Origin of the sequence: Sorangium sp. So ce1335 (genome assembly GCF_051521615.1) — a bacterium.
Classification (GTDB): Bacteria; Myxococcota_A; Polyangia; order Polyangiales; family Polyangiaceae; genus Sorangium.
In genome coordinates this window covers 11,210,838-11,268,508 of the sequence record NZ_CP150363.1, presented here as the reverse complement: position 1 = coordinate 11,268,508, position 57,671 = coordinate 11,210,838, and the positions used below count along the sequence as shown (strand labels likewise).

42 protein-coding genes and 2 tRNA genes (2 of these 44 cut by a window edge) are annotated in these 57,671 nt (G+C 71.8%); 12 read left to right on the top strand and 32 right to left on the bottom strand.

Translation table 11 applies throughout. The annotated features are described in order from the left end of the window. From WMF24_RS42245 to WMF24_RS42230, 4 genes are all read right to left on the bottom strand, one after another. Positions 1 to 1,720, bottom strand: the 5' portion of a protein-coding gene (locus WMF24_RS42245; RefSeq protein ID WP_437733132.1) for an AAA family ATPase. Its footprint begins 644 nt before the window's first position; 1,720 of the gene's 2,364 nt are visible here — the first part of the coding sequence; its start codon is at positions 1,718 to 1,720; the stop codon falls past the left edge of the window. Positions 1,721 to 1,842: 122 nt separating this feature from the next. Next, entirely contained in the window at positions 1,843 to 2,829 is a 987-nt protein-coding gene (locus WMF24_RS42240) for a universal stress protein (protein ID WP_437733131.1), read from the bottom strand. Beyond that, positions 2,823 to 5,861: a glycoside hydrolase family 65 protein gene (locus WMF24_RS42235; protein WP_437733130.1), complete on the bottom strand. Its 3,039-nt coding sequence runs from the start codon at positions 5,859 to 5,861 to the stop codon at positions 2,823 to 2,825. The genes WMF24_RS42240 and WMF24_RS42235 overlap by 7 nt, the downstream gene beginning before the upstream one ends. Positions 5,862 to 6,019: 158 nt before the next feature. Further along, entirely contained in the window at positions 6,020 to 6,424 is a 405-nt protein-coding gene (locus tag WMF24_RS42230) for a response regulator (RefSeq protein WP_437733129.1), read from the bottom strand. A 331-nt stretch (positions 6,425 to 6,755) separates the two neighbouring features. Between WMF24_RS42230 and WMF24_RS42225 the strand changes: the two genes are divergently transcribed. After that, entirely contained in the window at positions 6,756 to 7,418 is a 663-nt protein-coding gene (locus WMF24_RS42225) for a response regulator (RefSeq protein WP_044970202.1), read from the top strand. Between the two features lie 33 nt (positions 7,419 to 7,451). Here the strand turns inward: WMF24_RS42225 and WMF24_RS42220 are convergent, their stop codons facing one another. Next, positions 7,452 to 8,123, bottom strand: coding sequence for a pentapeptide repeat-containing protein (locus WMF24_RS42220; protein ID WP_437733128.1), 672 nt, complete (start codon positions 8,121 to 8,123; stop codon positions 7,452 to 7,454). A 53-nt stretch (positions 8,124 to 8,176) separates the two neighbouring features. Here WMF24_RS42220 and WMF24_RS42215 point away from each other — a divergent pair, with 53 nt between their 5' ends. Together WMF24_RS42215 and xth are read left to right on the top strand one after the other, a co-directional pair. Then, a complete protein-coding gene (locus WMF24_RS42215; protein ID WP_437733127.1) occupies positions 8,177 to 9,061 on the top strand; it encodes an alpha/beta fold hydrolase in 885 nt (294 codons plus the stop codon). A gap of 108 nt (positions 9,062 to 9,169) precedes the next feature. Then, entirely contained in the window at positions 9,170 to 9,979 is an 810-nt protein-coding gene (gene xth, locus WMF24_RS42210) for an exodeoxyribonuclease III (protein ID WP_437733126.1), read from the top strand. Between the two features lie 40 nt (positions 9,980 to 10,019). Here the strand turns inward: xth and WMF24_RS42205 are convergent, their stop codons facing one another. Beyond that, a complete protein-coding gene (locus WMF24_RS42205; protein ID WP_437733125.1) occupies positions 10,020 to 11,030 on the bottom strand; it encodes a penicillin-insensitive murein endopeptidase in 1,011 nt (336 codons plus the stop codon). A gap of 393 nt (positions 11,031 to 11,423) precedes the next feature. Here WMF24_RS42205 and WMF24_RS42200 point away from each other — a divergent pair. The 3 genes from WMF24_RS42200 (at position 11,424) to WMF24_RS42190 (ending at position 12,027) form a co-directional block, all read left to right on the top strand. After that, positions 11,424 to 11,497: transfer RNA gene (locus WMF24_RS42200), tRNA-Arg, on the top strand. A gap of 80 nt (positions 11,498 to 11,577) precedes the next feature. Further along, positions 11,578 to 11,650, top strand: a tRNA-Lys gene (locus WMF24_RS42195). 119 nt (positions 11,651 to 11,769) lie between these two features. Continuing rightward, complete coding sequence (locus WMF24_RS42190; protein WP_437733124.1) at positions 11,770 to 12,027, top strand: ATP-binding protein; 258 nt, start codon at positions 11,770 to 11,772, stop codon at positions 12,025 to 12,027. Positions 12,028 to 12,332: 305 nt separating this feature from the next. On the opposite strand, the gene WMF24_RS42185 is transcribed toward WMF24_RS42190, so the two are convergent. From WMF24_RS42185 to WMF24_RS42080, 22 genes are read right to left on the bottom strand one after another with little or no spacing between them, the layout of a single operon-like run. After that, positions 12,333 to 12,911 carry a HEAT repeat domain-containing protein gene (locus tag WMF24_RS42185; protein ID WP_437733123.1) on the bottom strand — a complete coding sequence of 193 codons (579 nt, stop codon included), beginning with the start codon at positions 12,909 to 12,911 and terminating at the stop codon, positions 12,333 to 12,335. 12 nt (positions 12,912 to 12,923) lie between these two features. Then, positions 12,924 to 18,320: an eCIS core domain-containing protein gene (locus WMF24_RS42180; protein WP_437733122.1), complete on the bottom strand. Its 5,397-nt coding sequence runs from the start codon at positions 18,318 to 18,320 to the stop codon at positions 12,924 to 12,926. Between the two features lie 6 nt (positions 18,321 to 18,326). Continuing rightward, entirely contained in the window at positions 18,327 to 18,848 is a 522-nt protein-coding gene (locus tag WMF24_RS42175; protein WP_437733121.1) for a hypothetical protein, read from the bottom strand. 13 nt (positions 18,849 to 18,861) lie between these two features. Continuing rightward, positions 18,862 to 23,112 (bottom strand): DUF6519 domain-containing protein, encoded by a 4,251-nt coding sequence (locus WMF24_RS42170; RefSeq protein ID WP_437733120.1) that lies wholly within the window; start codon positions 23,110 to 23,112, stop codon positions 18,862 to 18,864. Positions 23,113 to 23,159: 47 nt separating this feature from the next. Further along, positions 23,160 to 26,540, bottom strand: a complete 3,381-nt coding sequence (locus tag WMF24_RS42165) for a hypothetical protein (RefSeq protein WP_437733119.1) — start codon at positions 26,538 to 26,540, stop codon at positions 23,160 to 23,162. Next, the gene (locus WMF24_RS42160) at positions 26,537 to 29,074 is read right to left on the bottom strand and encodes a putative baseplate assembly protein (RefSeq protein ID WP_437733118.1); all 2,538 of its coding nucleotides are present in this window, start codon (positions 29,072 to 29,074) and stop codon (positions 26,537 to 26,539) included. Before WMF24_RS42160 ends, WMF24_RS42165 begins: the two co-directional genes overlap by 4 nt. After that, entirely contained in the window at positions 29,071 to 31,497 is a 2,427-nt protein-coding gene (locus WMF24_RS42155; protein WP_437733117.1) for a baseplate J/gp47 family protein, read from the bottom strand. The genes WMF24_RS42160 and WMF24_RS42155 overlap by 4 nt, the downstream gene beginning before the upstream one ends. Further along, positions 31,494 to 31,862: a GPW/gp25 family protein gene (locus WMF24_RS42150; protein WP_437733116.1), complete on the bottom strand. Its 369-nt coding sequence runs from the start codon at positions 31,860 to 31,862 to the stop codon at positions 31,494 to 31,496. The genes WMF24_RS42155 and WMF24_RS42150 overlap by 4 nt, the downstream gene beginning before the upstream one ends. Before the next feature lie 11 nt (positions 31,863 to 31,873). Then, positions 31,874 to 32,347 carry a hypothetical protein gene (locus tag WMF24_RS42145; RefSeq protein WP_437733115.1) on the bottom strand — a complete coding sequence of 158 codons (474 nt, stop codon included), beginning with the start codon at positions 32,345 to 32,347 and terminating at the stop codon, positions 31,874 to 31,876. A 9-nt stretch (positions 32,348 to 32,356) separates the two neighbouring features. Continuing rightward, a complete protein-coding gene (locus WMF24_RS42140; RefSeq protein WP_437733114.1) occupies positions 32,357 to 33,040 on the bottom strand; it encodes a phage baseplate assembly protein V in 684 nt (227 codons plus the stop codon). Further along, positions 33,037 to 34,182 (bottom strand): phage late control D family protein, encoded by a 1,146-nt coding sequence (locus WMF24_RS42135; RefSeq protein WP_437733113.1) that lies wholly within the window; start codon positions 34,180 to 34,182, stop codon positions 33,037 to 33,039. Before WMF24_RS42135 ends, WMF24_RS42140 begins: the two co-directional genes overlap by 4 nt. 6 nt (positions 34,183 to 34,188) lie before the next feature. Next, entirely contained in the window at positions 34,189 to 34,464 is a 276-nt protein-coding gene (locus tag WMF24_RS42130) for a hypothetical protein (RefSeq protein WP_437733112.1), read from the bottom strand. A gap of 13 nt (positions 34,465 to 34,477) precedes the next feature. Then, the gene (locus WMF24_RS42125) at positions 34,478 to 35,149 is read right to left on the bottom strand and encodes a CIS tube protein (RefSeq protein ID WP_437733111.1); all 672 of its coding nucleotides are present in this window, start codon (positions 35,147 to 35,149) and stop codon (positions 34,478 to 34,480) included. Then, positions 35,146 to 35,418, bottom strand: coding sequence for a hypothetical protein (locus tag WMF24_RS42120; protein ID WP_437733110.1), 273 nt, complete (start codon positions 35,416 to 35,418; stop codon positions 35,146 to 35,148). The genes WMF24_RS42125 and WMF24_RS42120 overlap by 4 nt, the downstream gene beginning before the upstream one ends. Next, positions 35,415 to 37,451: an ATP-binding protein gene (locus WMF24_RS42115; protein WP_437733109.1), complete on the bottom strand. Its 2,037-nt coding sequence runs from the start codon at positions 37,449 to 37,451 to the stop codon at positions 35,415 to 35,417. Before WMF24_RS42115 ends, WMF24_RS42120 begins: the two co-directional genes overlap by 4 nt. Further along, entirely contained in the window at positions 37,448 to 38,587 is a 1,140-nt protein-coding gene (locus WMF24_RS42110) for a Pvc16 family protein (protein WP_437733108.1), read from the bottom strand. The genes WMF24_RS42115 and WMF24_RS42110 overlap by 4 nt, the downstream gene beginning before the upstream one ends. Continuing rightward, a complete protein-coding gene (locus WMF24_RS42105; protein WP_437733107.1) occupies positions 38,588 to 39,802 on the bottom strand; it encodes a hypothetical protein in 1,215 nt (404 codons plus the stop codon). It abuts the gene before it with no gap. 6 nt (positions 39,803 to 39,808) lie between these two features. Continuing rightward, positions 39,809 to 39,958, bottom strand: a complete 150-nt coding sequence (locus WMF24_RS42100; protein WP_437733106.1) for a hypothetical protein — start codon at positions 39,956 to 39,958, stop codon at positions 39,809 to 39,811. Between the two features lie 17 nt (positions 39,959 to 39,975). After that, entirely contained in the window at positions 39,976 to 40,803 is an 828-nt protein-coding gene (locus WMF24_RS42095) for a hypothetical protein (RefSeq protein ID WP_437733105.1), read from the bottom strand. A gap of 30 nt (positions 40,804 to 40,833) precedes the next feature. After that, positions 40,834 to 41,334, bottom strand: a complete 501-nt coding sequence (locus tag WMF24_RS42090) for a phage tail protein (RefSeq protein ID WP_437733104.1) — start codon at positions 41,332 to 41,334, stop codon at positions 40,834 to 40,836. 15 nt (positions 41,335 to 41,349) lie between these two features. Further along, positions 41,350 to 42,942 carry a phage tail sheath family protein gene (locus tag WMF24_RS42085; RefSeq protein WP_437733103.1) on the bottom strand — a complete coding sequence of 531 codons (1,593 nt, stop codon included), beginning with the start codon at positions 42,940 to 42,942 and terminating at the stop codon, positions 41,350 to 41,352. Between the two features lie 24 nt (positions 42,943 to 42,966). Then, positions 42,967 to 43,341, bottom strand: a complete 375-nt coding sequence (locus WMF24_RS42080) for a hypothetical protein (protein WP_437733102.1) — start codon at positions 43,339 to 43,341, stop codon at positions 42,967 to 42,969. 612 nt (positions 43,342 to 43,953) lie between these two features. On the opposite strand from WMF24_RS42080, the gene WMF24_RS42075 reads away from it, so the two are divergent. After that, positions 43,954 to 45,369 (top strand): sugar porter family MFS transporter, encoded by a 1,416-nt coding sequence (locus WMF24_RS42075; protein WP_437733101.1) that lies wholly within the window; start codon positions 43,954 to 43,956, stop codon positions 45,367 to 45,369. Positions 45,370 to 45,384: 15 nt separating this feature from the next. Here WMF24_RS42075 and WMF24_RS42070 read toward each other — a convergent pair whose 3' ends face one another. The 4 genes from WMF24_RS42070 to WMF24_RS42055 all read right to left on the bottom strand — a co-directional run bounded on the left by WMF24_RS42070 (position 45,385) and on the right by WMF24_RS42055 (position 50,464). Continuing rightward, complete coding sequence (locus WMF24_RS42070) at positions 45,385 to 46,992, bottom strand: PAS domain S-box protein (RefSeq protein ID WP_437733100.1); 1,608 nt, start codon at positions 46,990 to 46,992, stop codon at positions 45,385 to 45,387. Between the two features lie 193 nt (positions 46,993 to 47,185). Further along, complete coding sequence (locus WMF24_RS42065) at positions 47,186 to 47,815, bottom strand: LysE family translocator (protein ID WP_437733099.1); 630 nt, start codon at positions 47,813 to 47,815, stop codon at positions 47,186 to 47,188. 172 nt (positions 47,816 to 47,987) lie between these two features. Further along, entirely contained in the window at positions 47,988 to 50,111 is a 2,124-nt protein-coding gene (gene feoB / locus WMF24_RS42060; RefSeq protein WP_437733098.1) for a ferrous iron transporter B, read from the bottom strand. Continuing rightward, positions 50,108 to 50,464 (bottom strand): FeoA family protein, encoded by a 357-nt coding sequence (locus WMF24_RS42055; RefSeq protein WP_437733097.1) that lies wholly within the window; start codon positions 50,462 to 50,464, stop codon positions 50,108 to 50,110. The genes feoB and WMF24_RS42055 overlap by 4 nt, the downstream gene beginning before the upstream one ends. 522 nt (positions 50,465 to 50,986) lie before the next feature. Here WMF24_RS42055 and WMF24_RS42050 point away from each other — a divergent pair. The 5 genes from WMF24_RS42050 to WMF24_RS42030 form a co-directional block, all read left to right on the top strand. Next, entirely contained in the window at positions 50,987 to 52,531 is a 1,545-nt protein-coding gene (locus WMF24_RS42050) for a type I restriction-modification system subunit M (protein WP_437733096.1), read from the top strand. A gap of 38 nt (positions 52,532 to 52,569) precedes the next feature. Then, positions 52,570 to 53,775: a restriction endonuclease subunit S gene (locus WMF24_RS42045; protein WP_437733095.1), complete on the top strand. Its 1,206-nt coding sequence runs from the start codon at positions 52,570 to 52,572 to the stop codon at positions 53,773 to 53,775. A gap of 76 nt (positions 53,776 to 53,851) precedes the next feature. Next, complete coding sequence (locus WMF24_RS42040; protein ID WP_437733094.1) at positions 53,852 to 54,538, top strand: DUF433 domain-containing protein; 687 nt, start codon at positions 53,852 to 53,854, stop codon at positions 54,536 to 54,538. Further along, complete coding sequence (locus WMF24_RS42035) at positions 54,525 to 54,812, top strand: hypothetical protein (RefSeq protein ID WP_437733093.1); 288 nt, start codon at positions 54,525 to 54,527, stop codon at positions 54,810 to 54,812. The genes WMF24_RS42040 and WMF24_RS42035 overlap by 14 nt, the downstream gene beginning before the upstream one ends. 602 nt (positions 54,813 to 55,414) lie before the next feature. Beyond that, a protein-coding gene (locus tag WMF24_RS42030; protein WP_437733092.1) for a type I restriction endonuclease subunit R crosses the window boundary here: on the top strand, positions 55,415 to 57,671 show its 5' portion. The gene runs 992 nt beyond the window's last position; only the first 2,257 of its 3,249 coding nucleotides appear in the window; the start codon lies at positions 55,415 to 55,417; its stop codon lies off the right edge, out of view.

Here is a 57,671-nt window from a genome sequence, read left to right as displayed (position 1 = left end):
CCGGGTAGACGACCGCCGTCACGCGGCAGGGGCGGCCGAACGTCTGCGGTCCGTCGGACAGCACCGAGATCGCGTTGACCTGCCCGACGCGGCGGCCGGTGACGTCGATGCGGATCGTGCCGTCGGAGAGCATCTCGTGGACGTGGTCGCGGAAGTGGCTGCCGCGGCGGCGCGCCGACTCGAGCGCCTCGTTGACCTCGGGGCCGTCGACGACCTTGCGGCCGCGGCGCTGCGCGCGGTAGCCGGCCTCGGTCGCGACCTCGGCGATGAGCCCGAGCTGGGCGCTCACCTTGGTCTGGCTCTCGGCGAGCCGGCCGCCGTGGAAGAGGAGCGCCGTCACGCCGTCGGCCGTGATCGGCGGCAGGCCCCGGTCGTGCGCGAAGCCGGCGAGGAACGCGGGGTAGGTGAGGAACGCCTGCTCGAGCGAGATGGTCGTCTCGAAGCGCGCCTGCACCTTGAAGAGCTGCGAGAACTCGGGGTCGGCGTCGTGCAGGTCCTGGTAGAGCTGCGGGTTCGTGACGAGGACGACCTTCACGTCGATCGGGATCGGCGGGAAGAGCAGCTCCTCGGCGGTGCCGCGGAAGTACGACGGGTTGTGCTCGGGCACGATGAACTTGCCCGCGAGCAGGCACGCCTTGAGCTGCTCGTAGAGCGCCTCGTTCTTGAGGAGCGCGCCCGCGGGCAGGATGAGGAAGCCGCCGGCCGCCTCGTGGAGCGCGCCAGCGACCGCGAAGCCGGGCTCGGGCGGGAAGCCGGAGTCGGGCGGCGCGTGCGTGCGGCCGAAGAGGGCGCTCAGCGTGGGGTAGGGGACCTCGACGACGGGGGCGCCGGAGTCGGGCGTGTGCTCGGTGAGCAGCGTCGGGACGACGACGCCCCGCGGGAGCGTGGCGCCGCCCTCCTCGCCGCGCGCCTCGTCGACGAGCAGGCGGAACTCCTTCGAGACGACCGTCTCGACGTCCGCGAGGAAGGCGCTGATGTCGTCGCGGCCCTCGAAGCGCGCGAGGACGGGCTGGAAGCACCCCTTCACGCCGTCGCTGAGGAGCTGCTTCACCACGCTGCGCAGCTCGGCGTCGGCCTCGTCCTGCACCGTGGCGAGCCGCATCTCGAACTCCTCGATCGATCCGGCGACGGCGAGCAGGGCCTCGCCGTCCGGCGCGTTCGACGCGTCCTCGAGCGAGGTGATCTGCACCTCGTCCTCGCCGCGGACGAGGTCGAGGCCGAGCTCGCGCGCGGCGGCCTTGAGCTGCTCCTCGAGCCGCCGCTCCTCGGCGTTGACGCGGCGCTGGATCTTGCCGCGCGCCTGCTTGAAGCGCTCGCCCTCGGTGGCGCCGCGCAGGGCGTCGACGAGCTTCTCGTGGAGCTCCTCCATCGCCTCGACGAAGGGGCGGCCCTCGCCCGGGGGGAGCGACAGGACCGTGGGCTCGCTCGGGCGGTGGGGGTTCGGCAAGAGGAGGATGTCGTCGGGCGTGGGGCGGCTCGCGGCGATGCGCTTCGCGACGGCGCGGGCGCAGAACGTGCGGCCGGTGCCGGGCGCGCCGACGACGACGACGTGGAAGCGAGGCTGGCGGATATCGAGGCCGAAGGCGAGCGCGGCGAGGGCGCGCTCCTGCGAGCCGATGCCCGCGGACAGCGGCGCGACCTCGTCCGTCGTCGAGAATCGGAAGCTCTCGGGGTCGACGATCTTGCGGCACTCGCTGGCGGGCAGCTTCCGGGCGACCATGTCGGCGCACCATAGCGCCTTTCGCCGCCCGTTGGCGCGGAGCCCGTCCGGCGCGGCGCGGCGGCGCGGATCGTCGCATGGTTTCTCGCACGATCGCGCCGACCCGCGCCGGCGAGCGCTGTCTACCGCCGCAGGACCATCACCGGGCAGGGCGCGTCGCGGAGCACGTCCCGGAAGACGGCGCCGTGCTGGTCCACGAGCTGGCCGTGCCAGACGAGGACCACGAGATCGCTCGCCAGCTCGCCGGCGAGCCGCAGGATCTCCGCCGCCGGCGCGCCCTTGCCGAGGAAGAACCGCGTCGTGACGTCGTGGGGGCAGTGGCCGATCGCGCCGAGGAACCGGGCCAGGAACTCCTCGGTGAACGCGGGCCACTCGTGCTGGGGCTGGTCGACGTAGAGGGGCGCCACCATCGCGCCCGGCTCGGAGGGCGCCGGCGTCGAGACGGGCGGCGCGTCCCCCGCGTCCTCGCCCCGCGGCGAGGCGCCGCCGACCATCACGATGTCGAGCTCGGCGCCGAGCCTGCGGGCGAGCTCCCCGGCGGGGGTGACGGCGGCGGCCGTGCTGGGGGCGCCGTCGAGCGGCAGCAGGATGCGCCGGAGCCGGCTCGACGGCCGGTGCGCCGGGCCGATGACGACGACGCCGCACGCCGAGGCCTCGAGGGCGCGCGCGGCGAGCCGGCCGACGCCGAGGCGGTCATCCGTGAGCTCCTCCGGCTCGGAGGCCACGACGACGAAGGCGGCGTCGCCGCGCTCCGTGGCCGAGGCGAGCGCGCCGGGGAGGTCGCCGCTCGCCTCGACGTGCAGCACCACGCCGTGCAGCGCCTCCGGGTCGACCCCGAGGTGGGCCGGCACGTCGCTCGGATCGAGCGGCTCGGCGCACACGAAGAGCCCGTGCAGCGGCGCCCGCAGCGCGCCGGCGATGAGCCGCCCGAGCTCGACGGCGCCGAGGTGGACGCGGTCTCCGTGGAGGGCGACGAGCACGTTCCTGTTCCGCACGCCGCTCGTCGGCGAGGGCTCGTCGTCCTCGCGCGCCGGGTAGGGCGGCTCGATGCCGGAGACGGACAGCGCTCCGCGTCCTCCGGGGGACCCGTTGCGCACGGCGCTCACCATGTCGTGACCTCCTCCCATGGGTGAAACCGGCCGCCGGCCCGCCGCGCCACGTAGCGGCGGCCCGGCTCGGCCAGCACGGCGCTGGCAGGCGCGCCCGCGTCGAGCGCGCAGATCGGCAGGGGCGCGCTGCCCTCGAGCGCGACCTCCACCGCGTCGTCCTCGACGTGGATCTCGAGCGCGCGGCCCCGCCAGAAGATCGGGATCTTGACGTGCCGCCAGCCCGGCAGGAGGTGCGGCTCGATCCCGATCGCCTCGTCGTCGGCCGGGTGCGGCGCCCCGTCCGGACGATCGCCCCGCGGCACGCGCGTGACGCCGGCCACGCCGAACGCGACCGCCTGCCAGAGGCTGCCCATCGCGGCGATGTGCACGCCGCCGGCGGCGTTGCCCATCGTGTTGCCGAGGTCGATGTCGGCGGTCTGGTCGAAGTAGCGCTCGGCGAGCGCGTGCAGGTCGAGCCGGGCGGCGACGAGCGCGTGGGCGCCGGGGCTCAGCGAGCTCCCGTGCGCGGTGCGCGGCTCGTAGTAGAGGAAGTTGTCGCGCCGGGCGCGCGCGGGCACCGCGCTCCAGAGGAGCGCGAGGACCTGCACGACGTCCGCCTGCTTCACGACCTGGCAGGCCTGCGTCCGCTCGCGGCCCAGCAGCATGTCGATGGGCGCGGTGCGCACGGCGTAGTCCGCGATCGAGAACGGCGCGAGGCGGAAGTAGCCCGCGAACTGCTCGATGAGGCCCGTCTCCGGGTCGATCCCGAGGACCACGCGGTCCGCGACGTCGCGCCAGCGCTCGACCTCCTCGGGGCGGAGGTCGAGCCGCGAGAGCACGTCGTCCCGCACGTCGCCGCGCCGGACCATCGCCGCGGCGATGCGGAGGTTGTGCCGCGCCATCCAGTTCGTGAAGGCGCTGTCGTCGACGCCCTCGTGGTACTCGTCTGGCCCGATGACCCGCCGGATGTGGGCGCGGCCGTCCGGCCCGAGCTCGGCGCGGCTCGCCCAGAAGCGCGCCGTCTCGATCAGGATCTCGGCGCCCTCGCCGCGCGCGAAGTCGAGGTCGCCGGTCGCGCGGGCGTACGCGTGGGCGGCGTAGGCGACGTCGGCGCTGATGTGGTGCTCCTGCTCGCCGGAGAGCACCCGGGCCACCTCGCCGAACGGGGTGATCACGAGCGGCGGCGTCGTCTCGTCGCCGGTGTCCGCCGACTCCCACGCGTAGAGCGCGCCCTCGTAGCCGAGCGCCCGCGCCTTGCGGCGCGCGCCCGGGAGCGTGTGGTGCCGGTAGAGGAGGAGCGCGCGCGCGGCCTCGGGGTAGCAGTGGGTGTAGAAGGGGACGAGGAAGATGTCGGTGTCCCAGAAGACGTGGCCGCGGTACGCCTCGCCGGCGAGCCCGCGCGCGCCGACGGAGCAGCGCGCGTCGTCCGGGTTCGCCGAGCCGATGAGGTGGTACAGGGCGAACCGGAGCGCCCGCTCGATCTTCGGGGCGCCGTCGATCTCGACGTCGGCGCGGCGCCAGCGCTCCGCCCACGCGCGCGCGTGCTCGCCGAGCAGGTCGTCCACGGGGCGGCGCGAGAGCTCCGCCTGGAGCGCCTCTCCCGCCTGGCGCGGCGCGGGGGTGTCGCGCGACGTGTGGAGCGTCGTCGTCCGGAAGAGGCGGCGCCGCTCGGCGACGCGGACGCTCAGCTCGCAGCGCTCGGCGATCGAGCGCGCGTCCGCGGTGCGCGCGCACCGCGCGCCGCCCGCCGCCTCGGGTGAGGCGGCTCCCTCGGCGGCCTGCTCCGGCAGCACCCGGAGGTGCGACGTCATCGCGGTGACGAGCCCGCCGTGCGTGCGCCCGACGAGGATCAGGCTGCGCGCGGTCGCGTCCGCCGCGAAGCGCTCCCAGTGCGCCGCGCCGCTCGCGCTCTTCACGTCGCCGCTCAGGATCGCGTCGACGCGGATCGTCCCGGTGAAGTTCAGCGGGGCGACGCTGACCGCCTCCATCAGGACGTGGCGGTCGGCGAGCGACGCGGCGTGGAGCGTGTGCAGGCGCGCGACGTGGCCTCCCTCGCCGCACCGCAGGCAGTCGCGCAGCAGCACGCCGCGCCGCATGTCGAGCTCGCGGCGGTGGTGGAGCACGCGGCTCGTCTCGACGGAGAACGGCTCGCCCTCGATGACGACGCTCAGCCGGCCCCAGTCGGGGGCGATCACGAGCTCCGGGACGCGGCTCACGTCGGCCGAGGGCTCGAACGCGCCCGCGATGAACGTCGCCGGCCGCGACACGCTCGAGCCCTCCGCGAGCGACGCGCGCGAGCCGAGGTAGCCGTTGGCGATCGCGAGCAGCGACTCGATCTCGTGCTCGCGCGCGACGTCGAACCCCGGCTCGTCGATGACCCACGCGGCGTCGCGCGGCGCCGCGTGGGCGCCGAGCTCCCGGTCGAGATCGCGCTGGAGCGCGAGGATGTCGCAGAGCCGCTGCGCGCCGGCGGTCGCGTGGACGGCGCCCGCGAGCCCCGGCGCGTCGCGGAGCCCGCGCCCGTCGGCCACCTGCGCCGCCTGCGCGCCGGCGCCCGGCTCCCGCGAGATCGCGAGCCTGTCGCGCGGCTCGATGCGGAGCGGCGCGACCACGCGGGCGACCAGCGCGGCGATCGCGGAGCCGCCGTCGTCCGGGCCGTGCGCCGCGCGGCCGACGAGCGCGACCGCATCGCCGCGGCGGTCGAAGCCGTGGAGCTCGGCGGCGCCGAGCGCGCCGAGGAAGAGCCGCCTGCGGCCGTCGGCGCGCACGGCGCGCGCGAGCCGCCGCGCGAGGTCGCGCACGGCCTCGGGGGCGGCCAGCACGGCGACGCGCGCCCCCAGCGCGAGGAGCTCGTCGAGCAGCGCCGCGGCGCGGTCGCCCGCCTCCGCGAGCAGGCCCCCGTCGATCGCGATGAAGCGGAAGCGGTGGTGCAGCTCGGCGGGCAGCCTCGTCGCCGCCGCCGGCGCGCTCGCGGCGGCGTGGCCGCTCGGCCCGCCTCGCATCGGGATAGGCGCGCTGTCCGGGATAGGCGCGCCGTCTTGGAGCGACGACATCTCGGCTTCCCCCCGGGGCGGCCTACGCGAGGACCGTGCCGCCGGGCCTGTGCAGGCCGGGATCAGCGAGGGCGGCGGCGCGCTCGCGGTGCACGGCGCGAGCAGCGCGTGATCAGCGCGTGATCAACGCGTGATCAACGCGTGATTCAGCGCGTGGTTCAGCGCACGGGGCCGATCAGCCGGTCGAGCACCGTGAGGAGCCGGTCGACGTCGAAGGGCTTCGCGATCACGCCGGCCACGGGGCCGCGGATGCTGGGCTCGCTCACGCCGGAGAGCAGCAGGACGGGCACGTGGACGCCCGCGGCGGCGAGCGCGGTAAGGAACTCCTCGCCGGTCATCTCGGGCATCACGTAGTCGAGGAGCACCGCCCGGGGCCGCGCGCCGCGGGCGAGGCGGTCGAGCGCCTCCCGCGGCCGCGTGAAGCCCTGGACGCGGTATCCCTCGTCGGAGAGCAGGTCGATCAGCGAGTCGACGAGCGCCGGATCGTCATCGACGACGAAGATCTCCGCGCCCCCGAGCCGCGAGGCGCCGGTCAGGCTGGGGGAAAAGCCCGGCGAGCTCATCCCACTCCTCGCGATCGGGGGCCTTCGCGGCGCATGAGGCGCGCAGAGGATACCAGACGGCCGCCGCGACCGCATGGTGCGAGATGCGGCGAGGTCGCGCCGGCCCGGTCGTGATGCCACCCACGCCGGGATTCTCCGCTCAGCCCCGAAACTCGCTCAGGACGGAGTTTTCCTTATCAATTGGGCTTGCCGCCGCGCCGCTGCTTGCAGATCGTTGAGCACCTGATACCCCTGTAAGGTTCCTCCCAGGACGACCTGAGCAGCTTGACTTGGCCTGCTCATGGGTATCGAATTGTGGTCCGAAGGACATCCAAATCCCCCTGTGGTCATCATGGCGGAAACCCCTGCTAGCAAGCTGCACATCTACCTCATCGACGATCACCCGGTCGTTCGCGAAGGCTTCGCTCGAGCGCTCTCGGACGAGCCCGACATGGTCGTCGTGGGCCAGGCTGGTACAGCGGCCGACGCCTTGCGCGAGACGGCGAGCTGCAAGCCCGACGTCGTGCTCGTCGACCTCAACATCCCCGACCGGGACGGCATCGAGCTGCTCGGGGCCCTGAGAGCGCAGCTACCGCAGGCGAAGCTCCTCGTGCTGAGCGGCTACGACGACGAGTTCCGCGTCGCCGAGGCGCTCCGCGCGGGCGCGCAGGGGTACCTCGTGAAGACGTCGAAGCTCGAGGAGGTCATCGAGGGCATCCGCCGGATCGCGACCGGCGGCGCGCCGCTGTCCTCGAGCATCGCGGGCGCCGTCGTGCGCGCGATGCGCAAGCCGGCGAGCGAGGGCTCCGGCGGCCTCGACGCGCTGACGCCGCGCGAGCGCCAGGTCCTGCGGCTGCTCGCGGCCGGCGTGTCGACGCGCGAGACGGCCGCGCGGCTCACGATCAGCCCGAAGACGGTGGAGACCCACCGCGTGCGCATCTACGCGAAGCTCGGCTGCAAGAGCGCTGTCGAGCTGACCCGCATCGCGGTCCGCACCGGGCTGATCGAGGCGTAGTCCCGCCACGGTCGCGCACGAGGCGCCTCCCCCTCACTTGCCGGGAGCAGGGCGCCTCGTCTGCTTTTTCGTCGGTTTCGTCGGTCTCTTCAGCTGACTCGTCTTCCCCGGCATCGCTCCCTTCTTCGCCCTCGCGGGCGACGGGCTCGCCGCCGCTCGTCCCTTCGCCTCCTCGAGCAGGCGGTCGATGCGCACGCCGTCGATGGTGAGCCCATCGATCGTGCAGCCGACGATCGCGACGTCGCGGAGATCCGACTGCTCGAAGCGGGCGCCGCGCAGGCTCACGTCGGACCATCGGGTCGACGTGGCGTCGGCGTTGTCGAAGCGGGCGCCGGCGAGCGCGATGTCGTCGAGCGAGGCGCCGGCGAGGGTCGCGTTGTGGAGGCGGGCGTTGCGCAGGTCGGCGTCGTCGATCTCGGCGTCGGTGAGCGCGACGTTGTGGAGGCGGGCGCCGCGAAGGTCGATGTCGTCGAGGTCGGCCCCGGCGAGGGTCGCGTTGTGGAGGCGGGCGCCGCGCAGGTCGACGTCATCGAAGCCGGCCTCGGCGAGCGTCGCGTTGTGGAAGCGGGCGCCGCGCAGATCGGCGTCGTCGAAGTCGGCCCCGGCGAGCGTCGCGCCGTGGAAGCGCTCGGGCGTCGCCGGCCGGGTGACCTTGTCCTCCGCGGTGCGGCCGCGCGCCGGCGCGATCGGGGGCTTCTTGGCCATGCGTCCATGCTAGCGCTAGGCGCAGGTCGCGCGCTCGCGCGGCCCGGAGAGCCATGAACGCACACGACGGCTTCGTGCCCCACCACGCCCTCGTCTCGGCGCCCTCGGCGCCGCCCGCCCGCTGGATGCTCGTGCTGCACGGCATCTTCGGCTCGGGCGCCAACTGGCGCACCTTCGTCCGGCGCCTCGCCGAGGCGCAGACCGCCGGCGGCGCGCCCGGGCCCGCCGCGCGGCCGTGGGGCTTCATCCTTGTCGACCTGCGGGCCCACGGCATGTCGCAGGACCCGCCCGCGCCGCACACGATCGCCGCCGCCGCCGACGACCTGCTCCGGCTCGGCGATCGCCTCGGCCTCGACGTCCGAGGCGTGATGGGCCACTCGTTCGGCGGCAAGGTGGCGCTCGCCTACCTGGAGCGCCGGCCCGAGGGGATCGAGCGCGGCTTCGTCCTCGACTCGGATCCGAGCGCAAGGCCCGCCGGCGAGAGCGGCTCGGAGAGCCCCGGCGTGCTCGAGCTGCTCCGCGCGATCCCGCAGCCGATCGCGTCGCGCGAGGCGTTCCTCGAGGCGGTGCAGGCCGCCGGGTTCAGCCGCGGCATCGCGGAGTGGCTGGCGATGAACGTCCGCCGCGAGGGCGACGGCTTCCGCATCCGGCTCGATCTGGACGTCCTGAATGACCTGCTCACCGACTACTTCGCGCGCGATCTCTGGCACGTCCTGGAGGACCGGCCGGCCCCGGCCGCCGCCGGCGCCGAGGCGCGGCGCATCCACGTGGTCCTCGGCGGCAGGTCCGCGTCGATCTCGCCGGCCTCGCGCGCCCGCTTCGAGGCGCTGCCGGCGCGCGCGCCGTGGGTCTCGGTGCACGTGCTGAAGGCGGCCGGGCACTGGCTGCACGTCGACGATCCGGAGGGCCTCTTCGAGGCGATCCGGTCGGCCCTGTAGGCAGCGTCTTTACCGGTCGGCCCTGGAGGCGGTGCTCCGTGCAGCGGGCGCTCGGCCGCGATCCAGGCTTTCCGCCCTGCGCTCGCTCCACTATCGGTGAGCGGACCTATGCGCATCGCGTCCTGGAACGTGAACTCCATCCGCACGCGGCTCGAGCAGCTCACGAGCTGGCTGGTCCGCGCCGCGCCCGACGTCGTTTGCCTGCAGGAGACAAAGGTCGAGGACGGCAGCTTCCCCGAGGCCGCGCTCTCCGAGGTGGGCTATCGGTCGATCGTCTTCGGCCAGAAGACCTACAACGGCGTGGCGATCGCCGCGCGCTTCGGGCTCTCGATCGACGACGTGAAGAAGGGCCTCGACGGTGACGAGGAGGACGTCGCTCGGCGGATGCTGGCGGCCACGGTCGAGGGGGTCCGGATCATCAACGTCTACGTGCCGAACGGGCAGGCGGTGGGCACGCCGGCCTTCGCCTACAAGCTGGCGTGGCTCGGGCGGCTGCGGAGCGAGCTCGAGGCGCGCTACAGCCCCGAGCAGCAGCTCCTGATCTGCGGCGACTTCAACGTGGCGCCCGAGCCGATCGACGTCGCGGAGCCGAAGAAGTGGGAGGGGCAGGTGCTCTTCCACCCGGACGAGCGGGCCGCGCTGGGCCGCCTGATGGAGTGGGGGCTCGTGGACGCGTTCCGCGCCTGCCACCCGGGCAAGGTCGCCTATAGCTGGTGGGACTACCGGATGGGCGCGTTCCGGCGCAACAAGGGCCTCCGCATCGACCTCGCGCTCGTGACGCGGCCGCTCGCGGCGCGCTGCACGGACGTCGCGATCGACACGCGCCCGCGGGAGCTCCAGCGGCCCTCGGACCACGCGCCGGTCGTGGTGGAGCTCGGGGACGGCGCGGCGCCGCCCGGGGCCGCGCCGGCGGTCTGAGGGCGGGTCAGCGGGGGGCGGATGCCGCGGCGGGCGGCCCTCAGCGGGGGGCGGCTGCCGCGGTGGGCGCCGCGGGGCTCGCGCACCCGGGCCGGGGCACCGACTCCTCGACGCAGGCGCCCCGCATCGACGCGGGGCACGCGATGCGGATGTGGAAGTGGTCGTTGTGCAGGTCGGCGTCCCGGGGGCTCATCATGGCGGCAGCGGCCCGGGCCCGGAGCTCCGCCGGTACGCGCTTCTTCGCGGCGTAGGCGAGCAGCCGCGCCCTCAGCGCGTCGGTCACGAACAGGTACTTCACCCCGGCTTGCCGGTCCTGGAGCAGCGCCTCGACGAGCGCCCAGTTGCGCTTGTCGTCGAACCGCGCCCCGGGGAGGCCGATGGCGTCGCCCTTGTCGTCGAAGGCCACGAACCGCTCGGTGCGCAGCGTCTTGCCCTTCGAGTTCACGACGTAGAAGCCGACGTCGGCGTCGCGCCCGGTCTGGTGGGAGTTGTGCCCGTCGAGCGCGCCGCCCGTCCTGGCCGAGAGATCCCCGACGAGCAGCGCGGAGTCGCCGTGCTTCTTGGCGACCTGGAAGGCGGCGCGCCGCAGGGCCTTCACGAGCACGGGCAGCCCCCACGCCCTGGCGCCCCGGCGCACCTTGAGGTGCCGCGACGATCGGAGCCGCACGGCGCCGGTCAGCCGCCCGCGGTTGGGGGCGCCCTTCGCCAGGGGCTTGCGCTCGTCGGCCTCGGCGCCGGTGCCGCCTCGCTGCGCGCGGAAGGCCTCGTCCCGCTTCGCCGCCCGCGTCTTGCCGGCTCGCGCCGGGGTCTTCGCCCTGGCGGCGTCGCGCCGCGCGGCGCGCGCGTCGCTCTCGGCGCCGGCGGAGGTGCGCGCGGCGCGGGGCTTGCCGTGCGGGCGCCTGGCCTTGGCCGGCTGCTGCTCGGCCGGGACCGGCTCGGCGGCTGGCGGGGCGCCCAGGGCCGGCGCCGCGACCGAGAGCGCGAGCAGGAGCGCGGCGACCGGGCCTCGGGAAGCGAGGAGGCGGCGAGAGAGCGGGCGAAGCAGCGGCATGACGGGGGCGGACCCTACCTTGCGGCGCCGCGCGCAGAGAACTTCTTTTGCAGCCGGCTCCGGCCTGAGCTGGCCCCGACCGGCGGGCGGCCAGGCATGGCCCTGGGGCGGCGGAGAGCAGCAAGGCGCGGTCCCGGAGCGGCGGAGGGATGCCGCTGGCCGCGGCCGGTGGGCGGCGCGCGGCGCCGCGCTGAAGGGCGCCGCGGTGAGGGGGCGCGCGGCGCCGGGGTGAGGGGCGCGCGGCGCCGTCGGGGCGGGCTCAGGCCGGCATCCGTCCGAGCTCAACGGGGGCGCCGGCCCAAGAATTGCGCGCCGTGCATCTTTAACGCCTTGACACAACGGCCCCGGTGCGGTTAGAAGCGTTCCGCGTGCCCCGCCGAGGGGCTCGCAGGAGCGCCCGTAGCTCAGCTGGATAGAGCGTCGGACTTCGAATCCGAATGTCGCCTGTTCGAATCAGGCCGGGCGTGCCGGGCTCAACGGGTAACGCAAGCGACCCGGCGAGACTCGGGGTTTCTGTTCCAGTTTCAGGTGTTTTGACAATTCATTCGGGCCATTAGCTCAATTGGTAGAGCAGTGGACTCTTAATCCATTGGCTGAAGGTTCAAGTCCTTCATGGCCCACCCGAGATGATCGACGAGTCCGGCCAGCCCGAGGGGCTGGCTGGGACAGCCGGGACGACGGCTGGAATCATTCAAGAAGCCGCACGAGACAGATACTCGAAAGCCCGACGACCCACAGGGTGTCGGGCTTTCGGTGCTCTGAGCAGCACGGTAGGTTGCCTCACTCCGGCGCCCCGTGCGGTGCGTCAGGTCGACGTCACGTAGGCGAGTTCCGGGATCGGCCTCAACGTGTGGGGGACAGAGCGCCCGGTTCCCTCACGACAAGCCTCGTTTTCAGCGACTGTCCCGCCGTGCTCCAGAGCGCCACGTGCGCAACGGCACTCATCGATCGTATCGTCCACCACGCCGATGCGATCGCGATCAGCGGCAAGAGCTAGAGGCTCCGCGAGGCACAGGAGCGTGCGCGCCGGCTGGCTTCCGGGCGCACCGGAGCCTAGCGGAGCAGTCACCGAGGGACGGGCCGCAGGAGGAGACGCGGGTTGCCGCTCACCATGCCGCGGTCGGCCGGCGGCTGAAACGGGGTCCACGGCGGCGGACGCGCCAGCGGGTGCCGCCGTGCTCGCCGGCGCGGCGACACCCGCTGGCGCTGCGGTGGGACCAAGGAAAGGCGCGTGAAGGTGTCCTGTAGCTCGGGGCGCGTGGAGAAGACGTGCCGTCGCGGTCGACCGCGACCGCTCCGGCGTCAAGAACTCGAAGTCGGTGGGTAGACAGCCAGCATTCGGCGGGCCACAGCCCTCGTCTCGGCGTCCTCGTCGTTGTCGGCGACGTGCTCGACCAAGCCCCGCGCCTCCGGCAATGCGCGGCACCCGATGGCGAAGAGGGTGGCCTGCCTCAACAAGGGATCCTTGTCGGACAGGTACCGGCGGTACAGCGCCAGCACCTCGCCGTTGTAACGGCTGAAGACGAGACCTACCCGGATGATGGCCTTCACGCGCTCGTTGTGCTCCTCCTCCTCATCCGCGAGATCGATCAGCTCACCTTCGTCGTAGGCGAGGAGGGCACGGCGGAGCTGCGTGACGACCTGATCGAGGTTTGCGCCCCTGACCCACAGGTAGCGCTCGTCCGTCAATCCATCCTCGACGTAGTGGATCGCCGTCAGCGAGTCCGAGGTCGCCCATACCTCTTCGCGCCCCCTCATAGGCGCTTCGCGGTCCCCCGCCCGATGAAGCACCCAGCCGTGCAGTCGCGCGGCGTCGGCCAGCTCCTCGTGCGTCGCGCTTGGCTTCAGGAGCACGTATTTTTCAGCCGCCTTCGGATTCATACACACACCGTATCACACGCCGCCGGGCCGCCTCGCGAAAAACTCCTTGAGCTTCGTGTACACGAGTTCCTCTACCTCGGCCTGCGTGGGTTTGTCCTTTCGAACCGGCAGCTGGTTGCGCATCATCTTGAACCAGCCAATGATGGTCTTCTTTTCGCGCTTTAACCGTGTATTCCTGTTCTGCTCGGGCGTCGCCGGCAGCATTTTACCCTGCTTCTCTTGCCACTTCTCGCCTTTCATAAGCGCATTCACGCCGCGGGCGCCCTGCTGCGCTCCTTTCGGGACGGCCGGGTGCATCTTGAGCGCCTGTGCGAACGACGTCTTCCCCCCCGTCTCGCTCGACATCATCTGCGTCAGCATCAACGAATACACGAGATCTCGGCGCTGCCTTTGCGGCTCCTTCCCCATCCAGAGGCCGTGGAGCTCGCCCAGCGGACCGCGAGCTCCCGCCAGCGCCTCGGGGAGGCTCTTGTCACGAACCATCTGCGTGAGGGCATCACCCACGGGCTTGCCCTTCAAGGACCCCTTCAATTCGTCGTAGTCGCTAGCCTTCTTCCAATGCGGCGTCGCTTCAGATATGAAGTTCCCCTTTTCCTGCGCGAAGCCCACGCCGCGCTGCTTGCCGTCTACAGTTACGGTCGCCGAGCGGAAAAAAGCGTCGGGGTTCTTGTCGACCGCAAGGGCGGGAGCGGCCAGCGTCTCTTTCTCCGTAAGTTTGATCGGATCTTTGAAGGTGCCCGTCCCTCGCGCATCCCCCTCTGCACTGGCCTCGTCAAAGAGCCGCTCCGCGACTTTATCGATCGCCTGAAGGAGCTGCTCCTGCGGGATGGTCCAGCCCTTTCCCAGCTTGATGTTCGGGTTGATCTGCGCGTCGATGTCGAAAGAGTCGCCCGAACCGAGGCGGATGCTCCGAAGCCGGTATGTCACCCTCCAGACGAGAAGCTGCGCCTTCAGCCGGAGCTTGCTGGGCTTCCGCGACAAGAGCGCGGCGACCTTCGGCGGTAGCTCGCGCTGCGCCTTCTCGATCCGCTCCCGCTTCTTGTCCTTCTTCTTGTCCTTGCCTTTGCCCTTCTTCTTCCCCTTGAAGAGCTTCTTCAGCCCCTTCCCTAGCTTCTTGAAGCCCTTCTTGATCTTTTTGCCGACCTTCTTGAGCCCCTTCGTGATCTTCGCCAGGATCTTCTTCGCGATCCCCGCCAGCTTCCCCGCCACCTTCTTCGCCGGCTTGATGAGCCGCTTGAGCAGCCAGTTCGCCACGAAATCGATGACCGCCACCGCCGCCGCCGCGACGGCCGTCGCGAACGCGGGGCCCGCGCCACCGCCCTTCACCGCCTTCAGGAACGTGACGAACTTGTCGATCGCCGCGATGATCCGGCTCACCGCGCCCCAGGCCGCCTGCAGGCCCTCGATGATCGCCATCACCGCGCCGGCCGCCGGCACCACCATGGCCACCAGCTTCTCGATGAGCAGCTGCACCAGGATCGCCGGAATCGCGCTCTTCAGCGCCTCCCACGCCATCTTCCCGATCGCCGCGAGGTTGAAGCCGCCCTTGAACAGCGCCTTCATCAGGTCGATCGGCAGCCCGAGCACCTCCTCGACCTTGCTCTGGAACCACTCGCTGATGGCCGACTTCATGGCCTTCACGAGGTGGTTCTTGATCCCGTCCACCACCGCGGCGCCCAGGTTCGCGATCCACCGCCCCGGTCCGGCCGCGATGTCCTTGATGAGCACGATGAACGTGCCGAGCGCCTTGGCGACCGCCTCCGCCGCCTTGATCGCCGCGTTCACCGCCGCCCCGACCGCGTCCACGATCGCGAGCAGCGCCTTCTCCAGGAGACCAAGCGCCTTGTCCAGGAAGTCCCCGAGCGCGTCGAGCAGCGCCGTGACGCCCTTCTTCAGGCTGTCGGCGATGTTGTTGACCGCGTCCTCGGCCGCCTGCACCTTCTCGCGGATCGCCCGCTGGAACTTCGCCTTCGCCTCGGGGAACGCCGCCAGCGCCACGTCGCTGATCGCGATGAGCGCGTCGCCCGCAAACCGGATCGCCGCGACGATGGCCTGACGCGCCTTCTCGATCAGCGCGACCGCGGCCTTCTTCGCCGCCTCGATGGCGGCCTTCACCGCCTCGCGCAGCGCCTTGACGATGCTCTTGACCGCCGCCTTGATCTTGTCGAAGAACGCCTTCGCCTTCGACGCGAGCCAGCCGAAGAAGCCGCTCGACTCCTCCTTCGCCTTCGCCTTCTCGCGCTCCGCCTTGGCCTCGCCCTCGCGCTTCTCCGTGCGGGCCTTCTCCTCGCCCGCGCGGATCTCGCGGCCCGCGCCCTCGTCGGCCTGCGTCTTCTCCGTCTGGACCTTCTCGTCGGCCTGCGTCTGCTTCTCGTCGGCGTCGCCGTGCGCCTTGTCGACCGCCGCCTGCTGCGCCTCGGTCCACTCGCCGCGCTTCTTCGCCGCCGCGTCCTTCGCGGCGGCCTTCTCGCCCCTCTGCTCGGCCTCGGCCTCGGCCTCGGCCTTCGCCGCCTCTTCCTGGGTGCGCTGCTCCTCGGCCTCGGAGGAGGCCTTTTCCTTCTCCTCCTCCTGGGCCATGTCGCCCTGACCCTTGTCCACCGCGGCGTCGATCTCGCCCTGGCTCTTCTCCTGCGCGATGATCGACGCCGTCTCCTCGTCGGGGCTCGCGCCGCCGCCCGACGCGCCGCCGCCGGCGCCGCCGGCCCCCCCCGGCACCTTGGCCGCGAGCATCCCGTCCGCCGCCTGCGGGGCGATCTCGTCCTCGCCCATCGGCTCCGCTGCGTCGGCCTTGCCCCGCTCGTGCGCCGCCGCGACGCCCTTGTCCAGCTTCGCGCGCTGCGCCGTCACCTGCGCGGGATCCGCGTTGCCCTCGAGCGCGACCGTGGGCGGCGGGCCCGCGCTCGTGTCCACGCCCGGATCCGACGTGGGCATGTTCTCGATCGCGGCGTCCATCTTCGCCGCGTCGCTCTGCGACATCTCCCCTTCGCCGCCGCCGCTCGTCGCCGGCGCGGAGACCGCATTGACCGCCGCGGGAGGCGCCTCCGGCACCGGCCCGGGCGCGGGTGTCTCCACCGCCGCGCCCTCAGGCACCTTCTCGACCTTCTTTTCGCCCTTCCCGCCACCGCCCGCCGCGAGCTGCGTCCGCCCCGTCTTCCCGGGCATTCCGGTGGACGCGGCCCGCGTCGGCGGGTTCGCCGCGAGCTCCTGCTTCCGGTCGCCAACGGTCGTCGAGACCGATTGCGACACGCCGCCGAGCGCGCCCTTGATCGCGATCGGCGCCTGCCCCTTGAGCGACCCGAGCGCGGCCTTCGGCTCGCTGCCGGAGACGTCCGGCGCCTCCGGCGCGGGTTTATCCGCGATGGCCCCGCCGCCACCGCCACCCCCCCCGGCATCGCCGCCAGCCCCGCCGCCGGCGTCCTCGCTGACGGAGGCCGTCGCCGCGTCGCGCTCGGCAGGCGCAAGCTGCCCCTCCTCGGCCCCCGCGGCCTCGGGAGCCTGCTCCTGCGCCCGCTCCTCTTCCGCCTCGGCCTGCCGTTCTTCTTCGGCGTTCCTCTCCGCCTCGGCCATGGCCGAGGCGTTCTTCGCCTCGACCTGCTTCTCGGCCGCCGATGGCGCGCCCCCGCCGGCGTCGCTCGCGGCCTCCGGGCTCGCTCCTTCCGCGTCACCGCCTCCCCCGACGGCCGGCTCCGGACCGGCACCTTCGCCGCCGCCCGCCGCAGGCTCCGCCTCGGCCTCGCCTTCGCCGCCACCGCCCTCGGCGGCCTCTTCCTCTCCGTCCTGCTGAGCCTCCGCAGCCTTCTCTTCCTCCGGCTGCTTCTCATCCAGCTTCTCTTCGGTCGCCTGCGCCTCGGGAGACTCGGCGCCTCCTTCGCCGCCGCCACCGCCCCCCGCCGCCGCGGAACCACCACCGCCGCCCCCTGCCGCCGCAGGCTCCCGCTCCCCGCCTCCGGCGCCGGCGTCTGCCGGGCCCTTCTCGCTGGGCTGCTTCAGGCCCGCGATGTCGCCGCCCCGCGCCGCCTTCGCCTTCGCCTCGACGGCGGCCTTCGCCCCGGGCTGCGCCTCGCCACCCTTGCCGCCAACCTCCTGCGCGCCCTTGTCGCCGCTGGCCACGCCGGGCCCCTTGCCCTGCGCCTCGAGGCCGGCCCTGGGGCCCCTGGCGCCGCCGGGAGCGGCCTCCTCACCTTCGGCCTTGGCCTCTCCGCCAGGGGCCTCTCTGCCCTTGCCCTTCGCCTCCTTGCCATCGGTCTTGCCGAGAGGCTTCTTTTCCTCCTTGCCCTCGGCCCCCGCCTCGCCCCGCTTCTTCTCGCCTTCCTTCGCGGACGCGCCCGCAGCCTGGTCAACCGCGGCCCGCTCGGGCCCCCTGGCCATCGGCTCGCCGGCCTTGGCGCCGTCCCCCGCGGCCCTGTCAGAAGCCGCCTTGCCTTCACGCGGCTCGCCTCTGACCTCTTCGACCTTGCGCGGAGCCTCGGCCCTTTGACCAGCTTCCTTCGTGCCAGGCGAGGCCGCGGGCTTCTCTCCGGCCTTGCCCTCGGTGGCCCGCAGCGAGTGGGCGACCAGGCGCCCCACGAGACCACCGCCAGGCAGGCCCGCGCCAGCCCCCCTCGCTGCCGCCGTCTTCTTTCTGTCGGCGTCGGCCTCCTCGGTGGTGTCCTCCCTGCCTTCTCCCTGCGGCCGCTCTTCACCCTTGACGTCGGCCGGCGCCTCTCGCCGCTCCTCGTCCCCTGCTTTCGGGCCGCGTTCCGCCTCATCCCCTTTTTCCGGCGCGGCGCCGGCGTCCACGGCATCGGGCTTCTTGCGCTTCCTCGTCAGCAGATTGCTCGCTGCTTCGGCCGCCGTCGCCGGGACCGGGACAGGCACGCTCATCGTCGGCGTCCCTGCGCCGGACAGCGCCTTGCGCATCAACCGGTTTCGCGTGGACCACGCATAACCCCCCTCGGTGACGCCGGCGGGCTGGCCCGACATCACCCTTCCGGCCGCCGCGTCCGCCTGCACCTCGGCGGGCTCGTTCGGCGTGGAGACCTCGCTCTTCGCCCGGGGGGCTCCCCGCGCGGAGCTGCCTTGTTGAACGACGTGGGAGAGCTCGTGCGCGATGAGCCTGTCCCCGCTCTCGGTGCCGGGGCTGTACCTCGACGTGCCGAACGCGATGTCCTGGCCGACGGTGACCGCCTCGGCCTGGTGATCGCGGGCGAACGAGGCGGCGCGGCCGTCGGTGTGGACGCGCACGCCCTCGAACGAGCGGCCAAATGCGCTCTCCATGCGCGACCGGGTCGAGGGGACGATGGGGCTGCCGCCCGAGAAGCTCGGGTCGGTCCGGCCGTGCACCGGAGCAGGCTCGGCCGCCCGCGGCGCAGGGGCCGCGACGCTCGGCGCGCTCGTGGGCGCCGTGGTCCTGGCGGCCACCTGTCCCATCCGGCGTCAGCCTTCCCCCGGCCCCTGCAGTCGGCCGCTTGGTGCCCCGAGGCCGCGCTCGCGTGCGGCCTGGTACCGGGCGAGCGCGCGCTGCCTCGCCTCGAGCCGGCGCGCGCGGAGCGCGAGCATCTCCCGCGCCTTGTCCTCCAGGGCTCTCCAGTCCTCGAGCGCCCTCTTCTCGGCCGCCTCGATCCTCGCGACGCGCTCCTCCTGGGGGCCCTCGGCCTCGCCTCCCTCCCTGGCCGGCTCGGCCGGAGCTGCGGGGCCGGCACCCAGGCGCGCGGGGACGACCTTCCTGCCTTCGCGCGCGCGGGCCGAGATCTCCTGGATCAGCTCCCGCCCGCGGCCGAGCGTCTCGTCCAGCTTGGCGCCGCCGGCGAGCTCGCGGATGAGCTCGCGCTTCTTCTCGAGCGCCTCGCGCGCCGCCTTGACCGGCGCGCCGGGCTCCTTCGGCGCAGGCCTCTCGGGCTGCTTGTCGTTGCGCGCCGGCAGAGCCGCCGCTCGTTTCATCTTCTGGGTCGGTCGCACGATGATCTCCTCGTCACGGGGCGTCGAAGTTCGGGGCCGTGATCGGCCCGACCTGACTCCATCCACTGATGCTGTATTCCCTGGCGAAGTTGTGCGCGAGGACGAGCCTCCCGTACCTGTTCGTGATCAGCGCGCCATCAGCCCGGTTGGCCACGATCTGGATCGTGGAGTCGACATCCGGCAACGCGGGCGAATACGCGCCGGACTTGGTGGTGACGGGCTCGAACGGATGGCCTACGACCAGATCCGCAGCCGTCCAGTTGCCCTCGACCTGGGCCGCGTACTCCCACTCCATGTCAACGGAGCCCAGCCCGATGCGCTCGAGGTAGCTCCTGAAGAGGCGCCGCGCCTCCTCGACGGAGATGGCGTCCGTACCACCGCCGTTCGCCGGATTGCTCCAGAACAGAAGATACTGGATGAACGCGGCGTATCTGTCCCCCTCCGCGGCGTAGGGAAAGCTCGTGGGCTGGAGCACGATGGAACCCTGGGCCCGGTTCCCCTCGATCTGCCAGCCGCCCCGCGCGTTCGAGATCTCGATCCCGGCCGAGCTGCCACGGGAATTCGACTGCACGTCGTTGTCGGACACGACGCTGTCGTCTCCGAGGTCGATCCGGAGCCCGCCCACGAAGGTGTTGCGGCGCAACGTGCCGCCGAACAGATTGTCGATCTTGCTCCCGAGCCCGGCGAAGCGGTTCCCGCCGACGACGAGCCGATAGGTCCCGGCTCCCGTCTCGCCCTTGGGTACCCATAGCGGGGCAGACGCGGTCACAGCGTTGTGGTCGATGACGATGTTGTTCCGGTTCCCCTCGGCCCATCTCTCGTACAAGAGGATGCCGATGCTGCCACCTTCCTCGGGCAACGTGGTGGCCTCCAGGTGGATCGTATTCCCCTGGACGACGCTCCGGCCGCCGTCGGCCAGGTAGATGCCGATCCGACTCGCCTTGAGCAGCGGGAGCCCCAGCATGTCGTCTCTGCCCCAGAGCGGATAGGTCGCGTGGATGGTGTTGTCCTTCACGATGACATCGTCGCCGAGCGCCAGCACCCCCACGCCGGCGTCGATGCAGTTCTCGGCGACGCGTAGCCGCAGAGGGCGCGCGGCCTCCTCGTCCCACGGCGGCGGGTTGACCAGCGTGCACCCGACGCCCAGCGGGGCGTCGCTGATGTTGTTCGACGCGATGTCGACCCTCTCCAGGGTGATCACGGGAGGGCTGCTCTCCGCTTCGTCGCGGATCGCCGGACCGAGCTGGATACCCGCGGTGTAGGTCCGGCAATGGTTGTGGTGGATACATACGTCGTGGACCGCGGGATACATGGATTCCAGGGCTGGCAATGGACCGCCGTCCGCGGCGGCGGTGAAGACGATCGCCACGGAGCCCTGGAACGTGCAGCCTTCCACCTCGAGGCGGTATGTGTACCAAGGAGCCCAGAGGCCGGGCGCGCCCCCGCTGTGGATCCGGTCGCCGCTGAACCGGCAAGTGGAGAACCTGTCGAACCGGATCGCCGGCCCGTTGGTCGCCTGATACTCATTGCTGGCGGAGGTGAGCGACCCATCGCCGACGAACACCGCCGTGGCAGCGCTGATCGAGCACCCTTCGAAGCGGGAGTCCGAGCCGGAGTAGAGCTGGCCGACCACGACGCCGGCGCTGCCGTCCCGAGGGTAGCTGCCGGCGCCCGTCTCGACGAGGTGCACGACCATCCGCTCGAGGTCCTCGTCCGTCGCGCTCATGAGCCCCGCGCGGTAGTACTCTTGGAGCCACCCTTGCAGGGTGGCGCGGTGCATCTGGAGCTCGCGCGCGCCCTTGGCGTAGATCCCGATCTTGTCGAAGACGAGGACGGAGTCCGTGATCTTGCACGCGCGCAGGTGCTCGGCCACGATCCCGTAGGCCCCGACCAGCACAGCATCGTCAGCCTCCACGGCGACGTCGCCGTGGGACGCAGGATACGTGCTCAGCGGGGTCGCGTCCTGCGGCGCGATGGATGGAAGCGCAGGCTCGTCGACGCGCACGGCAATCCCGTCGTCCCCGGGGTGCACCAGCCCCGCGCGTTCGATGCGGAGGCCCGACGTCACGACCCCGCCGCCTTCCTCGTCGAACACGCCGTGATCGGTGACCTCGATCTGCACGAGCGGGGCCGAGCTCTGGCGCCCGAAGACAAGCAGATCGCGGAGCGAGAGGAGCGCGCTGCCCGAGAGATGGAAGACGGGGTTGTCGACGCCATGGCCCAGGATCGTCGCGTGCGGGCAGCCCGCGATGGTCACGCGCTTGCCGATGATGTTGAGCCTGCCGTGGATCCGGTAGACGCCGCGCTCGAGGCAGATCGTCCCGCCGGCGACGACGTCGTCGATCGCTTTCTGGAGGCGGGCCGTGTCGTCCTCCTCGCTCTTCGAGGGCGAGAGCGACACGTCGCAGCACCCGCCGTCCTCCCTGGAGTACAGCTCGTCGATCGCCTCCTGCACGGTGTCGGCGTCCGTGCCGACCTTGCCGCCGTCGTAGGCGATGTCGTCGGCGTTGAGCTCGCAGATCGCCGAATACTGGTGATCGTACCAGCGGATCAGCACCAGAGGGACGGCGGCGCCGTCGTACCGGAACAGGGCCAGAGGGGCGAACAGGCGCTCGGGACCGTGCGGCTCCTCCCGCCACGGGCCGTTGTCGTTGTCCTTGATCTTGCGCGCCTCGTGCTGCCAGTAATCCCCTGGGCGGAAGTCCGTGCCCGACAGCTCGACGGTGATGCCGTCGCCGAGAGAGAACGCGGTGACGGGCGGATCGCCCACCACCTGCGGGGCCGTCCGGAGCAGGCCGTGCCAGACTCGCACCTTGCGAGGGGCCTTGTCCTTGCTCGCGAAGTCGTTCGGCACGTTGACCGGCAGCTTCGTCGCGACGTCGCGGAGCTTGATCTGGCCGGCGGTGGTCGTCGTCTCCGCGTAGAAGAGCTCGCCCACCGAGCGCTCTGCGGGCCTGAACGACCTCGTCGCCAGCGCGACGCGTGCAAGGACGTCGTCGCCGAGGTCGTCGGTCTCGTCGATGAGCTCGATCAGATCGCCGTCCTTCACGTCGGCGCCGGCCGCGAGCGTCAGGCTGGCCAGCGTGTTCGCCACGGACGCGACGGCGAACGCGTCCGACCCGTTGTTCTTCGACCACTTGATCTCGACGACCCCGGGCGCGCCGCCCCTGTGCACCTCGAACCGGTAAAAGCGGTTGTCCGCCCCGGTGTAGCCGCCGGCCTCCGGGATCGCGCACGGATCGAGGTTGTCGGGCGTCACCTTCGTCGTGAGCTTCAGCCTGCCGGTGCCGGCGTCGACGGCCTCGAACGCCGCGGGAACGTCGTCCTCGCCGGCGAGCGGGTCGCTGCCGTCGCTCGCGAAGAGGGCCAGCTTGACCTGGCCGACCGCCTTCGACCGGACCGTCGTGTCGAGCGCGCCGCCGAGCGCCTGCTCCAGGATCCCGCGGTCCTCGATGTGCGTGACGAGCCGCTCCCAGCCCTCGAGGTACGCGACCACGTAGCTGCCGCTCGGCGGCTTCACGTCCGCGGAGGCGAACCCCTTGGCCGCGGGGAACGTGGAATCCCAGAAGATCCCGTCCTCCGCCGACTCGACCGCTACACCGCGCAGGTAATACCGGCCGCGCGTGTACGAGAAGCGGGGCGCCTCGCCCGCGGGCTCGAGGCCCTCGATGAGGCCAATCCACGCCTGGTTCGAGGCGCCCGCCGCGGAGAAGCCGATCTCGATCTCATGGTACTCCTGGGGCGCAGCCCCCGGCACGTCGACGTCGTACGGCTGGAACGCGCTGGCGTCGCTCGCCTGGATCGGCTGCGCGGCCGGGATCCCGTGGATCCTGACCTCGACGTCGGCGTTCGCGCGGATCCAGAGCCGGATCCTGGGATAACGTGCCTTGTCGAGCTTGCGGCGCGCCACGATGTGGACGAAGCCGGCCGCGGACTGCGCGCCGATACGGACGGAGGGAAACCGCTCTTCGTACTTGACCCCGTAGTCGCGGTACGCCGAGAGCCCGCCGCCGGGGAAGGTCACGCCGTCGAGCGCCTCGAACACCGCGAGGAGCGGCCCCGGCGTCGCGAGGTACCCCAGGTCGGGGCTGCCGCTCTCGCAGCCCACGTCCGAGGCGAGGTCGCGGAGCAGGGTGTCGACCGCGTCGGCGCCTGCCGCGACGTCGCTGTCGAGCACGAGGCGCCCCTCCTGGAGGAGCACCCGGCGGTACTTCTCCTTGCGCTTGGCGTCGGGTCGATGGCCTCTTGTGAAATCGCCTTTCATGGTCGCCCTCTCAGCCCTCCTCTCGCCGCGCGGCGCAGAAGGGTCTCTCAATCCATTCGCAGGAGCCCTGTCGAGAGGCCCGCGGGGGTGTACTCGAGCAGCCTGGTGAGCAGCACATCGGCCCGCTGCGCGAGGCGCGCGCCGTGGAATGCCCCCATCTCCGAGCCGTCCTCGGCGCCGCGCGCGATGGAGCGCGGGCACGCCTCGGACAGGCGGAGGTGCGCCGGATCGGTCCTGTCGCGCGTGACGAAGAGGGGAACGTCCTCGGTGACCCGATGCCTGCGCGGCAAGAGGCTCCCCGGCTCGACGCGGCTGTACCGGACGCAGCCGTGGAACCTGTCGCGCGCCTTCGCCAGGTCGGTGAAGAGGCTCTCGCTCGCCTCGATCACGCGGGCGTCCACCGCGAAGCCCGCCCCCAGGTCCTCGCGCAGCGCCGCGACCGTCGTGCGCTCGAACCGGACCTCGCTGTCGATCGCGACGACGGCCGCGCCGCCCGCAGCGTCGATCACGCTCTCGGTCACGGTCACGGTGGTCGCCCCGGCCACGGCGATCCTCGCCGCCACGCAGCGGAGGATGTCAATCCGCGTGTCCGAGGCGGCCGCGGCCGAGAAGCTCCAGCGGTCGTGCGGCGTCGCCGCGGAGCACAGCGCCACCTCGATCACCGCGGCCGGCGGGAGCTCGAGGGGGAGCGTCGCGGCGACCGGCGGAGCGCCGGAATACGTGGTCTGCCGGATCACGAGCCCGCGCAGCGATAGCCGGTCGTAGGTGGGGAGCGGCGTGCTCGTCCACGCGTTGCCCAGCAGCAGCACGGGCCGCTGTAGCTCGGCCGCCTGCACGGTGAGGGACGCGACGTTGGCCGGCCAGATCAGCGCGATCTCCTCGTACGTCGCGCTGTCCTCGATCTGGATGACCTCGTGCTCCGCGGCGTCCGCGCCGTCGGCGGCGATCGCGGCGAGCGCCTCGCCGAGCGAGGAGTACTGCGGGAGGGCGTGGAACGAGAGGGGCGCGCCTCGGTGCAGAGCGCCGGCGCCGAGCACGAGCCGGGTCGGGGCCTGAAGCTCGGCGTCGAGCACGGGCGCGCGCGCGTCGGGCCGAGCCCCTGTGTGGTACGAATACCCCTCCAGGTAGTCGACGGTCACGGGGGCCGGCGGCCAGCCGGCGCCGCCGCCGAGCGCGGAGGCCACGGTGAACGGTGCGGCCGGCTCCGTCTTCGCGAACGAGAACAGGCCGTGCGCGGGATCGATGTCCAGAAAGCCCTCGGGCGTCGCGAGAGCGTGCTGGGGATTCATGGGGTCCTCGTTCTTCCACCAGCACAGCGGGCGCTGCCGCACCCGCCGCCGGCGGAGCGTCTTCGCCTCGCGGATGGGCGTGATCGAGCCGCACGAGAAGCGCGCCACCTGCTGCGTGCCGGCCCAGAACGTGGAGCCGTCGGCGCGCACCGAGACGGCGTCGCTCGCGAACCAAGGCGCCGGATCCCAGCCCGCGATCGGCGGCGCCCCGGTGGTCAGCGCCGGGAGATGGATGAGCACGGCCTCGCCCCGATCGCTCGTGAAGGACACCTCGCACGAGGGCAGCAGGATGTCCCTCGTGTCGGACTCGAGCCGCACCCACAGCTCCGCGTCGTCCGGCGCGGCCGCCGCCAGGTCCGCGAACGCGGTCCACGCGGCGCGCAGCTCCTCCTCGGTGGCCGCGTCCGCGCCGGATTCCTCGAGCGCCGTCCACGTCGCGGCGGCCGTGGGGTCCGGGCCGGTCCACGCGAGCCGGAGGAAGGGCCGGATCGCGCTCTTGATCCGGAGCGCGAGCACGAGGCGCAATGCGACAGCATTGCCCGCGGGCGCCGCCGGACCGGAGACGTCGAGCGCGCCGGGGCCGTGAACAACCACCGGGCCGCGCGCGACGGCGGCGGGCACGCTGCGCCACGGCTCGGGATCGGCGGTGAGCGGCAGCGGCGGCCACGCGGGACCCGGCCCGACCGACAGGGCCTCTCCCGGGAGGCGCAACCCGTCCGTCGTGACGGCCAGGCTCGTGCCGGGCGGATCCGCGTCGTAGACGCTACCATCGGCCGCCACGAACAGCCACCGCTGTCCCACCACCCATGTGGCCGGCAGATCCACCGCGAGCGCGCCGGAGAGGAAGCCCATCGCGGCGAGCCGCTTGTCCGCGGGCGGGCGGGCGGCGTCGTGAGAACGACAGGCGATCTCGATGGTCGCGCCCGGGAAATAGCCGCCTCCGCCGTCGGCGACGAGCGCCAGCATCACGGCGTACGGACCTGCCACCGGACCGGGCACGCCGGGGGACGGAGTCCCACCCTTCGGTTCGATCCGCAGCTTCCCGCGCGGCACGGCCGAACCGGTGTCCGGTACGTTGGTGTTCGCGCCGACGAGCGGCACGGCCATCACCGCCACCTCGACGGGCGCCGACAGGCGCTCTGCGGTGTGCGAGAGGAGCTTCACGTCGCACGCGTCCGCCGCGAGCGCGGGCGCCGCGGGCAGCCGGCTGGGCGCGCGCGGCTCCTTCGAGGGCGCCGCGACGGCGGCCGGCAGGCCGGTCAATCGCACCAGGAAGCGTGCGCCCGTCGCGCCCTCCTGATCGAAGTAGTCGCCGGGGCGAGCCGCGAAGTGCAGCGGTGGCACCCGGTCGCTCGCGAGCTCGTCCTCCGCCGAGGCGCGGCGCACGCGCAACGCGACGTCCGCGCCGAGCGGGTGGAAGGCAAACCGATAGTCCACCTCCGGCACGCCGCCGCCGTACAGCGTCCGGTCGCGCGCCGTTCCCTCCATCACCGGGAACAGCCTCGTTGGAGACAGCCAGTGCGCGACGTGCCTGGGGTGGTATCGACCGGTCGTCCGGCCGATCCGGCGCGGGTCCACCGCGTGGAACGAGGTGTCGAGCGGGCCTGTCGCACGCTCGGCGATCGTGGCGGGGCGGAGCTCGGCGATCGCGCGCTCGGGGCGGAAGAGGTCGAGATCCTGGGCGAGCAGGATGCGCTTCCAGCCCTCCCTCGTCACGGCCATCTGCCCGGAGAGGTCGCTCGCCATCTCCTCCAGCATGGCCGGGGTCCCCTTGCGGCGGCGCCAGCCGACCGTGCCGCGCACGTCGCGCCGGTTCGAAGCGGCGTCGGGGAACAAGAGCCGCATGCCGATCATGTCCGCGAGGTAGGGGAGGACCCAGTCCGCGCTCTTGTCGATGAAGAGGTCGGCGTGCAATTCCTCGATGTTCTGGCGGGCCCGCGCGATGGGCGCGGCGAGGACGCGCAGGAACTTGTAGAGCTCCTCCGCGCCGCTCGGCGCCAGCGACTTCTGGGGCTCGCGCGCGCCCTCCGCCATGTCGACGATGCGGTACAGCGCGGGCAGGTGCGCGTAGAGCAGGTCCGTGACCAGGTCGCGGACCCCGGGGTCGAGCGTCAGCTCCTTTTCGCCTTCGCCGCTCACGTGGCCTCCGGGGGGAGAAACTCGATGTCCTGGGGCGCGAGCACGAGCACCTCCGACGGCCGCGCGATCACCGTGTCGACGGCGCGCGGCGGCGTGTCCTTGCCGACCTCTTCGAGCGTGTCGAACCGCCGGACCTCGACGAAGCGGACGCCCGGCGCGCGCTCGATCCGCTCGTATACCTGGCTCAGGAAGGCGGGCTGCCCGAGGTCGCGGGCCGCGAACGCGAACAGGCCCAACGCGTCCTCCGCTGTGCCGGAGAGCGCGTCGCGGACAGCGCGCTCGACGCTCTCTCGCGGGTACGCTGGGTCGATCTCCAGGTACAGCGCGACCTTGAGGCCCACGCGCACCGGGCCGACCACGTCCAGCGGCACGGTGGTGTCGCGCCGCTCTTGCAGGAACGCCTTGACCGGATCGGCGGCGGTCGCCGCGCCGCTCGCGTCGGCGATCACCACGAGGATCCCCTCGGCGCCGTCCGGCAAGAGCGTCCACGCCGCGCTGGCCTTCGCGACCCCGGGATAGAGCAGCGCGAGCTGCCTGTGGTCCTCGACCGAGACGGCCCGACCGAACGTCCGGATGTAGCCTGTCGCCTGCGTGCGCACGTCCTCGGCCTCGGCCGGCCCCGCGCCTCCCGCGAGCGGCAGAGGGTTCACCGCGCGCTCGACCAACGGGTGCGCCTTCTTGAGGCGGCTCACCGCGAAGGCGTCCGCGTCGCCGGCCGGGCCGATGCCGGTGCGGTACGCGGCGGCGATGTGCTTCTTCCCGGAGGACGGGATGGCCCCCTTGCGGCCGTCGCCGAACACCACGCTGACCGTGCCGGACTCGTCGCGCTGAACGATGTAGTGCCGGTCGTCGGGGGACGACGACTCGAAGTCCACGACACGGGTCCAGAGCACGCCGGCCACGCGCACCTCGAGCTCCGGCGCCGCGCCGTCCGCGGAGGGCAGGAACGTCAGCGGCTTCTGCTTGAGCGAGAAGCGCAGGAAAGGGGTGCTCCCGTCGGAGTCGCCGAGCACCTCGGTCGCGGTCTTGCCATGCGAGATGCGCGCGACGTTGCCCAGGATCCGGAGCTCGCCGAGGGCCCACGCCGCGCCGGCGGCGGGCGGCTCCACGGGCTCCCAGGTGATCTGCGTTCGCTGGACCTTGCTGCCGCCCTGGCCGCTTTCCTCCCAGAGGCCCACCGATGTCAGGCGCACGATCTCGAAGCGACCGGAGTCGCCCGCGCCCCGCTCCCCGAGCGCCACGAGCCGACCAGGCTCCAGGCCGGAGAGCTCGCGATCGAGGCGGACCGGGTTGACGTGAGGCTGGGAGGCGACGGCCTTGTTGGGCTCCGTGGTGGCGAGCGGGACCTTCACGCCGAAGCCGAGGAGAAAACGGCTCGCGCGGATCGACTGGCCGCTTCGCGTCACGTGCTCGCCGTTCGCGGTCGCCTGGATCGCGGTCACCGTCCTCGACACGGAGACCGTGGGGTGCTCGTCGAGCACCGTTGTCTTGGGGCCGTTCGGTGCTGCCGGGTCCGCCGGTACCTGGACGACGACGTGCCGGATCTTGGAGAACGTGACGTGCTTCGAGGCCTCGGCCGTGATCGAGAGCGCAGCCGGGGTCGCGCCCTCGACGCGCACGCCGGGCGAGTCGAGGATCGACCTCTTGATCTCGTCGGACAGGTAGAGGTCGCTCGCGTCGTACGCGGGCGTGACCGTGTATCCGTGGGCCGGATACGTATCCGGTTTCGACGGCAGCTCGCCCCCTTTCAGCTCGTCCTCGGTGAACGACGCCGCCGACGTGTCCCAGCCGAAGAGGTGAAGATCGTGGGCAGGCCTCGCCCAGACGACGGCGCCCGGATACTCGGCGTCGTTCACGGTGAGGGGCTGCCTCACCGCGAGCCGGGTGCGGCCGCCGGCCTCGACGGGCGGCTCGATCACCTCGTGCGCGGTGAGGGTCGCCCCTCGCTTGACGACGACGAAATCCCCCTGCGCGATGCCGAGGCCGACGCCCTCGACCTCGAAGCTCGGTGCATCGACGAGCTTCACGCGCGCGAGCGCATCGCGCGGGTAGAGCTCGCCCCACGCGGCGTTCACGACGACGTCTTCGAGCGTCTCGTAGTCCTGCGCCTTCTTCTCGCCGACCGGCGCCGAGCCGATGGCGAGGCCCCGGAGCACGGTCCCGGTCGCGCCCTCTTTCACGGTGAGCAGCGCGTAGCCCGTCGCCGCGAGGCCGGGGCCGGGCTCGTACCCGAGGCGCCGGCCGTGCCGGACAAGGCTCTTGACCGAGCGCGCCGTGCCGAGGAAGGCATCGCTCGCATACCGGTCCTGGTACGCGCCGAGCGTGTGGCCCAGCAGCGCGGCGAGCTCCATGAGCGTGCCCGCGAAATCGCCCTGCGCGGACGTGGGCGGAAAGCCCAGCTCGCTGGCCGCCAGCGCGCGCTGCTCGTCGAAGAGATCGGCGAACTCGTCGGGGAGGTAGTCGAGCACGGGCCGGCCGGGCAGCGGCTCGCCGGTCGTCGAATACGCGGTTCGGAAGCGCGGCGGGCGGCTCACGGGGCGACCTCCTCGATAACGAAGTCCTTCTCGGTCAACCCGGCGTCGAGCCCGACGACGAGGACCTTCAGCTTGCCGTTGTCCGGGCGGTCGTCGTCGCCGTCGTTGCGCACGACCTCGGTCGGGGCGAGCGTGATGCGCGGCTCGACGTCCTTGTCCGAGGGGACCTTGAGCTTGCGGAAGCGCAGCGCCTTGACCGATCGCACGCCCGGCAGGCGCTGCACGAACGCCAGCAGGTCGCCGAGCTCCAGCGCCTCGCTGAAGCTCAACCGGTCCGGATGGAAGAAGCCCGGGTGCGCGCTCGACCCCGGCCGGAGCGCGGCCAGGACCGCCGCCCGCACGCGGTGGGGCAGCGAGCCCGGCTCGACGCATATCCCGAGGCGCACATCGATGGGCACGTACTCCGCCGCGCTCACGAAATGCTCGCGCCCGGTCATGCGCAGCGCGTCGATGCGATCGTGCACGGCCCGCCTCAGCCCCTCGGAGAGCTCGGCTTGCCCCTCGGGGTCCACCAGCACGAGCACCGCGTTGAAGGGCCCGCCGAGGAGCTTGGCCGTGGCGCGCCCCACGCCCTCCACGGTCATGGCGGCGTCCGCGTAGTCGGCGAGCGAGACGGCGCGTTCGGTCGGCCCGTGGCGGAGCGAGGCGGGGATCCGCAGGCGCGCCGCGTCCCTTGTCTCGGGCCTCAGACCCCCTGTGCCCGGCAGGACATTCACGACCCGGAGGCCGGTGAAGTCGTTCACGGCGATCTGACCGGGCACGAAGCGCGTCAGGACGCCGGCGCCGACGTTGCCGGCCACGGGATCGCCCGTGCGATAGCCCACCACGATGTCGCCGGGGATCTGCTCGTCCTTCTCCTTTGCCTCCCGCAGCGCGGCCTCGCTCCACACCTCGACGGCGCGGCCCTGCTTGCCGTCTCCGAACTCGATCCACAGCGAGCCGTCCTCGTCGGCGCTCGTGACGAAGTGCCTGTCGAACGACTGCGACGCGTGCAGGTGCTCCACCCGCTGCCAGCGCTCCGAGCCGATCGAGAGCTCGAGTCGGACCGACGAGACGGTGAGCCCCGCGGCCGTCGTCGAAGCCTCGAACACGACAGGCGCCTGGGAGAGGCGGAGCGCGCGCAGGAGCAGGTGAGAGGAGCCCCGCCGCCGCTCCAGCACGTAGCTCTGGCGATCGCGCGCGAAGGTCGTCTCGGACCGCCGGTATCGGTCCTGCCTCGATCGGCCGAACCGCGCGCGCCCCAGGTTGCCATGGATCCGGAGCGCGTCCGGCTTGCCCCAGGCCGGTCGCATCGCCGTGGAGAGCGGCGGATCGAACGTCACGACCGTGACGTCGGCGTCATCGGCGTGCGGGGCGTCCGCGGGCGACGCTGTCCAGCCGGGCAGCCGCTCGTGCCGGAAGGCGGTGATGGTCACGATCTGCGCGGGCGGCAGCGGCTCGTCCGGCGCCGCCGCGCCGAAGGCGTCGCCTTGCACCAGCGCGAGCCTCTGGCCGACGAGGAGGTTCTCGACGGCGCCCCAGAGCAGGACCTCGTTCGCGAGCGCGGGCACGATGGCGTCCTCGGCGCCGGGCCAGGCAGCGAGCGCGAGCTCGCTGTGGTGCGCGAGGATGCGCGTCCGCTCGGTCAACCAGAACACCACCTCCGCGCCGCCCGCGCCCGCGGGCGTCGTGACCTCGACCGCGGCGGGCAGGTAACCGTCGCTCGACGACCGGAAGCAGAGGAGCGTCTCGGCCGCGGTGCCGTCGAACAGGCCAGTCCCGAGCAGCGCCGCGTGCTGGCGCAGCGAGTACCGCTGGCTGGCCGTGTCGATGAACGCCTCGTTGGCGACGCGATCCTGGTAGTAGCTCAAGAGGTCGCCGTGGTGGGCGAGCAGCTCGACGAGCACGCGCTCCAGCGACGCGGGCGAGAGGTCGGCCCACGCGGGGTTCTTCACGCGCGCCCAGTCGCCGAACATCTGCACGAAGCCCGCGTAGTCCTTGGTCAGCAGATCCACGGCGGGCCTCGGCCGGAGAGCCCTGGGCGGCTCCTCCGCGAGAGGACGGCAGTCGCCGCGCTCGCAGCTCAGGGTGAAGACGAACGTCGCGGACGCGAAGAAGGGGTGCACAGGCAGGCCGCCGCCCGAGAGGAGCGTCAGCGTGTACTCCGACGCGTCGCCGACGGCCGAGAGATCGAGCTCGACGGTCCTGTCGGCGCCGTTCTCGCCAGCGTACGCGATCCCGAGGCTCGTGATCCGGAGGCCGCCCGAGATCGCGAAGCTCTTCTCCGAGAACTGCGGGGCGCCCCAGCTCTCCTTGAGGTGGACGATCAGCCTGGCGGACGTGGGCGCCTCCTCGTCCGGCACGAGAACGAGCTCCAGGTAGTCGATCCCCTGGAAGAGCGAGGATGCCTGCCTGTCTGCCCACCTGAGCCAGGGGGTCGTCACAGCTTGACCTCCAGGTTGCGGGGCAGCCGATCGGTGCGCCGGCGGAAGGCGATCTTGACGAGCAGCTCGCCATCCTCGGGGGACGCCTCGACGTCGACGCCGTCCACGAGGATCTCGTCGCCGATGTCGCGGCGGAGCGACTGCGAGATGCGAAACTCCAGCGCTCCGATCGTGAGATCGCTCAGCTCGTCGAAGACGGCGCGGTTGAGCCCGACACCGAAGTCGGGGCGGTTGACGCGCTCGCCCGGGGCGGTGAACAGCACCGCGAGGATCTTGTCGCGAAGGTGCCTGTCCGCGTCGTCGATGACGGCGACGCCGCCCTGGGCGCCGAACCGGAAGGGGTGCTGGAGGAAGCGATCGGCCATGGTGTCCCCCTTCAGGTGATCGGCGCCGGCGGGGGCGAGACCGGGAAGACGACGAGGGTGGACGTGGCGAGCAGCGCGCACGTCGTCGCGATCTGCTGCGCCTTCTGGGAGACCGAGCCGTTCACGTCGGAGAAGACCGCGATCAGCTGCGACACGGCCGCGCCCGCGGCGATCGGGAAGGACGCGGTGCCCGGCGGGAAGCTCTGGCCCGCCATGTACGCCGCCACGCCCATGGCGAGCTGCGTGCCCGCGGCCTGGGCCGAGCTCGCGGCCAGCGCGCCTGCCGCCGCCGCCGCGAGCTCGGGCTTGCGCACGAGCGCGGTGGCGCACGGGAAGCCCGCGGCCTGCGCCGCGGCGAACCAGCTCGACACCGCCGTCGCGAAGTGATCCGCCGACTCGGTCACGCTCTGCGGAAACGCGCCGCCCTCCGGGACGAGCCATGTCTGTTCGAGCGAGGTCTTCAGCGTGTCATGGACGAGCGGCATGGTGGTGCCCTATTCGGTGAAGGTCTTCTTCGACAGGTGGCTCGACTGCATCGGCTGCGCCGGCGGGCCCGAGGGGCCGACCCCGGTCGGGTGCGTGTGGCTGTTGAAGAGCTGCATGAAGTCGTCGCCGAGGATCACCGCCTTTTGCGCGGCGTCGCCGAGCTTGATCTTGTCGGCCTTGACGATGACCTCTCCGCTCTTCGTGAGGCGGATCTCGGCCTTGTCGCCGCCGTGCGCGACCACCACGACCTCGCCGTCGTCGTCGAGGTAGATGCGGTGTCCCGCCTTTGTGCGCAGGATGTGCCTCTTCGGACCGGCCTTCGTGCCCTCGGAGGTGGGGACCTCGCTGCCCGCCTCGGTGCCGAGATCATCGGCCTGTCCGGTGCTCTCAGGTGCGCCCCAGAAGCAGCCGGACCAGATGGGACGGCTCGGGTCGCCGCCCGCGAACTCGATCCACACGGTGTCGCCGACCTCCGGCATGAAGAGGAACCCGCGGTCCTTGCCGCCGCCGTACGGCGCGCACGGGAGCGCCCATCCGCTCGGCACGTCCTCGCCCAGGACGGCGGGGACCCTGGCCCGGACGCGGCCGATCTCGAGCGGGTCGGCGTTGTCGGTCACGACGCCCTCGTACTTGCCGAAGAAGCGGTGCAAGAACCGCTCTTCGAAGGCGCGCAGCAGGTCCTCCATCTTCATTGCGGGGGCACCTCCTCGGCGCTCTGGCCGAAGTCCTCCTTGCCTGAGAGGCCCAGCGCGTTGCGCTCGGCGACGAAGGTCTGGGAGATCACCCCCTCGTCGATGGTCGTGCGGACGGCGCGCACGTAATAGACCCCCGCGAACATCCGCCCGATCCCCTTGATGAGCACGGGGCGGCGCGCGCGGAGCAGCCCGCGGTACAGGGGCGTGTCCACCTCGCCCCGCGCCTCGACGGCGAAGAGCGCGCGGTCCGTGGCCGCGGAGCCCTCGTCGGCGATGGCCGCCTCCGCCGGGAACGGGTCGCGCAGCAGGCCCACGGAGCCCGTGGCGCCCGCCTGCTTCAACCCCTTCTCGATATCTTCGCCGAGCAGCGCCTCGCCCAGCGCGTCGAGCCTGGGGGCGCCGTCGGCGCGGACGATCCGCTTGCCGATGGGGTCGATCGCCGCGCCCTTCACCCGGGCAGGGCCGCTCGTCGTGGCCTGGAGATCGAGCCACTTGAGGTTGGGGTCGTCGCGCAGCATCGTGAGGTCGGGCTGCGGGGTGTCCTTGACCGCGCGCGGCCGGAAATAGGCCGTCACCGCGCCGCTCTGCGGGTCGGGCTCCAGGTAGCAGACGAAGCCGTTGCGCCGGGCGAGGCGCTGGACGAGCTCCCAGTCGGTGCCGCGCTGCACGAGCAGCTGCCTCTTCTCCTCGTGGCGGGTGCCGGTGGCCTCGCCCGCGAAGGCGATCTGGTACCGGGAGAAGATCTGCGCCGCGACGTCGGCGTCGGTGACGTCCGGATAGGCCTCCACGCGCTCCTCCGCGTTGAGGAGCACCGCCGCGTCCATCGCGAGCACCTCGACGTAGGTGTTGGACTCGATGGCCTCGAAGTGCGGGCGGATGTGCGTGACGAAGCCATCGAAGAGGCGAACCGGGTTGCCGCCCGGGGCCTCGACCTGCACCGAGATCTTCGCGGAGGGCAGGAAGATGCCCTCGTCGAGCGGCGAGAACTCGCCGTCGGGCGACTGCGCGGCGTTGAAGCGGAGCGCGAGGACGGTGGGGTCCGCGTCGCTCTCGCGCACCTCGATGCGGGTGAGCAGCCCGAGCACCGAGGCTTCGATCGGCTCCCCGTCGACGGACACGAGCAGGCGCGGATCCGGCATGTTCCCTCAGCGGTTCGGCGGGATGAGGACGGGCCGCCCCGGGACCAGCACGTCGAACGGGTCGAGGACGTCGGAGGCGTCGCAGATCCGCCAGAACTTCTTCGGATCGCGGAAGTACCGCTGCGCGAGGTGATCGAGGCGCTCGCCCTCGCCGGGCGCGTGGAAGAAGACGCCTGTCGTGGCCGGGATCTCGCGGAGCGACAGGAGGGTGACGTCCTCGCCCGACGCGTCGGGGGCGGTGACCGCCTCGATCTTGGCGTATCGGCTCGTCTTGTCGATCACGGTAGGGCCCCTCTCAGAGCGGCAGGATGTTGGTCCCCTGCGCCGCGGTGGTGTCGAGGAACTGCTTGGCCATCTCGGCGCGCTTCGACGCGGTGAAGGCGAGCGCGTCCTGCACGGCCTTGTTGTCCTTGGCGTCGGCGTCGTTCAGCACCTCGAGCTGCACGTCGACCTCGGCGCGGATCGGGTTGAGCTCGCGGTTGTGGCGGGTCTCGTTGACATTCATCCCGGTGATCCGGACGGGCAAGACGCGCTTCTTGCCCCAGACGAAGAGGACCGTGGGGCGCTGCTTGCGCGCCTTGACCGGCTCCTTCCCGTCGGAGCTTTTGTCCTGCGGGCTCTCCGCGGGGTAGAGCAGGCCCTCGAGCGCGCTCACCTCTGGCAACACCCCGAGCTCCGGGGGGAGGTTCTCCGCGCTCTGGAGGCGATCGTCGAAGTCGAACCGCACCTGCACGGTGAGCGTCTGCTTGACGTTGCCGCTCGCCGCGTCGGCGCCCTGCTCGCCCTTGCCCGAGCCCTTCTTGGCGCCCTCGGTCCCCGAGCCGCTCTTGCCCTGCTCGACCTGGAAGGCCCGCGTCAGGATCTCGGGGTTGAAGCGGAAGGGGATCACGCGCTTTTCGCCGTTCGGGTAGCCGCCCGGCTCGTACGCGATGAACGCCCCGCGCAGGTAATTGACAGGATCGCTCACAAGGACCTCCTCAGGATCGCTGAATACAGCTCGTCTGCCAGGCGCTCGGCGCCGCGCTCGCTGAGCAGCTCGTCGGCGGAGATGGCCTCCAGCGAGAGCTTCTCCAGGGCGAGCTCCTTCACGCCCGAGCGCGCGAGGGGCGATCTGGCGAGGCGCTCGGCGAGCCTGCGCAAGGCGTCCTGCACCGTCTTCTGGACGGCCCTCTCGTCGGCCTCCTCGGGCAGGCTGAGCACCGAGATGCTGTCGATGCGGACGGCGATCCCGGTCATGCGCGCCCCCTCGTCCACGTGGCCGTCCGGCCGCTCGCGCTCTGGTTGCCGCCAGGGAGGTGGACGGCGAGCGGGCCGAAGTCGTCCTTCGAGCGCGCGAGGCCGACCTTCTCCAGCTCGCGGTACGTGGCGCGGACGAGGTGCTCGACGCGCAGCACGCCGTCGGCGTCGGCCGCCGCGAGGTGCGCGGCCGAGACGCCGATGTTGCAGATGCTCCCGCCCGCGAGCGCGAAGCGATCGACGAATGGCGAGAGGTCGAGGCCCTCGGCCCACCGCTCGGGGGACGGCAGCGAGCGCCGCCAGAGCGAGGCGCGCATCGACGCGTCGGGCATGGGGAACTCCAGGACGAACCGCAGGCGCCGCAGGAACGCGGTGTCGATGTTGCTGCGCAGGTTCGTCGTCAGGATGCTGATGCCCTCGAACGACTCCATGCGCTGGAGCAGGTAGGCGACCTCCACGTTCGCGTAGCGATCGTGCGCGTCCTTGACCTCGCTGCGCTTGCCGAAGAGCGCGTCGGCCTCGTCGAACAGGAGGATCCCGTGCCCGGCCTCGGCCTCGTCGAACACGCGCGACAGCGCCTTCTCGGTCTCGCCGATGTACTTGGAGACGACCTGGCTGAGATCGATCCGGTAGAGGTTGAGGCCGAGCGCGCTCGCGACGCACTGCGCGGCGAAGGTCTTGCCCGTGCCCGGGCTCCCCGAGAACAGGCACGAGAGGCCGCGGCCGAGCGGCGAGCCGCTCGCGAGGCCCATCTCCGCGCGCACGCGGGGCGACGCGCGGTGAAAGCTCACGATGTCGAGCAGCGCCTCGCGGAGCGGCGCGGACACGACGAGATCGTCGAACGCCGCCCGCGAGGGGATGTGCGTGACGAGCCGGCCCATCTTGCGCGCGCCCTGCGCGAGGAGCTCCGCGGCCACGCCGTCGGCGTCGAGCGCGGCGGGATCGCTGCCCGCGAGGCGCTTCTTCGTGCCTGCGGCGCGGGCGGCCGCGCGCACCTCGTCGAGACTCGCGCGGAACCTGTTCGCGAGCGCCGCCGCCACGGGCCCGCCGCCGAGCTCGGCCTCGAACACACGGCGGCGGGCGTCGAGATCGAGGTCCGGCACATCGACCGTGGGCCACGCGCCGGTGTGCGCGTTGTGCGGCACGAGCAGCACCGCCGCCGCGAGGTGCCCGGCGATCGCCCGGACCCACGGCTCCGGGAAGGCGCGCGCCTGGCAGGCCACGTGGATGTCGAGCACCGGGAGGCCGCCGCGCAGGCGCGCGACCTCGATCGCGTCGGGCGGATCGTCGGCGCCCGCGACGAGCAGCGCGGGCTCGCCGGCCACGGACGCGAGGTCGATGCCGAGCTGGCGCGACGTCCGCGACGCGGCCGCGCGCACGCACAGGACGCCGGACTCATCGAGGATCGCGCGGGCGTTCTGCACGAGCGCCTCCGGGAGGCCGAGCACGCGGGAAGGCGGCTCGCGGGTGACCGCGAGCTGCGTGGGCTCGACCTCCGGCACCTCGCCGAGCAGGTGGCGCCGCGCCTCGGCGGGCGCGAGGCGCAGGGGCACCTGCGAGAGCGGCTTCTGGGCCGCCGTGTCGAGGCGCTCCACGAGGCCCATGCGCTCGGCCGGTCCGCCCGCGATCGCCTCGGCGAGCGCGCGCTCGAACGGCACGCCCTGCGCCGACACGAGGAGCTTGGCGAACGCGGCGGGCGTGACGAGCAGCACGCGCTCGTCCTCCGCGAGGATGCTCGCCGCGGCGGCGCACTCCGGGTAGGCCTCGACGGCGGCGGCGAGGACGACGAGCCACGTGCCCGCCTCGGAGAGCCCGAGCCGGCCGCGCAGGCGGGCCGTCATGGGGTCCTGCTGCGACAGGCACGCTCGCATGCGGGCGCCGATGTCGCGGAACCGCTCGGGCGCGTGCGCGAACCCCGCGGTCGCGTCGAGCGGCGAGGCCTCGCGCCCGACGACCGCGGCCTCCGCGCCGAGGAGCGCGAGCTCGCGGGCGAGCGCGAGCGCGGACAGCGGGGGAGGCGCGGCGCTCGTCAAGCGGTGATCTCCACGTTGACGAACGGCGTGAACTGCAGGGGCACGGAGGGGCCCAGCGTGAGCTCGACGGCGATCCGGTACTGGCCCGGGACGACGCTCGGGACGACGAACTCCACGGACACGGGCGTGACGGTCGGGCTGACCTTGTGCACGTCGTCCGGGGCGTGGATGCCGCCCTCCGGCCAGACGTACACGAGGGTCGCGGCGGCGAGCCCCTGCCCCTCCAGCGTGAGCGCCGTGCCTCTCGGCACCGAGAGGACCTTGGGCCCGTTGATCGACCAGGTGCCCGCGGGCACGACGCGGAGCTCGGACGGCTCGGACCCGAGCTTGCCGCTCATCACCGAGACGCGGTGGGCGCCCGGAGCTATCGCGTTGGGTCCGGCCGTGGGCAGCGTGAGGCCGACCGCGCGGCCGGCGTCCAGGACATCGAAGCTCCCGGCGGCGAACTTCCTGGCGCCGATCCAGAGGGTGTCGATCGGGGACGCGAACGCGCCGTCGACGCGCAGGTATCCCCCTTCGGCCAGGGTGCGAGGCACGAGGCGCTCGACGATGGGCGGCGTGGCCGTGGAGGGGCCCGTCAGGATGATGCCTCCCGGCGCGACCACGGGCGACACCGGCGTCGCGGCGAGCTTGCTGACGAGCTGGACCGGGCCGACCTCGTAGAGCAGAAACGGCCGGTGTTTTATCTGGAGAGGCGAGAACAGCTTCTCCATGATGTCCGGCGTGATGGGCACGAGCGCGAGCGACATCTTGCCTCTGCCGCTGTTGCTCGGGAGCGCCGGGATCGGCAGCTCGACGATCGGCGCCGCGTGGAACACGCGCAGCACGTCGCCGATGAGGCGGTGCGCGCCGACCGCGTTCTGGGCGAGGTCCGCGCCGTAGCCCGTGATCAGCACGAAGAGCGACAGCGTCGCGGGCGGCGGCGAGGCCGTGCCGTCGGGGTTCTTTGCATAGCCGTCGTTCCTGTGGGTCGCCTGCTCGTTGATCCAGAGGAGCGACACCCGGAGCTCTTCCGTCGTGACGGCGCCGTCGGGCGGCGGCCCCACGATCACGGTGCTCGGCGCCGGGACGATCCGCGTCTCGAGGACGTGCTTGATGACCTCGGTCGCGTCGTAGAGATTGGTAAATGTGGCCACTCACCACCTCCCGCCGAAGGGGCCGAGCGGGAGGCCCGGCTCGATCTGGTGAGCGCGCGGGGCGTGCACGACGGCCGGCCGCGGCGCAGGGGCGCTCCTCCCGTGGATCTCGACGCGACCGACCGAGATGGAGATGCTCGGCGCCGCGGGGCGCGGGGGCGCGGGATCGCGGCGCGGGACGGGCGCCGGCGCGGCGCGCACGCTCGCGGCCGCGGCGAGCAGCGGCGGCGCGGTGCGCGAGCGAGGCGGCTCGGGCTTCGGGGCAGGTGCCGGGGCCGGAGCTTGTCTTTCGAGCGGGGGCTTCGGCGGCGGCGCGGCGTCTCTCGAGGCTGCCTTCGCGGGCGGCTTGCCGGGCGCCGCCGCTGCGGCCGGCAGCGGCATCGTCGGCCGGAGGCCGGGAGGCCTGTCTCCGGGAGAGGCTCCCGCCTGCTGAGGTGGAGAGACGAGCGAGGGCGGGGGTGGGGCGAGGACCGGCCTCGATGTCCTGTCGAATCCGCCGCTCGCGGCCGCCGCGGGCGCGCTCGGCGCAGGCGCTCTGGGCGGCGCGAGCGGCGGTGCGGCCCAGCGCGGGGTCTCCGCGATGACGACCCTGGGCGCCGGAAGCGGGAGGTCGCGCGGGCCGGGCGCGGCGACGATCACGCGCTGCTCGACGACACGGTCCACGACGCGCTCTGTGCGGCGCTCGACCACCCGCTCCCTGACGACGAGCGGGGCAACGAGGGCGGACATGCGCTGGCCCTCCGCGGCCCGGCGCGGCGGCGCTACGGGCTCGGGCGCGGCGGCGCGGGCCGGGCTGGGGGCGACCTGCGGCCTCGGCGCGGGCGGCGCGTGCTCGCGCGGCGGCGCCGCGGCGGGCCCGGGGCGGGCGGCGGGCAGGGGCTCCGGCGCGGCGCGCGCGGGCCCGGGCGCGCGGCCGGCCGCGGGCGGCTCCGCCGCGGGCGGCTCCGCCGCGGCCGGCGGGGGCGCTGGCGGCGCGGCGCCCGCGGGGGACGGCGCGCGCGAGGGCCCGCGGTCGTGCGACGGGTGCGGCGCCGCGCTCTGGAGGAGCTCCGTGCCCGGCTCGGCGCCGGTGTCCAGCGCGGGCTCCGTCCGAAGGCGCTCGGGCTCGATCGCGCGCGCGGCGCCCGACGCGACCCGCGGCGCCGCCTCACCGCCGGCCGCGGCGTCTCCGGCGCGGAGCAACGGTCCCTGGACGATCCGCGACAAGGCCGCCATGGCGCGTCACCCTTCCTCGAGGGGCTCGAACAGGCGCCGGTCCTCCTCGGCCTCGATGATGGCGAGGTAGGCGGCGCGCCTCGGGAGCGGCAGGCGCAGGATCTGGTCCTCGCTCCAGTGATAGCGCGACGCGAGCCGGTGGACGTCGTGCAGCATCCGTCGCCCTCGCCCGCTCATCTCGGCAAAAAAAAAGCCGTCACGTCGAAGGGGCTCGAGAACTCGGCGCTGCACGCGGCGCACTGGACTGCCATGCTGAGATCGAGATCCGGGATCGCGGACTCGATGGCTCGCTCGATCGCGGCGCGCGCCGCGATGGGCAGCGCGCGCACGAAGCCGGCGTCGAAGGGCCCCTCCGCGCCCGCGTACCGGAGGAGCACGCGCGAGAGGAGGAACGTCCGCCGCGCCGACTCCGACGAGAGCCCGGCGGACAGGAGGTCTTCCTGATCCCCTGCGTTCGGGGTGCGCGCGAGGGCCGTGCGCGGCGCGGGCTCCGGCGGCAGGGCCGTGTCCGGCAGCCCGATCTCGACCTCGGCCGGCACGGGCCCTTCCGGCAGCGGGAGCGCGCTCAGCTTGAAATCGACCTCGTTCCGGTGGCCGCACGCTGGGCACGCGACGTCGAGGTTGACGACTTCCCCCAGCGAGAGGATCCGAATCCGGACGAGCGCGGCGTCGCGATCGACCGTCGACATCGCCCGGACCCGCTGGTACGCGGCGTCGAAGTCGGCCCCCGGCGCCACGGAGCAGCGGGCGACGATCTCGTTGCACAGCGCCGCGGTGTTGGCGTCGCGCCGGCGGCTCTCGACGACCTCTTCCTCGTAGCCGCTCATGGCGCGGAGACGGAGCTCGGCGCGCGGGAGCGCCCGCTCGAGGTCGCGCCCGGATGCGCCGCCGGCCGCCGCGCGCGGCGGCGCGACCTCCCGCGCGGGCGCGGCCTCGCGCGGGGGCGAGGCGGCCTGCGCCCGCCGCTGCGTGAACGGGTTATCGATCCGCTCGGTGGCCATCTCTGTGCTCCGTGGGGCCGGCGCGCCGGCTCAGGTCTCTGCGGGCTCCGTCAGCGTGGTGTCGCGCTGGAAGCCCTCGTGCTCGATCTTGATCATGGTGATCGCGACCGCGTTGGCGTTCGCGTCCATCTCGGGCATGGCCTGGTACTCGCTGACCCACGCGCGCCGCACCTTGAACCGCAGCACGGGCGTGCTCTGGAGGTTGAGCACCTCGATCGCGATGTCCTTGCGGTACTTGGCGAGCGACATCGCCGCGGGCCCGTCGAGGTTGTTCACGAGGTTGGCCCACTCCTCGAACGTCGTGTCGTGGGTGAGGCCGGCCTCCATGGTGATGGGCTCGAACTTCGTGCGTCCCGGCATCTTCCGGACGATCGAGGGATCGCCGGCCTCGCGCCACTCGACGGCCTCGGTCGTCTTCTTGAGGGCGCTCATCTTGGAGAGCCCCGCGACCGGGCGCCCGTCGATGAGCACGCGGAACTTGAAGTTCTTGTAAGGGTCGCTCCGGTGGCTGTTCACAGAGAAGAGTGCCATGGCTGCTTGCCCTCGCTACGCCTTCTGATTGACGATCTGGCTGAGTCGAACGACGACGAACTCGGCCGGCCGGAGCGGCGCGAACCCGACGGCCACGTTGACGATCCCGGCGATCTGATCGGCCTCCGGCGTGGTCTCTGCGTCGCACTTGACGAAGAACGCCTCGCGGGTCGTGCGGCCCGCGAACGCGCCCTGGCGGAACAGCTGCTCCATGAAGCCGCCGATGGTGAGCCGGAGCTGCGCCCAGAGCGGCTCGTCGTTCGGCTCGAACACGGCCCACTGGATGCCGTTGTAGATGCTCGTCCGGAGGAAGATGGCCGTCCGCCGGACAGGCACGTACCGCCACTCGGAGGAGGGCTGCATCGTGCGCGCGCCCCAAACGACGTTCCCGCCGCCGGGCTGCGAGCGGAGCGCGTTGATGCCGAGCGGGTTGAGGTCGTCCTGGTGGGCGTCGAGGAGGTTGTAGTCGAGGCGCCGGGCGTTCAGCACCGTGGCCTCCAGGCCCGCGGGCGCCTTCCATACGCCGCGGCGCTGATCGGTGCGGGCGTAGATGCCGGCGACGAAGCTGCTCGGTCCGACGAAGATCGTCGGGTCGCGCCCGACGCCCGCCGGGTCGCTGATCTCGAGCCACGGGAAATACAAGGCGCCGAAGTTCGTCGTCGTGAACGGCGTGGGTGGCGGCGTGGGGTTGCGGATGTACTTGGCCGCCTCGCTCGTCGCGTCCGTTGTCGACCTGTTCGCCAATCGAGGCATGTCCGCCACGCAGAAGAGGTCCAGTCGGGGGCGGCCTTCGGCGTAGTTCAGGGCGGCCTGCGTGCGGACCTGCACGTCGTTGTCCGCCTCTCCGATCTGCGCGGGCACGACCAGGAGGCCCGCGTCCGAGATGCCGTCGAGCGCGGACAGGAGCCCCTCGAGGTTGGTATTCGGGAAGTCCGTCTCGCCGTGGGTGCCGCCGGTCATCAGGCGGCCGGCGGCGGCCGTGACGATTTCCTTGTCGGGCGGGCTCGTGCCCGCGATGTCGGCCGGGCCGGCGGGCTTCACGACCGGGATGTCCTTCCACCGGATGTAGGAGCTGCGCAGGAGCACGTCCTTCGCGTAGTTCTCGTCGGCCGTCTCGGCGGAGAGCCTGTCCCAGCGCTCCACGACGACCCCGGCCGACGTGCCGGGGAAGGTGTAGACCACGAAGAGCCGGAACCGATTCGGGTCGCCGTCGGTGGATTCGCCGAGGACGACCGCGAGGTTGTCCGACCACTTGCCGGGGGACGACGCCTCGACGTCGAGGCCGGCGCGCGATCCGATCTTCGCCGGAGATGCGGTCGGGTTCTCGATCGCACGCAAGACGTACGCCGACGTCCCGCCGTTGCGGAAGAAGGCGTCGATCGCGTACCGCATGATCAGCGATTTGGCCGCTGGCGCCACGCCGGCGTGGCGCTTGAAGCCGCCGAACACGCGCTCGTAGTCGGCCACCCCCTTGATCTTCGTGGGCGCGAGCGGCCCGCGCTCGGTCTCTCCGACGAAGATGGCGGTGGACGTCCCGGCGGCCTCGATCGCGCGCGCCCCGCTGGGAACCTCTTCAACGTAGACACCCGGATGCAGACGTGCAGGCATGGTCACCCTCGTTCGCGCAAACGGTCAGTTGCCAAGGACGATGTATTCGATCGTCCCCCCCTCCGCCGGGCTGGCGGGCGTGGCCGTCACGCTGGCGAGGGACTTCGCCGATTTGTCCGGCGACCAGTGCATGAGGACGCCCCCCGCGGCGAGGCTGTAGACAGAGTTGCCGTCGACCTGGAGCTCGATATCGGCGGCGGTGTTGTTCTGGAGGACGAAGCCGAGGACGTCGTTCACGGCCCCGAACGCGATATCGATAGCGGTGTTCGCCCCGGCCGCGACATCGATCGTCCCCGAACAAGAGGCCGAATACGCAAAAGCCACACGGAATCCCTGCGTGAGTGAGCCGCCCCCGCTCGGGCTGTAGGACACGCTCGATGTGAACATCGCGTTCGCCATGGTCGCCACCTCCTCCAAGCAAATAGGGGTCTGCGACCGGGCAACCCGCACCGGCCCCGTCATGCGACCCGATCTGGAGCGCTATCAGCTCGAAAGCTGTGTGACAAGCGCGCCCGCGGTAGGTCGGCGCTATGGAAGCGAAATCATTGAAAGTACGGAGGCGGGTCGGGCATTGAAATATTTTTCCGCTGGACGTTGGGGCATTTCTGTGTTTGCGGCGCGGACGGAGCTCCATTGCGCCGCAGGAATCCTCGCGCGCTCCCGGCGCCCACAAGCACAGGAGCGCTGTGCGTTGCTCGGCTTGTATCGACTCGAAGGAATGTCGCGTCGCCCGAGCTCCATCGAGCGTCTATCCCAGCTGTTCGCCCGTCCTGAAGGCCACGCCGCAGATCCCGAGGGAGGCGTCGCGCTTCCACGCGGGGAGGCGCTCTTCGGCGAGACTCCAGGCAAAGCGTCCCTCGAATTGGACCGCGCCGGCGAGCCCGGCGGTGACTCCAGGGCGCCTCCCGTCCACCGCGCCGGTCAGCTCACCACACGACCGCGTCGCTGGATCCGACGAGGCCCGGGCGGCCTGAGGAAGCACGGCGGCACGCTTCGTGGTTCACCGGGCTCATGCGAGATCCCACGGCGCAGCAGGGGTACGGACACGCTGAGCAGCAGGTCTCGACCGTGCGGATCGCCCTTATCGCGTCCGTCGCCGCGCTGGGCGGCTTCCTCTTCGGCTTCGACACCGCCGTGATCAACGGCGCCGTCGGCGCGCTGGAGAGGAAGTTCGCAGCGCACGCGGCCACGGTCGGCCTGTCCGTGTCCTCGGCGCTGCTCGGCGCGGCCGCCGGCGCCGTGTTCGCGGGCAGGCTGGCCGACCGCCACGGGCGGACGCGGACCATGATGGTGACCTCCCTGCTCTTCGTCGTCAGCGCGGCGGGCTCGGGCGCGGCGGTCTCGCCCTGGGACTTCAGCGCGTGGCGGGTGCTCGGCGGCGTGGCCATCGGCGCGGCGAGCGTCGTCGCCCCGGCGTACATCGCGGAGATCGCGCCGGCTCACCTGCGCGGCCGCCTCGGATCGCTCCAGCAGCTCGCGATCGTCGTCGGGATCTTCGTCGCCCTGCTCGGCGATTACGCCATCGCGACGGCCGCTGGCTCGGCGGCGAATCCTTTCTGGCTCGGGGCCAGCGCCTGGCGATGGATGTTCTGGAGCGCCATCCCGCCGGCGCTGCTCTATGGGCTCGGCGCGCTGCTGATCCCCGAGTCCCCGCGCCACCTCGTCGCGAGGGGGCGCGCGACCGAGGCGCTCGCCGTGCTCCGCGGCCTCGTCGGCCCGGCCGCCGAGGCGAAGCTCCTCACCATCCAGAAGACGCTCTCGTCCGAGCGACGGCCCAGGCTCGCCGACCTGCGGGGGCGCGCTGGGTTGCTCCGCATCGTCTGGATTGGCATTGGCCTCTCGGCATTCCAGCAGCTCGTGGGCATCAACGTCATCTTCTACTACTCGAGCGTCCTCTGGCAGGCGGTCGGGTTCTCCGAGCGAAGCGCCCTCGCCGTCACGGTCATCACCGGCGTCACCAACATCGCCACCACCTTCGTCGCCATCGCGACCGTCGACCGCGTCGGGCGCAGGCCGCTGCTCATCGCGGGCTCCATCGGGATGGCGCTGACGCTCGGCACCATGGCGGCCGTGTTCGGCGCCGCGGGCGAGGACGCCGCGGGCAACCCCGTCCTGACGGGCGCTGCCGGGCACGTCGCGCTGCTCGCGGCCAACCTCTATGTCTTCTGCTTCGGGGCGTCCTGGGGCCCGGTGACGTGGGTGCTGCTCGGGGAGATGTTCGAGAACCGCATCCGCGCCCTCGCCCTCTCGATAGCGGCCGCCGCGCAGTGGCTGGCGAACTTCCTCGTGAGCGCGACCTTCCCCGCGCTCAAGGTGGCCGGCCTTGGCGTCGCCTGCGGGCTCTACGCCGCCGCCGCCGCGGCCTCGCTGGCGTTCGTCGTCGCCTTCATCCCCGAGACGAAGGGCAAGGAGCTCGAGGAGATGTGAGCCGCGCCGGCCGCGCTAGGGCAGCGGCAGCGCGAACCGGAACGTCGTCTTGCCGGCCGCGCTCTCGGCCCAGATCCGCCCCCCGTGGGCCGCGACGAGCCCTCCTGCGATGTACAGCCCGAGCCCCAGCCCGGCGGCGCCTCCCGCCTTCGCCTCCCGTGCCCGGTAATAGCGCGTGAAGAGCCGCGGCAGGTCCTCCGGCGCGATGCCCTCGCCCTCGTTCTCGACCGCCACGAGCACCTCGCCGCCCCGCCGCTCCAGCGCGACCCGGATCGGCGCCCCGGGCGCGCCGTACTTGGCCGCGTTGGACAGCAGGTTCGTGAGCACCTGCTCCAGGCGCCCGGGATCGGCCAGGAGCGGCGGGACGGCGCTCCGCACCTCGACGTCGACCCGGTGCCCCGCCGTCGCGTCCGCGGTCCGCTCCACCGTCGCGCGGATGAGCGCCGGCAGATCGACCTCCGCGCGCAGGAGCTCCAGCCGGCGCGACTCGAGGCGGGAGACGTCGAGCAGATCGGTGATCATCCGATTGAGCTGCGTCGCGCTGGCCAGGATGTGCCGCGCGACGTCGCTGCACTGCGGATGCCTCGCGAGCAGGGAGGCCTTGAAGACGATGGTGCTGATCGGCTGGCGCAGGTCATGGGCGATGACGCTCGTCCACTCCTCGCGCATCCGCTCGAGCTCCTTCAACGGGCTTATGTCCTCGCCCGCGACGACGGCCCCCGTGATCTTCCCCGCGCCGTCCCGGAGCGGCGCGGCGGCGACGAGGAAGGTCCGGTACGAGCCGTCTGCCCGGACGATCGCGAGCTCCTCGCCGGGGATCGTCTCGCCGCGCATCGACCGGCTCGAAGGCAGCTCGTCGAGCGGGACAGGGGCGCCGTCCGCGCGGCGCACGCGGCCGACGTATTGACCCCGATCCACCGCGCCCCCGATGCAATCGCGCGCGTGCGGGTTCGCGATGATGCGCTCTGCGCCGCTCCGATCGACGAGCAGGAGCGGGACGGGCGCGCTGTCGAAGATCGTTCGCAGCGTCCTCCGCTCGGTGTCGAGCTGCGCGAGCAGGCGCTCCCGTTCCTCGTCCGCCCGCTTGCGGGCCGTCACGTCCTCCACCTGGGAGATGTAGTGAATGGGCTCGCCGCGCTCGTCGCGCACCACGGACACGTGCAGGACGACGGGGATGGTCGTGCCGTCCTTGTGGATGTACCGCTTGGCGAGCTGATACCGCGGGATCTCGCCGCGGCGGAGCCGCTCGACGAGCCCCACGTCGGCGTCCACGTCGTCGGGGTGGGTGATGTCCTGGAAGCGGAGCCTCGAGAGCGCGTCGGCCGCGTAGCCCACGATCTCGCAGAAGACGTGGTTGACGCGGATGAACGCTCCGTCGAGCGCGACGATGGCCATGCCGATGGGCGCGTTCTCGAACGTGAGCCGGAAGCGCTCCTCGCTCGCGCGGAGCGCCTGCTCGGCCTGCGTGCGCTCGGTCGCCTCGCGCTCCTCCGGCCCAGCGCGCGCGATCGTGCCGCAGGGCGTCGCCTTGGCCTCGCGGCGCGCGCACGGGGAGGACGAGGCCGCGCAGGCGGCCTCGTCCTCGCGGCTGCTGGGCGCCTCGATCTCACCTGTCCACGCCATCGCCCCGCCTCGGTGCGAGCCATCGTTGCACGGGCGCCCCGCCGCCTGAAGCGTCAACGTGGTCGCGTCATGCGATGACATCCCACGATGCCAGCCTGTTCATGCTCGCCGGCCCGGCGTGGATTTCAATTCTCCCGGGAGGCTGCGGGCTGCCGCCCGTCTGAGTTCGAGCGGGAAGGCGGGGGGACGCGGCTCAGGGGCGCTCCAGGACCATCCGCACGCCGAGGGCCACGAGGACGACGCCGGAGACCGCCTCGAGCGTCCGGCGCACGCGATCGCCGGCCATGGCCGTCTGGAGCCGGCCGAGGAGCAGGACGAGCGCCAGGTACCAGGCGGTGTCCACGGCGACCCACACCAGCGAGAGGAGGAGCAGCGCTGGAAGCGTCGGCGCGCCGGTCGGCACGAACTGCGGCAGGAAGGAGGCGGCGAACACGGCCGCCTTGGGGTTCGCCAGGATGGTGACGAGGCCGATGCGGAAGGCGCTCCACCCGCCGGCAGCGGGCTCCCGGGCCCCCGGCCCCGCGTCGCCGTTGCCGGCCCGGCGGCGCCCCAGGATGGACTGGACGCCGAGCACGATGAGGACGGCCGCGCCCGCGAGGCGGAGCGCGTCGTAGGCGACCTCGGAGGCCTTGACGAGCGCCGTGGCCCCGAGCGCCGCGACGAGCGCCCAGAAGAGGAGGCCCACCTCGTTCGCGGCGACGGTCGCGAGCGCGGCGCGGCGCCCGCCGCGCAGGGCCTGGCGCACGATGACGGCGGTGCTCGGCCCCGGGATCATGGCCAGCACCAGCGCGGCGCCGCAGAAGGCAAGGAGGCTCGAGGTCATGAGTGGCCTGTGTACCCGCGGAACGCCTCGCCGGCCAGGCCCCGCCGCGCGCGCGCCGCCTCACGTCCGCAGCGCGCGCCGCCTCACGTCCGCCGCGCGCGCCGCCTCACGTCCGCAGCGCGCGCCGCCTCACGTCCGCCGCGCGCGCGTCACGCCCGCGGCGCGCGCCGCCTCACGGGATCCCGAGCAGACCGCTGCCCTGGTAGACGACGAGCGCCGCGACGTACGCCGCGACGTACGTGTACGCGATGACGAACGCCGGCCAGCGCCACGTCTTCGTCTCGCGGCGGATCGCCGCCACGGTGCTCATGCACTGGCAGGCCAGGACGAAGAACGCGAGCAGCGCGAGCCCGGTGCGCGTCGTGTACGCGCGCTCCCCGTCCGGGCGCCGCGCCTCGCGGATCTGCTCGGCGAGCGGCGCGGGCTCGTCGTCGGCGTCCTCGATCCCGAAGATGACGCCCATCGTCCCGACCATGACCTCGCGCGCGCCGAACGAGCCGATGAGGCCGACGTTGATGCGCCAGTCGAAGCCGAGCGGCGCCGTCAGCGGCTCGAGCGCGCGCCCCACGCCGCCGGCGATGCTCGACGCGAGCTCGGACGCGGCGGCCGGCTGCTCCGTCGCCGCCGGCTCCGTCGCCGCGGCGGCCGCCGGCTCCGTCGCCGCAACGGCCGGCTGCTCCGTCGCCGCGGCGGCGGGCGGCTCCTGCGCTGCGGCGCCCGGCATGGGCACCTTCAGCAGCACCCACAGCACGGCCGAGACGGCGAGGATCACGGTCCCGACCTCGCGCGTGAACCGCCACGCCGTCTGGGCGGCCTGGCGGGCCACGAGGCGCGGCTCGGGGCTGCGGTACGCCGGCATCTCGAGCACCATGGGGAGCGAGCGCCCGCGGGTCGCCGTGCGCCGGAGCACGAGCGAGGCGACGAGGCCGGAGAAGATGCCGGCGACGTAGAGCGCGACGAAGAGCAGCGCCTGCACGAACGCGCCCTCGGCGGCGAAGAAGGTCGTCAAGAGCAGCGCGTACGTCGGGATGCGCGCGGAGCACGCCATGAGCGGCACCACGAGGATCGCCGTCAGCCGCTCGCGCGGATCGCGGAGGATGCGCGTCGCGTGCACGGCGGGCACCGCGCACGCGTGCCCCATCAGGAGAGGGAGGAACGCCCGGCCGCTCAGCCCCATGAGCTGGAGGAGCCTGTCGACGAGGAAGGCGCCGCGCGCGAGGTATCCGCTCGCCTCGAGCAGCTCCATGGCGACCGTGAGGATCACGATCTGCGGCATGAAGGCGAGCACCGTCCCCGCGCCGCCGATCAGGCCGTCGACGACGAAGGAGGCGGCGAGCCCGCCGCCGAGGGCGTCGGAGACGACGCTGCCGAGCTGGCCGAGCGCCGCGTCGAGCGCCTCCGATGCCGGGGTGGCCACGAGGAACACGGCGGAGAAGAGCAGCGCCATGAGCCCGAGGAACACGACAGGGCCGATCGCCGGGTGGAGCAGCACGGCGTCCGCGCGGGCGGTGAACGTCCTGCGTCGCTCCGCGGCGGCGTCGCGGCGCGGCGCCTCGACGTACGCGGCGCGCGCCACCTCGTCCGGGTCCCACGCCGCGGCGGCTGCGCCGTCCCCGGCGGCTGCGCCGTTCCCGGCGCTCGCGCCTGCGCCGTTCCCGGCGCCCGCGCCTGCGCCGTCCCCGGCGCCCGCGCCGGACCGCGCGGCGCCTGCGCCGGGCCGCGCCGCGTCTGCGCCGAGCCGCGCGGCGATCGCGTCGAGCACGACGCCGCGCGCGCCCGCGTCCCTCGCGCTGACGAGCAGCACGGTCAGGCCGACGGCGCGCTCCAGGGCGCCGAGGTCGATCCCGCGCCCTTCGCCCTCGAGCACGTCGCGCTGGGTGGCGACGACGATCGGCGCGATCCCCTGCTGCACGAGCTCGCGCGTGAGCCGCAGGCCCAGCGCGAGCTGCGTGGCGTCGATCACCTGGACGACGACGCGCGCCCGCCCGCCCTCGCTGGCGCGCTCGAGGAAGCGGCGCGCGACGCCCTCGTCCGTCGCCGGGTCGACGACGGAGCCGATCGAGTAGAGCCCGGGGAGATCCGCGATGGTCGCGACCGTCCCGTCCGGGAGGCGGACGTCGGCGGTGAGGATGTCGACCGTGATGCCGGGGAAGTTGCCGACGCGCGCGTTGCCGCCTGTCAGCCGGTTGAACAGCGACGACTTGCCCGAGTTCGGGCGCCCGAGCAGCGCGACGATCGGCCGCTCGACCGCCGCCGCGGGGCGGGCCGCGCGCGCCTCGGGGGCCGCGGCGGTCATGTGCTCTGCCCCGCCGTGGGCAGGGCCGCGACGAGGATCGAGCGCGCGAGCGACGCGTTGATCGCGAGCTCGCCCCCCGAGCCGGTGCGCACGTGCAGCGGGCCGCCGAACGCCGCGCGCCGGATCACCGTCAGCGTCTGCCCGGGGCCGAGCCCCATCGCGCCGAGCCATCCGGCGAGATCCGCGTCGAGGCCGACGTCGACGACGATCGCCTGCTCCCCGGCGCGCACCGCCGCGAGCGGGCCCGCGGCGGCAGCGTCGTGCGCCTCGCGGGGCCGCGCGGACGCGTCCGTCGGTTTCGGCGTGGAGGAGCTCGGGTCGAGCGGGAGAGGGGGCGATGCGCTGGAGGTCATGATCCGTTGCTGATGATAATGAAATTGTAAGTCGTTTTCATCAAGTGCGCCGGCCCCAAGTTGTCATCCCTGTGCGGCGCCGGTGTCCGCTGCGGCGCCGGAGCCCGCTCGCGACGGAAGGCGAGCGCCGGGGTGCAAGCCGGCTCTAGCACGCGCCGTGCTCGTCCGGGGCGCGAATCGGGCGGCACGGGGGCCTTGCCCACCGGCCCTGCGGGGGCGGCGCGGGGAGCAGGAGCGGCGCAGGGGGAGGGGAGCGTCGTCCTGAAGCCCGCTCGGGACCTGGCGCACGCTCGATCGGCGCTCCGGCGAGCAGCCATCGCGCACCTGCCGACATTGCGGATCGGGCGCCATGTGCCAGTATTCGCAGTAATTTTACATACTTGCATGCAAGTACATGCCCGGCCGCTCGATACCTCACCTCGTCGGGAGGCTTGCCGCTCGAGCAACCGCGGCCGTTGTGCGAGCGCGGGCCGATTCTGGGCGAGACACCGGACCCTCGTCCTCGGGTACAAGGACGGTCCGATGCCCCTTCCCGCCGACTTCGAGAAGCGCCTCTGGGCTGCCGCCGACCAGCTCTGGACAAACTCTGCCCTCCAGCCGTCCGAGTACGCGACGCCGGTCCTCGCGCTGATCTTCCTGAAGTACGCCGATCACCGCTTCGCCGAGGCCGAGAAGAAGCTCGCCTCGTCCCGGCGCCGGGGCGGCGTCGGCAAGGACGACTACCATGCCGAGGGGGTCCTCTTCGTCCCGGAGAAGGCCCGCTTCGGCCGCCTGCTCCAGCTCCCCGAGGGGGCCGACATCGGCAAGGCGCTCAACGACGCGATGAAGGCGATCGAGGCGGAGAACGAGGACCTCAAGGAGGTCCTGCCGAAGACGTACGGCCGCTTCGACGCGAAGACGCTCAAGGAGCTGCTCAAGATCTTCGGCACCATCCCGGAGAATGTGGAGGGCGACGTCTTCGGCCGCATCTACGAGTACTTCCTCGGCAACTTCGCCCCGCGCACGCTGCAGAAGGGCGGCGAGTACTTCACGCCGTACTCGGTCGTGCGCCTGATCGTCGAGGTCATCGAGCCGTACCACGGCAGGATCTACGACCCGTGCTGCGGCTCCGGCGGCATGTTCGTGCAGAGCGCCAACTTCATCGCCGAGCACCAGAAGCGGCCTTCGGACGAGATCGCCGTCTACGGGGTCGAGAAGCTCGAGCAGACGCTGCGGCTCGCGAAGATGAACCTCGCCGTACACGGCCTCTCCGGCGACATCCGCATGGCGAACACCTACTACGAGGACATCCACGAGCAGGTCGGCAAGTTCGACTATGTGATGGCGAACCCGCCATTCAACCAGAACGCCGTTGACAGGGAGCGGATCAAGGACGACAGGAAGCGGTTCCCGTTCGGGATGCCCTCGGTCGACAGCGCGAACTACCTCTGGATCCAGCTCTTCTACAGCGCGCTCAGCGCCGCGGGCCGCGCCGGGTTCGTGATGGCGAACAGCGCCAGCGACGCGCGGGGCAGCGAGCTCGAGCTCCGGCGGAAGCTGATCCAGACGGGCGCGGTCGACGTGATGGTCACGCTGAGCTCGAACTTCTTCTACACCGTCACCCTGCCCGTCACGCTCTGGTTCCTCGACAGGGGCAAGGCGAAGGGGCCGCGCAAGGACAAGGTGCTCTTCATCGACGCGCGGCATGTCTACCGGCAGGTCGACAGGGCGCATCGGGAGTTCACGGCCGAGCAGATCGAGTACCTCGCCAACATCGTGCGGCTCTACCGGGGCGAGAAGCCGGAGAACCTGCACGGGAGCAGCAAGCTCGTGAAGGAGAGCTTCCGGAAGGGGAAGTACGTCGACGTGCCGGGGCTGTGCAAGGTGGCGACGCTCGGGGAGATCGAGGCGCAGGGGTTCAGCCTGAATCCGGGGCGCTACGTCGGCGTCGCCGACCGTGCTGCCGAGGACTTCGACTTCAAGGAGCGCCTCGAAGAGCTGAACGAGGAACTCGAGCGGCTGAATGGCGAGGCGCGGGAGTTCGAGGCGAAGATCGCCGAGAACGTCGCGGCGCTGCTGGAGGCGTGATGCGTGGCCAGTATCGACTCGGTGACGGGTGCTCGATCATGCATGGCTACGCATTCAGCGGCATGATGGAGTCGGAGGATGAGTCAATTCCGATTGTCGTGAACATCGGCAACTTCAAATACGACGGAGGGTTTCGGTTCGAGAGCACCAAGATTCAGCGCTACGCTGGAGAGTATCCCGAGCGCTTCCGGCTCGCGCCAGGTGACGTACTTCTCGTGATGACGTGCCAGACGGCTGGGGGCGAGATCCTTGGCATTCCTGGTCGCATTCCCGATGATGGTCGGCTGTATTTGCACAATCAGCGACTCGGGAAGGTCGTGATCACCAAGCCCAACGAGCTCGACCTTGAGTATCTATACTACCTGTTCCTCTCTCCACAGTTCAATGCACATCTCGTCGCAACTGCAAGCGGTGCGAAAATCCTCCACACGGCGCCGTCGCGGATCGGGAGTTTTACATGGCTCCGACCACCGCTCTCGGTGCAGCGCCGCATCACCGACATCCTCTCCGCTTATGACGAACTCATCGAGAACAACACGAAGCGGAACCGGTTACTCCAGAAGCAGACCGACCTGGTGTTTGCGCAGGTCGAAGCTGAAGTTGCCCGGTGTACCGAGCAGATGAAACTCGGAGAAATCGCCGATTCGTCCGGAGGGACAATCCGAACGGGACCGTTCGGAAGCCAACTTCACGAGTCGGACTACACGCCTGAAGGCACGCCGGTCGTCATGCCGAAGAACCTGATCGACGGCCGTATCGATACGGCGGAGATCGCTCGGATTCCGGATAATCTTGTACAGAAGCTTGCCCAACATAAGCTCTTGGAAGGCGACATCGTATACGGCCGACGCGGTGATATCGGTCGCCGGGCTTTCATCCGCAGGCGCCAAGCCGGCTGGCTGTGCGGAACCGGCTGCCTCAGGATCTCACTTCGCCAGGGTCCACTGCAGTCGCGCTATTTGCATCAGTACCTGGGCAAGACCGAGGTCGTTGCTCTCATCGCAAGCCGAGCGGTGGGCGCGACGATGCCCAACCTGAACACGTCCATTCTCCGGGATGTGTTGGTCGCCGTGCCTCCGCTAGAATATCAGCAAAAGTTCACACAATTCGCCCATGCGAACGACGAGTTGATGCATGACCTCATCGCACAGAACGAGGTGCTGCGCGCTACGCGCGACTTCCTGCTACCCCGCCTCATCTCTGGCGAGATCGACGTGAGCCGCCTTGAAGCCCCCGACGCGTGATCGTCCGCTCGCACTGATCGCACCCGAGCCGCGCATCAGCCGCAATCTTGCGTCCGTGTGATAGACTAGGGTCCCCATGGCGCCGAAGGTGGGCCTCTACGACGGCCGTGCCCCGGAGCAACTCCCGGCGTACCCGGTTTCTCGCGTCGCGCGGATCGTCCGTGTATCCCCGTCCACCCTCCGCCTCTGGGCCTTGGGCGACGGCCAGTACAAGGCCCTCTTCAAGCCGGCCGGGCGCGCCCCCCTCTCCCTCTCGTTCTCGAACCTGATCGAGGCCTTCGTGCTCGCCTCGATGCGGCGGGTCCACGGCGTCTCCATGGTGCGCGTCCGCAGGGCCCTGGGGTACGTCGGGAACAAGCTCGGGTACGCACGGCCGCTCATCCACGCGAGGTTCCGGACGGACGGGGCCAACCTGTTCGTCCAGGAGGCCGACCGGCTCCTGAACGTCTCCGCCGAGGGCCAAGCCGTGCTCCGGAAGGTCCTGGACGCGAGCCTCGCGCGCATCGACTGGGACGGGGACCTCGCCGTGCGGCTCTACCCCTGGGTCCGCAGCACGGGGAGCGGCAGCCAGCCGAAGACGATCGTGGTCGATCCGCGGCGCGGCTTCGGCCAGCCAGTGATCACCGGCACCGGGATCGAGGCCCGCATCGTCACCGAGCGCTACCGCGCCGGCGAATCCGTGCTGCTCCTCGCGAACGACTACGGCGTTGACGTCGAGGAGATCGAGGACGCGATCCGGTGCGAGACGCGTGAAGCTGCATGAGCCGTTCACCTGCTTCGTCGACCGGTCGCTCGGGCGCGGGCTCGTCGTCGAGGCGTTGCGGGCCGCGAAGTTTGACGTTCACCATCGGCGTCCTGACCTCCGGCGCGGCCATCGTCGTCGCGGCGTGGCTCGACGCGCCAAACCCCAGGGCCTCTCATTCGTCGGCTGGCTCCGCGCCGGCCTGCCGGTCTACCTCTACGTCTTCGCACGCTGCTGGCTGATCGAGGGTCGTGCCCGCGAGCGGGGCGCCCGCGGGCTCAGCGACAAGCAGTAGCCGCGCCCACCCGGGTTGCCGGACGACCCGCCGCGCCAGGCGCCCGACCAGCCGCCGGACGACCCTCCCCTACATCGCGCTGGTCGGCGACCCCGCGAGGTCCCGTTGCAGCACCCCCGCCGGGAGGCCCGGAGCCGTCCCGGCACCTCCGCGCGGGGGGCGCGACACGCCGTGAACCCGTCCGGGGATCTGCCTCGTCCATCCAGGAGATGGGTGGCACCCATCTCCCGATGGACGTGCCTCCAAGAAAAGATGGGTGGCACCCATCTCCGCGATGGACGTGCCTCCAAGAAAAGATGGGTGGCACCCGTCTCCTGCTGGACGTGCGGTTAAGAAAAGATGGGTGGCACCCATCTCCGCGATGGACGTGCCTCCATCCGGCCCGGCGATCCCTGGGGCAAATCCCCGACGACCGACCCCCGAGCCGACGCGACCCCCGGGGGAGGCCTGCGCGGCCGACCGGCCGACCGGCGGGGTACCGCCGCCGGGGCACCGACCGGGTGCCAGCGGAGCCACCCCCGCGTTCTCCTGGCCGGCGGGCGAGTACCTCGAGCCGCCGAAGGGGCTCAAGTAGCTAGAAAAATCGTGACACAATCGCCTCGGTGAACGCAACGCTGGAGAGCCACATCGAGCAGGCGGCCCTCGACCTCTTCGCTGCGATGGGCTGGGCGACCGCCAACGTGATGGAGGAGGTGCTCGGCGAGCACGGCACCCTCGGCCGCGACAACCGGGGCGACGTCGTCCTCGTCCGCCGCCTCCGCCCGGCGCTCGAGACGCTAAACCAGGGCGCACCCCCCGAGGCGATCGACCAGGCCATCGAGGAGCTCACGCGCGACCGGTCCGCCATGAGCCTCGTGCAGGCGAACCGCGAGATCTACCGGCTGCTGAAGGACGGCGTCGACGTCCGTGTCTCCGCTGCGGACGATGAGGAAGAGGCCACCCAGCGCATCCGCGTCATCGACTGGGACGAGCCAACGAACAACAACTACTTCGTCGCCCAGCAGCTCACAATCCAGGGCGAGACCTACAAACGCCGCACCGATCTCGTCGGCTTCGTGAACGGCCTGCCGCTCGTCTTCATCGAGCTGAAGGGCCTGCACAGCAACGTCGAGAACGCCTACCGGCAGAACTTCCGCGACTACCTCGGCGCCATCCCCCAGCTCTTCTGGTTCAACGCGATCGTCATCCTCTCGAACGGCTTCGAGAGCCGTGTCGGCACGATCACGGGCGAGTGGGACCACTTCAAGGAGTGGAAGCGCGTCGAGCGCGAGGACGAGCCGCCGCGCGTCAGCCTCGAGGTGACCCTGCGCGGCGTCTGCGACAAGGAGCGGCTCTGCGACCTCGTGGAGAACTTCACGCTCTTCTCCGAGCAGAAGTCGTCTCTCGCCAAGATCGTCGGCCAGAACCACCAGTTCCTCGGCGTGAACAAGGCCATCGCCGAGGTCGAGAAGCTCCAGATCGTCCCGAGGGGAGCGCGCCTGTCGAAGGAAGAGATCGAGGCGCGGAAGCGACTCGGCGTCTTCTGGCACACCCAGGGGTCGGGCAAGTCGTTCTCCATGGTGTTCTTCTCGCAGAAGATCCTGCGCAAGGTCGAAGGCAACTGGACGTTCGTCATCCTCACCGACCGGGAAGAGCTCGACGCGCAGATCTACAAGACCTTCGTCGGCGTCGGCGCGGTCCTGCCGCCCGGCAAGTCGAAGAAGGCGGAGCGCGAGCACGGCGTGCAGGCGAAGACCGCGGAGCACCTGAAGCAGCTCCTCACCGAGGATCACCGCTACGTCTTCACGCTCATCCAGAAGTTCCGCACCGACGTGAAGGGGGGCAAGTACCCGAAGCTCTCCGAGCGCGGCGACATCATCGTCATCGCCGACGAGGCGCACCGCTCGCAATACGACACCTTCGCCCTGAACCTCCGGAACGCGCTGCCGAACGCCGCGTTCATCGGCTTCACCGGCACGCCGCTCATGGCGGGCGAGGAGAAGACGCGCGAGGTCTTCGGCGATTACGTCAGCGTCTACGACTTCCGGCAGGCGATCGAGGACAACGCGACAGTCCCCCTCTACTACGAGGCCCGCATCCCCGAGCTCCAGCTCACGAACGAGGACCTCGCCGACGACCTGACCGAGCTGCTCGACGACGCCGATCTCGACGAGGAGCAGCAGAAGAAGGTCGAGCGCGAGTTCGCGCGGCAATACCACCTGATCACCCGCGAGGAGCGCCTCGACACGATCGCCGGCGACATCGTCACGCACTTCCTCGGCCTGCCGCGGGGGACGAAGGCGATGGTCGTCGCCATCGACAAGGTCACCGCCGTGCGGATTCACGACAAGGTGAAGGCGGCCTGGGCGAAGCGGCGGGGGGAGCTCCAGGCGTCGCTCGGCGTCACGCCGCGCGACGTAAGGAAGGCCCGGCAGGAGATCATCGACACGGTCGCGTTCATGGACGGGACGGACATGGCCGTCGTCGTCTCGCAGTCGCAGAACGAGGTCGAGACGTTCAAGAAGAAGAGCCTCGACATCGCGCCGCACCGCCAGCGGATGATCAAGGAGGACCTCGACACGAGGTTCAAGGACGACAAGGACGCGCTGCGGATCGTCTTCGTCTGCGCGATGTGGATCACGGGGTTCGACGTCCCGAGCTGCGGGGTCGTCTACCTCGACAAGCCGATGAAGAACCACACCCTCATGCAGACGATCGCGCGAGCGAACCGCGTCTACGAGGGGAAGGAGAACGGGCTCATCGTCGACTACGTCGGCGTCTTCCGGAACCTCCAGAAGGCGCTCGCGATCTACGGCTCCGGGTCGGGCGGCAACGTCGGGGCGGGCGACACCCCCGTGCAACCGAAGGAGGTGCAGCTCG

Coding starts and splice junctions, on each gene's coding strand:
- WMF24_RS42205 (WP_437733125.1), bottom strand. CDS start 11,030: ATGCCGCTGCTTCGCCCGCTCTCTCGCCGCCTCCTCGCTTCCCGAGGC.
- WMF24_RS42065 (WP_437733099.1), bottom strand. CDS start 47,815: ATGACCTCGAGCCTCCTTGCCTTCTGCGGCGCCGCGCTGGTGCTGGCC.
- WMF24_RS42080 (WP_437733102.1), bottom strand. CDS start 43,341: ATGGCGAACGCGATGTTCACATCGAGCGTGTCCTACAGCCCGAGCGGG.
- WMF24_RS42230 (WP_437733129.1), bottom strand. CDS start 6,424: ATGAGCTCGCCGGGCTTTTCCCCCAGCCTGACCGGCGCCTCGCGGCTC.
- WMF24_RS42220 (WP_437733128.1), bottom strand. CDS start 8,123: ATGGCCAAGAAGCCCCCGATCGCGCCGGCGCGCGGCCGCACCGCGGAG.
- WMF24_RS42070 (WP_437733100.1), bottom strand. CDS start 46,992: ATGGCGTGGACAGGTGAGATCGAGGCGCCCAGCAGCCGCGAGGACGAG.
- WMF24_RS42150 (WP_437733116.1), bottom strand. CDS start 31,862: ATGGCCGATCGCTTCCTCCAGCACCCCTTCCGGTTCGGCGCCCAGGGC.
- WMF24_RS42235 (WP_437733130.1), bottom strand. CDS start 5,861: ATGTCGTCGCTCCAAGACGGCGCGCCTATCCCGGACAGCGCGCCTATC.
- WMF24_RS42090 (WP_437733104.1), bottom strand. CDS start 41,334: ATGGCACTCTTCTCTGTGAACAGCCACCGGAGCGACCCTTACAAGAAC.
- WMF24_RS42240 (WP_437733131.1), bottom strand. CDS start 2,829: ATGGTGAGCGCCGTGCGCAACGGGTCCCCCGGAGGACGCGGAGCGCTG.
- WMF24_RS42185 (WP_437733123.1), bottom strand. CDS start 12,911: ATGAATCCGAAGGCGGCTGAAAAATACGTGCTCCTGAAGCCAAGCGCG.
- WMF24_RS42040 (WP_437733094.1), top strand. CDS start 53,852: ATGGCGCCGAAGGTGGGCCTCTACGACGGCCGTGCCCCGGAGCAACTC.
- WMF24_RS42085 (WP_437733103.1), bottom strand. CDS start 42,942: ATGCCTGCACGTCTGCATCCGGGTGTCTACGTTGAAGAGGTTCCCAGC.
- WMF24_RS42050 (WP_437733096.1), top strand. CDS start 50,987: ATGCCCCTTCCCGCCGACTTCGAGAAGCGCCTCTGGGCTGCCGCCGAC.
- WMF24_RS42180 (WP_437733122.1), bottom strand. CDS start 18,320: ATGGGACAGGTGGCCGCCAGGACCACGGCGCCCACGAGCGCGCCGAGC.
- WMF24_RS42095 (WP_437733105.1), bottom strand. CDS start 40,803: ATGGCCACCGAGCGGATCGATAACCCGTTCACGCAGCGGCGGGCGCAG.
- WMF24_RS42140 (WP_437733114.1), bottom strand. CDS start 33,040: ATGAAGATGGAGGACCTGCTGCGCGCCTTCGAAGAGCGGTTCTTGCAC.
- WMF24_RS42135 (WP_437733113.1), bottom strand. CDS start 34,182: ATGCCGGATCCGCGCCTGCTCGTGTCCGTCGACGGGGAGCCGATCGAA.
- xth (WP_437733126.1), top strand. CDS start 9,170: ATGCGCATCGCGTCCTGGAACGTGAACTCCATCCGCACGCGGCTCGAG.
- WMF24_RS42170 (WP_437733120.1), bottom strand. CDS start 23,112: ATGAAAGGCGATTTCACAAGAGGCCATCGACCCGACGCCAAGCGCAAG.
- WMF24_RS42145 (WP_437733115.1), bottom strand. CDS start 32,347: ATGCCGCTCGTCCATGACACGCTGAAGACCTCGCTCGAACAGACATGG.
- WMF24_RS42045 (WP_437733095.1), top strand. CDS start 52,570: ATGCATGGCTACGCATTCAGCGGCATGATGGAGTCGGAGGATGAGTCA.
- feoB (WP_437733098.1), bottom strand. CDS start 50,111: ATGACCGCCGCGGCCCCCGAGGCGCGCGCGGCCCGCCCCGCGGCGGCG.
- WMF24_RS42225 (WP_044970202.1), top strand. CDS start 6,756: ATGGCGGAAACCCCTGCTAGCAAGCTGCACATCTACCTCATCGACGAT.
- WMF24_RS42055 (WP_437733097.1), bottom strand. CDS start 50,464: ATGACCTCCAGCGCATCGCCCCCTCTCCCGCTCGACCCGAGCTCCTCC.
- WMF24_RS42075 (WP_437733101.1), top strand. CDS start 43,954: ATGCGAGATCCCACGGCGCAGCAGGGGTACGGACACGCTGAGCAGCAG.
- WMF24_RS42215 (WP_437733127.1), top strand. CDS start 8,177: ATGAACGCACACGACGGCTTCGTGCCCCACCACGCCCTCGTCTCGGCG.
- WMF24_RS42100 (WP_437733106.1), bottom strand. CDS start 39,958: ATGCTGCACGACGTCCACCGGCTCGCGTCGCGCTATCACTGGAGCGAG.
- WMF24_RS42120 (WP_437733110.1), bottom strand. CDS start 35,418: ATGACCGGGATCGCCGTCCGCATCGACAGCATCTCGGTGCTCAGCCTG.
- WMF24_RS42105 (WP_437733107.1), bottom strand. CDS start 39,802: ATGGCGGCCTTGTCGCGGATCGTCCAGGGACCGTTGCTCCGCGCCGGA.